This window comes from uncultured Pseudoteredinibacter sp. (assembly GCF_947500695.1).
GTDB lineage: Bacteria > Pseudomonadota > Gammaproteobacteria > Pseudomonadales > Cellvibrionaceae > Pseudoteredinibacter.
This window is the reverse complement of sequence record NZ_CANMSS010000008.1, coordinates 230686-277123: the sequence shown is the minus strand read 5'-3', so window position 1 is coordinate 277123 and position 46438 is coordinate 230686. Positions and strand designations below refer to the sequence as shown.

Genomic DNA, 46438 nt, shown 5'->3' with positions numbered 1-46438 from the left:
TGATAAATAATAAGTTGAATTTGAACGAGCTTGCTTCGAAGAGGGTCAGAACCCACGGGTTCCGACCCTGGTCATGTAAGTTGTAGCTAGCGCGGATTTTGCATGCAATTCCGGGGTCGGAACCAATTGGTTCTGACCCCACTCGAAGCCGTTAAAGGAAAATTAGTAAGCAAGTATTTAAATGCCCCGAAGCTCGGGCTTTGATAAATAATAAGTTGAATTTGAACGAGCTTGCTTCGAAGAGGGTCAGAACCCACGGGTTCCGACCCTGGTCATGTGAGTTGTAACTAGCGCAGATTTTGCATGCAATACCGGGGTCAGAACCCACGAGGTTCCGACCCTTTTAACCCCAGGGTGACTTAGGCTTATTATCAAAGGTTGAAATATACAGCTCTTCTACTTGATCCCGGGCCCATTGAGTACGTCGCAAAAATTTCAATGATGACTTCACTGAGGGCTCATTCTTAAAGCAGTTGATATTGACTCTCTTTGCCAAGCCATCCCAGCCATAGCGCTCTTCAAGCTGCACAACGATCTTTTCTAAGGTAATGCCATGTAAGGGATTGTTGGGTTGTTCCTTGCTCATAGTTATATCGCACTGCGTACAAATGGATCAGCAAGAGTAATGGAATAGGGGGAAATAACAAGCTCTTATAATATTGCTGTCTGAGCCGATAGGCTCATACGCAATATTTAAGACGATTAAAGTAGGCTTCTGGCCACAATAAGGCCCATTAGAGCAGTAATATTGAAGCGAAACTTTGTCGCTGGCGTGAGCAGCGCTTAATAGGGCTAAAAAGGCGTATAGAACTAAATATCTGCCTGCGCTTCAAATTCCAAACGTTTGCTGTTTAACCATTTACCCATGGCTTCAGGGTTCTGCATAAGCTTGCCCATCTCCCGCATGGCTTCTATATGTGCCGGGTCCTGCTGTTCATGCATGGTCATGCCATGTTGCTGGCTTAGCTCAGCGATTTCTTCAAAACTATTGGCGCGAAATTCCATATCGCAAGCGCCGCCTAGCTGTTTGCAGGTCATGGATTTCATGGTTTACCTCTTTTATTTAGTGGGGATAACTTATCTTGAAAAAGAACTTTATATCTCAGTTTATACCAGTTATAAACGTTTGCTAAGGGGTTAATTGATGCCATCAGGCGGGTATTGTTTTGCGATGCTATTGGCTTCAAATGGAATAGCTATTGCTCTAATTGATAAAGCCATAGCTAACATAAAAATAAAAATGCAAATTCCTATAATGGCTAGATCTATGACGAAAGAGAGAATTGACGAGCTTCTTCTGAAGGAGGCATGCCATGCGTTGATAATGTCGATATTTTCAGTGATTGCTTCATTTGTTAAAGTGAGCACGTAGAAAAACACGAAGCTGCCTATTAAAAATTTAGTTGAATTAAGTAGGGGTGTCCAGGGGTGGAGGGGTAAGTTTAATTTGGCCGCAACTAAGCCAGAGGTTATTAGGAGGGTTAAGCTGAAGATCCCTAAGCTCAAAGTAATCCCGCCAAAGAACGAAGTGTTTAAAAACCAAACCGTTTTTGAAAAGCCATAATATAGCTGGCCGAAAACTTCTATTTTCTCTGCAACTATGATGATAAATCCTGCACAGAAGGCAAATACTATAATTGCGGCAACTGGCAGGAGTTTCCAGTGCCCCCTTGTTTCCTTTTTTCTAGCTTCATCTATGGAGTCCATCTACTCTTTCCTTGAACTGTCTGCATGACGTTATTCTAGTTATATGGCTGAGAGAGCAAAGCATTAAATCTAAGTGCTTTTTATAAGGAGCATTATGCCAAAGTTGTAAGTCAATGTAATAGCCTCGCAACCACTTTCTTTGATTAAGTAAGCCCAATCACAACGGAGGTGCAATATGGCGAAGTATCGAATTTTAAGTTTGGATGGTGGCGGTCTGAGAGGTTTGATAACAGCGCGCATTTTGCAGCGCCTAAATGATCATTCAGACACTGAAAACTTTTTAGATGACGTTGACCTGATTGTTGGGACGTCAACGGGCGGGATCTTGGCATTGGGGTTGGCGAAAGGCCTGAGCCCGGAAGATATTTGCCAGCTTTATATAAAGCGCGGCGGTAAAATTTTTGATGACAGTCTTTTTGATAATATTCTCGATCTCGGTAAAGTTATTGGCGCTGAATACTCTACAACTGATCTCAAACGAGAGCTCAAAAAAGTATTGGGCGCCACTACGCTTGGCAAGTTAAAGCGAAAAGTCGCTATTACTGCCTTTGATTTAGATAATGGCGCCAAGCAGCGTAAAGACAGACATTGGAAGCCTAAAATTTTCCATAATTTTAAGGGTAAAGGTAATGACTCTAAATTGTCGGCCTTAGATGTCGCTCTGTATACCAGCGCCGCGCCGACTTATTTCCCATCGGTGGGCGGCTATATCGACGGCGGAGTTTTTGCCAATAACCCCAGTATGGTGGCCATTGCTCAGGCGATCTCTGAAGATAATGTCGCTACGGAGCGGGCTAAACTAGACGATATCGTTTTACTTTCAGTAGGTACCGGTTATACACCTACTTATATCAAAGGGCAGCGCTTGGATTGGGGTTTAGGGCAGTGGGCAAAACCTCTAGTCGATGTCCTAATGGATGGTGTGAGCGGAATTGCTGACTATCAGTCGCGGCAGTTGTTGGGTGACCGTTACCTCAGAGTGCAGCCAGAGTTGCCTGAAAAGCCGGCCATTAAGCTAGATAGCGTAAAACAGATACCGCTAATGGATAAATTAGCCAGTGATTATTCCATTGCGAAAACGAGAGCTTGGATAAAACAAAACTGGTAAACGCCCTAGGCTCAGAGCCTTTCGCTCTGAGCCTGACTTAAGGCCGCTAGCATAGGAATGGGATGAAGGTCTAAGAAGGCACAAAGCAACCATGAAAACCAAAGGGAAACTGCTCTTCGGCCCAGGCCATGGCAATCGGACCAGCTTTGAGCTCGCCGGATCTAAATAGCGCCAATCCACTGCGAGATTTCTGGCGATCAGCCAAGCTGTGGATAACATATTCCTGGCCACTGGCACCATTGATAAACAAGGGCTCTTCAATGGTAAAGCCATTGCCGAAATCATAAATCTCTCGCTCGCCGCTTAGCGGGTGATAGCTGATCAGATAGTCCTGATCGGCTTTATTAGCGGTCCCGGTAGGGCGCCCCATCCCGATGAGGTTTTGAACGGTAAATGGTGTTGATTCCCTAAAATTGGGAAATTCCATAGCAAGCTGGCTACTTTGTTTTTGCCATTTGCCGTTTTTTAAGTTGATACGATATACGCTCAAATCGCTGTTGTATTGCGTAGCTTCTTTGGCAAAGGCTGAGTGCGGACCAAGCCCTAAGCCTTTTGACATAATGTCGGCATTTCTATATTCCGCCATAGAAATAAATAATTCCTCACCTTGCTCAAAAGCATTGCCAAAATGAAACACAAAATTGGCTGGTATCTCAATGGTTTTGAAAACACTTAAGTCATTTTTATCGAGCAGTACGATTTCCGTTTTACCTTTGGCGTCAAAGTTAAAGCTATCAAAGTATCGTTTGCCTGGCGTATATAAATGGGCCGTGTTCACAAGGATGACAAATCGTTGGCTCAAGGCAAAGGCGTGCATATAGCCTGCTTGGTTCATTGGGATGGCTTTGACTCTTTTCAGCTTCGCCTGTGCGTCAAGTTGGTAAATAATCGTGCGGGCTTGCCCGCTGTATATCCAAGAGCCAATATTCCACCAATCGCCATTGGCATCACGCAGGGGATGTGCTGAAAAGGGTAGATGTTTGAGATCTTCACCCCAATCAACACGTCCGTAGGTTGACAAATTTTCAGGGTCGATTTCATAGGCTGAGCCTGCCTCCCATAAGGCAAATAATTTATCACCCATTTTGCGTACAGAGATATTGGCAGGGTTGGCGCTGTCATTATTGCGCGCTGCTCGAGCATTTGGCGGGCTGCTGCCAAGCCCGTGATACAAAAAACGGTCCGCATCTTCCTCATTCAAAAACTTATCAGTGGCAACCATCTGTGCTTGGTGAAAAACTTTGCCATCTCCCAAGCTGAATTTTTGAATCATGCCATCGCCATCAAATAGGTGGCTGTGTTGAAAACCGTTGCGCTCTAGCATAGCTGGGCTATTACGGTAGAGTGAGCCGCGCAAATCTGTTGGCCAATTACCCTCTAATGTTAAAGCGCGCTTTTCGAAACTCTTAGGTACCGACTTAAAGGCCCCACCAAAATCAGCTGGCATTGCAGAGCCAGAAGCTAAACTTAGGCCACTCTTCGCTGCTAAGCCACAGGCTGTGCCTGCCACTAAGGTTTGTAGAAACTCTCTTCGATTACTCATGATGAGCCCCTTATCGTAAATTAATGACTACGGTCTTATCACCATCTAGCTTGAAGCTGGCTTTATCGAATTTTGCCGGGCCAAATGCCCCTACATCATTGGAAAAGCCATATTGCTCACTTGGGATACCTAAGAGGTTACGATCCAATTTACGATTATTGTTCGCATCGTGATACAAGCTGATCGCATATTCGCCTTTGCTGAGCTGGTTAAAGCTAATACTCAAGGTATCGCCCTGTATTTGGTGTTGAACATTGGCAATGGATTTACCATTCATGCTGTTGAAATCCTCTGCATTGTCGTAAAGGCTCAAATAGGTGACACCCTGCTTTTGTTCGTAACCCTTAATCAGCAAGGTCAGTTGGTGTTGCGATTCATTGGTCTGAACTTGGCGGGCAAAACTTAGAGTCGGGTAAAGTGTCGAAGCGAGTACTGAACCGAGTGTTAGGGCGGTTAGCATAGATTTACGAAAAGGGTTGCATGGCTTAGTGATTTTCATGTGGCTGTCTCCGTTTGGGTATCTCTGTAATTGTCGATGATGCTAGTTTGCGAAAATCTAGCCCTGCAGACAGCTGCCAAAGGTCACTTCTTTTACACGGCTAAAACATGACTTTCGTCATTGTGGCTAATTTGTAATCAAAGAGTGAGTGAAGCTATGAATGACTAGAGGTGGAAGACCTAAAGCGGGACAGGTGTTGAAGGGCCGCAGCTAAGAAATCACCGTCGGTCAGATGAGTGTAAAGCTAGGGCACCTCTGAATAATGGCGTTAGTGCTCAGCGGAGGTCTACCCCAAGGGCACACCGTAAAGCGCCCAGATACTAGGCATGCTTTGCTGCTAATGGCCCTAATCCTTAGCAAAAGCATTACAACGTAGATGGGTGCTTTAGGCTCCGCCCTGCGGGGCCTACAGACAAGCTCACAGTTGTTGTTACAGCCTCTTGACGTACGGCCACAGTATGCCTTCGAGTCTGCGCCTAAACTGTGAGCTTGTCTGAAGGCCTGAGCACCAACGCCATTATTCAGAGGTGCCCTAGATAAACAGTATGCGGATATAAGCATTGCGGCCGATAAATCTAAGATAAGTAGTTTTCCAAGGCCGGACAATGAATATTAATAGCAGTACTTTCAGTACAAGCATCACTTCGCTTAGCTCAGGTTTGTCTAAATCAACAGTGGCGCCAGAGCCTATTAGCTTATCTTCAGAGCAGATAGCCTCGGTGCAGCTCTCCATTGAGTCTTTAAGCGCTGAGTTAGAGCGTAAGCCAGTGCTGAATCCGGATCTGGATCTCCCCAAATTTGCGGTGTTCCAGGGTAATAATTATGGCTTGATCATGCCTGAATCCGAGCAGACGGATCGTATGCAAGCCCAACTGGGTCGCTTACCGAGCTCAGCTGGCAAGGGCTTGGTAGACTCAGGTCTATTGGAAAGTGAAAAGTTTCTGGAGTTTGCCGAAGGGCTTACAGATCAAGAGTTGGCCGATTTTGCCAAGGTATCTACGGCGATTCAAACGCCCGGGAAGTTTGAAAACTACCGCTTTGATGGCTTGCCAAAGGATAAGGCCGAAGCCTTTATGAACAACCTAAGCAAGATGGGCAGTGAGCTTAGAAGTGAGGTGCTAGCAAAGGCTGCAGAACTTAGCCATGGTGTGCCGTTAAAGGACAATAGCGCCACCTATAGCGCGAAAGGCTTGCTGGATACTGGCTCCGCTAAGGCTAATGATATCCATAACTTCTTGAATTCCATCAACCAGTTGTCTGGAAACATTGAGGCCCAGGATTCTTTCATGCAAGGCCTGGCTTCTTATCAAGAGGAGCAGCAGAGCAATATATTATCTGTGGCCGCCCATAGCGCTGATCATGCCTTACGATTAATGGACAGTCTGCAGCAATTTGAAAAAGATGCGCAAGATGCAAGCCTTGATTATCTGGCACAAGTTGTTGCTAAAAAATCATCTTTTGACATTGTGCCTCAAAAAGCGACTGACCCAGAAAACTGGAGTGGCGCGATATTGGGTTACGATAATCACGCGCCGACTGTGGTGGCCAGCTTGGTTGAGGACATTACTAGCCTAAGCGAAAACTACCGCTTTAATAATGAGCAGTGGCAGACAATGATGAGCGAGCTTTCTGGGCTGGATGCCGCTGCCCAGCGATCCTATGTAGCCATTACTAAAACCGGCTTAGATACCTTATTCGATGGCAGTAAAGACAAGCCTCAAGATCTGCAAGCCCAAGGCCACGCGATGGAAACCATCTCGCGTTTGCGAGATAACACCGTGATTCAGGATATAGTGTTGAAATCTAGGGTTGGAGAAGAGCGAGTTTCAGATGGGCGAAGCTATTTTGCCCACAAAGATCCAGCTGATACTGAACGCGACCAACAAGCAATGGTGTCCTTTTTAGTAACGGATGCCTGGTTAAACCGAGAAGATGAAGCTCGCACTAGCCTAATTGCTTCTAAGCTTAACAGCTTAAGTGCAGAGCAGCGGGACGAGCAAGTTGCCAAGATTAATGCGCTTGCTGGCGATAGCGAAAAACCCCTAGCCCTACAAAGTGATTTGCAAAACCGAGAAGATTACAGTGAGTTTTTACAGCGTAGCGATGTAATGCGCTACAGCAACGATATAGCAGCCGTGGCAGCTCTGGATGAATCTCTCGAGGGCGTGCAAAATGAACAGTTCTGGTCATTGGCGCCTATCATGGAGCAATCTGTAGACAGCTTTGTCGCGACCTTAGCTGCCGCACCTGAGCCCCAGCAAATTATGATCCTAGAATATCTCGACTCCATTCAAAAGCAACAACAGCAGGACGAAGAAAACGGCCTTGAAACTATGAGCAAAGAGCAATTGCAAAGCACTTTAATGGACTTTGTTGAGCAGTTTGCCAAAGCACAGCCAAATAACTAAAGCGTTGTCAAATAACTAAATGCAATAGCTGCTTCAGGCCGCGAACATGACTTTTGGCACCTATACACCCTTGCATTAGAACTTATAATAGGCGTAATTCAGCTTTATACAGCTGATTACTAATGCCAGTTCAAGCCGTTGCTTTTGTAAGGGAAATGTCTATGTTTAATCTACGTTTGAGTCTCGGGGAATGGGCTCTTATCGCTAGCGGGCTACTCACAGTGATAGTGGTTGCAGCGGTTGATTATCAGGTGAACCCACATTGGCAAATTGAAAGAGCTATAGCTTTTTTGGCATTTATAGTGTGTTTTACCTGGTTCTGCCTAATGGCTGACGTTGAAAATAGCCTGTTAGCTAAGGGGCTGGTGGCGATTGAGGTTCTTGGCGCGTTTTATTTGTTCGTGGGCTATGCCTTTGAACCCATTATGGTGCTGTTGGTTGTGAGCGCTGGGCAGATGCCTTATGTGGCCGGGCGATATAACAACCTAATTCTGATTATTCTCAACATTCCTTTCTTTGTTTATTCCCAGTATTTCACCGAATCACCGTTACATTTGTTGAGTTTGGTGATGTTTATCGGCTTCCAGTTATTTGCCAGCTCTTCCAGCCAAGCTCGAAAAGAAGCCAAGGAAAACAAAGAGCAGCTGGAAGCCACTAACTTAAAACTACATGCTACCCAGGCTTTACTGGCTCAGCAAAGTCAGCAGCAAGAACGTATGCGTATCGCTAGAGATTTGCACGACAGTATTGGGCATCGCCTTACCGCCCTAAGCTTACAGCTAGAACATGCTAAACATGCCGAGCCTTCGGATTTCCAGCTGTGGCGTGATGAAATCGGTCAGCAGATAAAGGAAACCCTAGGGCAGTTACGTGAAATTGTGAAGGCACGTAGGCAGCAAGAAGCTATTGATTTGGTGGCGGTACTTGATCAGCTACATAAACATTTACCCGAAAATATCGAGTTGATATATCCAGCTTCACTAGCGCTTGAATCGCCGGAGCTTGCGGAGCAAATGGCTTTCTGTTTGCAGGAAGCCATTAGTAATGCCTTGCGCCATGGAGGCGCAACTCGAATTGCAATTAGCTGTCCAAGCGAACAGCCCTTTCAGTTAAAGGTGAGCGATAATGGTCGATCAATCCAGCAGTGGCATGCTGGCAGTGGTCTGTTGGGGATGCGCGAGCGCCTAAAAGAGTTTGGAGGCTCGGTTGAGCTCAAACCCAATGACGACGGTATGGACTTACACCTAATCACAGCAAAAACTTTATAGTGAGTTACAGATGACGATTTCGATAGCGCTAGTGGATGATCAAGCTTTAATCCGCGAGGGCATTAGCCGTTTATTACAGTTGAATCCTCAGTATCACATGAGTTGGGAATCTAGCGACGGTGAAGAAGCGCTGAGTATTCTAAACGATCAACCAGTAGACATTATTATTAGTGATATTCGGATGCCTAAGATGGATGGCATTGCTTTTGTAACGTCGCTACGAGAGCAGGGCAATAATACCCCTGTTCTTATGTTGACCACATTTGATGAGCATCAGTTGTTCATTCAGGCTTTACGAGCGGGCGCCAATGGTTTTTTATTAAAAGACGTTAGCCTAGAAAAACTGCACAGTGCAGTAGAAACTGTCGCCGCAGGAGGCTTTTTGGCTGAGCCGGAATTGCTACAAAATGAAACACTCCAGAGTATAGATGACGAGCAGCTAAGTCGCCCTTTGTTGATGGAGCAGCTGAGTGAAAAAGAGTTGCAAATTTTACGTTACATCGCTGCAGGATTCAGTAATAAAGAGATCGCAGCGGCTGTTTTCTTGTCGGAGGGAACCGTAAAAAATCATATATCAGCTATTCTGCAGAAAATGGAGGCTAGAGATAGGACTCAAGCCGTAGTGAAGGCACTCCGCTGGAAGCTCTTAGACTAGGCAAGTAAAAGCCATCTATTGATCTCTGTGCGCCTATAAACCATATCCATATTCGCCCAAGCTATTATTCGGGTAACTTCTCAAGCCTTGTCTATACTGCTAACAATAATAAATGTATTTGGAAGAATGTTTGCATAATCAACTAGCTACTTGATTATGCAAACTACCATGCAGTATCCGCAAGGAGAAGTTTATTGATGAACGGCGGTAGTTTACACAATGCGACAAAGAAGTTTTTTAGCCGGGGGGACCGCAATAGTGTGGCCTGGCGATTGCTGTTGTATGTGCTTTTGGTAAGTAGCCTATTTGCTTGTGTGCAGACAGGAATCCAAATCTACTTGGATTATCGTTCTGGCATAAATCACATCGAAACCCAATTTCAACAAATAGATAGCAGCTATCGTTCAAGTTTAGCCAGGAGTATATGGGAGGTTGACCGTGGCCAAGTCAAGAGTATCGCTAGCGGTTTAAATTCTTTGCCCGGTGTCGAAGTTGTAGTAGTCGACGAGTTTATCGGTGAGGTTGATAAGACCCAATGTGAGGGCGGAGAGTTTAGTGAGTTGGCTAGGGTAGCCGCTGGCCAATCGGCTGATTTTATAGAGAGGGTGTTTTTAATCCATAAAGGAGGAAATGCCAATGATAGTTGTATCGGCAGGTTGATGGTTCGTGTCTCTCTGTCTCCACTTTATATCGAGCTGACCAATAAATTTCTATTTATATTGGCGTTTCAAATGATTAAAACGCTTTCTGTCTCAATTTTTATATTGGCAATATTCCATTATTTGGTCGCCAGACACCTGAATAAAATGGTTGAGTTTGCGAATGCTATGGACAGTAATCCAGGAGGGGAACGGCTACGGCTCGATGGCGTAGACAAAGCTGATGATGAGTTGACGACTCTTGCGAGCGCCTTAAATAAGGCCAAAGAAAATATGCATAATCTAGTTGAGTCTCGAACGGCTCAATCTTTATTGACCCACGAATTGCAAAGCCGTAAGGAAAAAGAAAAACTTGAGAATCAGCACCGGGAACAAATGCAGAAGAAAAATGAAGCGCTCGCTGAAGCCAATGAAGAACTTTTAGCCACTGTAGAGCAGCTCGGTTCGACCCAAGAACAACTGGTTCGCTCAGAGAGGATGGCTTCTATTGGCAATATGGTAAGGGGCGTTGCCCATGAGTTAAACACTCCGATAGGCGTAGCCGCTACAGGCGCAAGCCTGATACAAAGCAAAGTTGTACATCTCAAGAGCCGGTATCAAGCTGGCAGTTTAACCTCTAATGATCTTGAAACAGGCTTGGGGTCGACCGAGGATTCAGCTGATGTGGTTGTTAATGCTCTTGGGCGCGCGGGAAAACTTATTAGAAGCTTTAAGGCCGTATCGGTTGATGACCAAGATGATCAACGTACGGTATTTGATATTGTCGATCACATCGAAACAGTAATGGGATCTCAAGGCCGGGAGCTGAGCGAACATAATATTGAATTTAAAATTATCGGTGTTGATGCTCTTGAAATTAATAGCTTTCCGTCGGCTATGTATCAGGTGTTGACTCAATTGGTGAGAAACTCTATTGCTCACGCATTTACCAGTGAGACGGACAACTATATAGAATTTCAGATTCAGCAATCAGGAGTCGATTTGCTAATCCATTACCGTGATAATGGTAGGGGGCTATCTTCGGAGGAAAAACAAAACATTTTTGATCCCTTTTTCACGACCTCATCGGACAGTGAACGAACAGGGTTAGGTATGAATATTGTATATAATCTGATACGAGATAGGTTTAATGGCACTATCAATGTCATTAGCGAGCCTGGCAAAGGTGTAGACTTTCAGCTTCGCTTTTGTGAGGTCTTGGTAGATGTGGCGAACGAGGTATAAGAGTAGATGATTTATCGATTTTCATCAGCAGCCCAATGGGCCGCTGATGAATAGTTCGGTGAAGAACTAGGCTTCATAGCCAAATGGGTCGTCAACAGAATGGCTTGGCTCGGTAAACCAAACAGGTCCTTCTTCGCCCATGTAGAAATGATCCTCTAGGCGCACACCAAATTCACCGGGCAGCACTAACATCGGCTCATTGGAAAAAACCATCCCCGTAGCTAAAGGAGTCTTGTCTCCGCGAACTAAATAAGGACCTTCGTGAATATCGATACCACAACCATGCCCGGTGCGATGAGGTAGACCTGGTAATTCATAGTCTGGACCAAAGCCTGCTGCATCTAGGACTTCGCGCGCAGCGTAATCGGCTACTTCACAGGATTGCCCTAGCTGGGCTGCGGCAAATGCTGCAGCTTGTGCATCTTTTTCAACCTGCCAAGCCTGACGCTGACGCTCAGTGGCTTCACCGTAAGCGTAACTGCGGGTGATGTCGGAGTTATAACCATCGACAAGGCAGCCTGTATCGATCAGCACCCAATCATTCTCTTGTAAAATCTGAGGATCTTTTACGCCGTGTGGAAAGCTACTAGCAAGGCCAAATAATACAATGCAGAAGGATGAGCCGCTGGCGCCTATGCGTTTATGAGCTTCATTAATAAACTGTGTAACCTCGGTGGTGCTAATGCCTGGGCGTAAGATTTTAGCCGCTGCTTTGTGCACTTCCAGTGTCATATCTTTAGCTCGCTGCATCAAAGCCAGTTCGGCTTTTGACTTTTGAGCGCGACAGGCTGTGCTGACGCTAGCACCGTTTACAATCTCAAACTGAGGATTAGCTTTGGCGATGGCGTCCACTTGAAAGAAGCCTGTTGAATCGTCAATACCTAGTTTGCCTGAATCAATACCTGCTTGTTTTAATACTTCGCCCAACAGCTGGTGGGGGCTTTCATGCTCATGCCAGCCATGAAACGGAGCATCGATTAGCATAAAGTCCCTTAAAGAATTTTCTTCAAAGTGCGGTGCGATATAGTGAAGCTCGCCGTTAGCCAAGAGAAGGGCGCCTACCAAACGTTCACTGGCATACCACTTAAGACCAGTGAAGTAATACAGGTTTGTACCGGCATTTAGGTAGCAGGCCTCAACACCCTGTGACTGCATGAGTTGGCAGGCACGCTGCTGGCGCTCGATAAATTCTTCTTTACTGATAGGCACAATATTGCTCATATCGGCCGCTATCTCGCTTAGTTTTGCCAGTTCTACTTCGGGGCTCGAGCCGCCTACGCCTATGGTCATGCTAATCTCCATGAGTATTTTTAGTTTAGGGGCTTATTATTATGTCTATCGGCAAAAAGGTGTAGCGGTTTTCTGCAGTCCCCTCCAAGTAGAATGCGGAAAAATTCGCTTCGACGGCATAAAATTTGGCTGGCCTAGGGCCTTGTTATGGTGAGGAATAGAGCTGGAGAGCGGCTATAGCAGGGTAACGCTGAGGCAAGAGTAGGTTAAGAGAGGGTCTATACAAAGAGCCAGCCAAGCTTTTTGTATACTATCTGATCAGCGTCTTATTGCATTGTCATACTGGATTTCACGGTAATTAGTAAGGTACCTGCAAAAATTAATACGACACCGCTTATTGCCGCCGTATCAAAACGCTGCTGCCAGATAAAGACCGACGCTATGCAGACTAAGGCGATACCTACCCCAGACCAAATTGCATAGGCTAGCCCAACATTCATGGATTTGAGCACAAATGCAAAAATAAGCCCAGACAAGGAATAAAGGAATATCGACCCCATGCCATACTCCCATTTCTCCCAGCCATTTGAGGCTTTTAATAACAGCGTGGCGCAAACTTCAGTGATAACGGCGGCCGCTAAGAATAGATAAGTCATTTCTATGCTCTATTTAAGGTTTTACAGCCAGCCTTTCTGCTTGGCGATTCTTGCCGCGTCGATACGGTTACTGGCGTTAAGCTTAGCTATAGCTTCCGACAAATAATTGCGAACTGTACCTTCCGATAAAAATAGCTTTTCTGCGATTTCACTGGTCTTTAAACCTTCCCCAGCTAGACGTAATGCTTTGCGTTCTTTATCACTTAGCGGGTCACTATCGCCAAGTGCACTTAAGGCTAGCTCTGGATCGATAACTGTTTTGCCTTGCATAATCTGTGAGATTGCTGCTAGCAGGGTTTCTGAGGGCGCTTCTTTTAAAATAAAACCACCGACACCCGCTTCGATCGCTCGTCGAATATAACCCGCGCGAGAAAAGGTGGTCATTATAGCGACGCGAATTTTTGGGAACTGCTGACGCAGCTTTTCCGCTAGCTCAAGCCCCGTCATATTGGGCATTTCAATATCGCTCAATACCAAATCAGGTTGCAACTCTTCAATCATCTTCAAGGCTTGCAGGCCGTCTTCAGCTTGCCCAACCACCTCCAAACCTTCCTCTAGCTGAATTAGGGCAGCGATAGCACCGCGCACCAGAGCTTGATCTTCAACAATTAAAACTTTAGTCATTACTTATCTCTTTTCGAATAATCACAGAAGTGCCTTCCAGGCCTGCGCTAATGCTGTAGTCGGCTGCAATGGCAGAGCAACGCTCTTGCATGCCTAAGGTTCCATTGCCGGGTTTTATCTCGGCGTTTTCGCCGTTGTCCCAGATACTCATGTTTAGCTCAGACTGCTCCAGCTTTAGACATAGGCGAGCTTTGTTACCCTTGCTGTGGCGTAAAATATTCGTGCAGGCTTCTTTCAATAGCAGAATAAAAGTGGTTTCGAGCTCGGGGCTTAAGATTGAATCCGCCTTGAGTTGATTGTCACACTCGGCTTCAAATCCAGCACTTGTTAGCCTCTCGCACATCAGTTTGAACTCTGCGCCCAGGCCTGTTTTCTTTAAACCGGAAACACTTTCGCGGACTTCGCTCAATGTGCTTCGACTTAGCTCTGCCACCTCGCTGATTTCTTTGGCGGCATTGTCATGTTGACCAGCTTTCAGCAGTTTTTCAGCAAGGTCGGCTTTTAGTGCAATACTCGATAAGCTGTGTCCTAGTAGATCATGCAGGTCACGGCTAATACGTTCACGTTCAGCGATTGTTGCCAATTGTTGAATCTGTTCTTGATCTTTCGCTTCGGCGAAGCGGTGCAGTAAGTCTTTGCGTACAAAAACGGCGTTAATAAAAAGAGCTAAGCTCAAAAAGACAGCAATCCCTAAAAACATAAAGTTGTAATTTCGCAGCAAAGCAAAAGCAACAACTTCAGCGGCAATCGTCAATGCAAGTATCCATAAGGCCTTTGGTAAGGGAAAATAGTAGGCGGTAAGAAACATCGCAAAACCAAACAGAGCATTGCTGCCTGGCGTAAAGCTAGAAACATAAAGGCAGCAAATGATCAGTGCCGCTATGGGGTAGATTGCATTTTTGGAATCGCTCTTTAAGCCCCAAAAATACAAACCGAGAAATACGGCATAGCTAGCAAAGATTTTAATCCAATCCGCTAGCTTCAAATACTCTGCCGACATAATGACAGGCAGGAAATAAAACAAGGAAAACAATAGTGAAATCATATTCCACTTTTGCGCCCGGGGGGCAAAGAGTGAAGGCATATAGTCGTTTTTCATTATGTTTCCTTATTTTTTGAAGCACACATTTTTAGGGATTGTGTGGACGCTGTAAAGTACCTTATCCGAGATAAGGTACTTGATTGCTAGCGCGACATAATTTCTACTGATGCTTTTCGATCAGTGTGCTGGCCCAGTAGAAGTTTGGCTGGATAGCAACTGCTGCACGCCAGTCATTTAGTGCCTTATTGCTCTCACCCAGTTCCATTTGTGCAAGACCGCGCCATACATAAGCTTCCGCAAGACCCCAATGGTAACCAGAGTCGCTGTCATCAGCGTATTGATTAATGGCAGAGCTTAGTGACTTGATGGCTGTGGTCTTGCTGCCACCAAACAAAGTTGGGGTAAAGTAATCGCTTACGCCTGACACCAAATTAACTCTTGGGTTTTCGGGGGCAAGCTCTTTTGCTTTGGCGATGCTTTTACCAGCCTTGGGGCCGTAGTACATGCCTTTCATTGGATTAAAGCCGATCTTGGTGCCGTAGATATGTCCCAATAGAGCCCAAGCTTCTGGGTTTTCAGGCTCTTCGGCCGTTAGACCTTCCATAGTTTCCATGGCTTGATCTAAGGCTGCGTTAGCGGCTTCGCTGTCGGCTTTTACATTAAAGCTTACCGCAAGGCGATAGTTGGCCAGTGCGCTATCATAACTGTCACTGCTTTGGCTCAGCTCCTGTAGACTGACGGTGTCGAGGGCGCGAGCTGCGGCTTCGATGTCATTGATGGTGGCTTGGTCCGCTAGGATGCTCATGCTGTTTAGACTAAAGATACCAATAACCGTTGCTAAGATTTGCTTTTTCATAATGATCTCCCGAGGGCTGTTGTTTAATGTGGGATCAGTATGCTTAAGCTCAGCAAAAGTTTTTAGAGAGCTTTGTCAGGAGTTTCGGGTGACAAATGTCATAAGATGAAAAATGACTTGAATGGGCGACGGCTTATTAGTGTCAACAGTCCTTAGGGCGGGTGGGTTGATAAGATGGAGGAGCCCTAGTATTGAAGTCGGGGAAGGCAGTGAGAACCTACCTTCCCCATAGTTTTAGCTCGCGGCGCGTAGGTCTTCAGTAGCGTTAAAGCGTTGCTCAGCAACCTGATCAGCGACAAGGTTGGTCGGTAAACCTTGTTCTTGGGCGCGTCCAAAGATCTCTTCTAAGGTGTGCGCAATAGTATCGACGTGGGCTAGCATTTCCTCGCGACTCTTAACTTCACGCTGGTAGGCGATATCAATGATGCCACCGGCATTCAAAACGTAATCCGGAGTGTACAGAATGCCTTTTTCTAAAAGGGTTTCAGCAACTTGTGCTTGCGCCAGCTGGTTATTGGCGGCGCCAGCGATGACTTTGGCCTGGAGTTCATGCACGGTATCTTGGTTAATGCTGCCGCCCAAAGCGCAGGGGGCAAACACGTCAGCTTGCACGCCGTAAATTTCAGTAGGGGCAACCACGGTAGCGCCAAGTTGTTCTGCAGCACGCTCACTATTTTGGGCGAAGATGTCGCTTACGATAAGCTCAGCACCAGCTTCTTTTAGATGTCGAGCCAAATGAAAGCCAACATTCCCAACGCCCTGAATGGCGACTTTTAAGCCAGTCAGGTCGCTTTGGCCGAAGCGATGCTTCACTGCGGCCTTCAAGCCCACAAAAGTGCCGTAAGCCGTAGTAGGGGATGGATCACCACCGTGTTCACCTTCGGGATTAATACCGGCAACGTAATCTGTACTACGAGAGATGACTTCCATATCGGGTACCGAGGTGCCCGAGTCTTCGGCGGTAATATAGGCACCGGAAAGACCATTAATATACTCCCCCAGTGCTAGTAGCATGGCTTCGCTTTTATCGGCACGTGGATCACCAATAATGACGCATTTACCGCCGCCCAGTTTTAGCCCTGCAACAGCAGACTTATAAGTCATGCCCTTAGATAGGCGTAGCACATCAGTGAGTGCATGTTGAAAAGAGGCGTAGGGCCACATACGGCAACCGCCCAGCGATGGGCCAAGGTTGGTATTGTGGATAGCAACAATGGCTTTTAAGCCGGATTGTGGGTGGTTAAAAAACGCCACCTGCTCATGTTGGTCAAAGTCTGGATGGTCAAAAACAGACATAATCTCGCCTCGTTCTTTCTAATTCATTGTTCTGATTGATGTCGAGCTTAATGGGCTCGCATAGCCCTCAAATATAGTCCTATCCAGATGTAAAATTTATGCCTTTATTTAGATAATACGGCTTTTGAGTGAATAATAATTACCTTGATAATGTGTTTAGGGTATAAAATATTCTCTGTTGCTGCGGGCGTGGCTTTAAAAGATACTTCCATATGCAAAAATCTAGATTGCTTGCGGAGCCTGCCTTCTATGCAGTCAGGTTTTAGGTCAATTGATAAAAGGGGTAAACATGGATCTCGATAAAGTCGACCGTAAGATACTCAAGCTTATTCAGCGGGATGCCAGCCTGACGGCCTCAGAAATCGCTGAGCGGGTAAACCTCTCCCAGCCGCCTTGCTGGCGCCGAATAAAGAGGCTTGAGGAAGCCGGTTATATTAGGGCGAGAGTAGGGCTGCTTAATCGACAAATGTTGGGTTTAAACACTGTCATCTATACCGAAGTTAAGCTTACCGCCAATGGTCGACAAGAATTGCATGCCTTTGAGGAGCGGATTCGGGAAGTCGATGAAGTGACGGAGTGTTATGTGATGCTGGGCAGAGTGGATTTTCTATTACGTATCGTTACTAAAGATATGGAGCACTACGAGCGCTTGTATCGTGATGTTTTATCCCAACTGCCAGGGGTGCAAGAATTCAACTCTAGTGTGGCGATGAGCGAAATTAAATTGAGCACAGAGCTGCCCTTGGATACGGTTTAATGGTGGTTTTCGATTGAAGCAAGGCGGCTTTGCAGGTTGCCAACATGCAATTCCAGTTGATGTCCGTCTGGATCTAAAAAGTAAAAGGAATCGCCTTCGCTGCTATTGTCTTGCCACTGTTGGACATTGGCGGCCTGCAATTTCTCTTGCCAGATATCAAAATCTTCTTGAGCTACGCTAAAAGCTAAATGGTTATAGCCTTGCGGCGCAGCTTGGTAGTTTCCCTTTTCTATAAGGCAAAACCATAAATTGCCGCAGCTTAAGTATGCGCCCTTATCCCAGCGATGCTCGATATCAAACTGCAGTAGGCCATGATAGAAAATAAGGGATTTTTCGAGGCTACTGCAGCTTAAGGTAATATGATTTAAACCGTTAATCATAGTAATTTAGGCATAGTAATTTAGGCATAGCTATTTAGATGTTGTTAGGCAGGCATTGCCGGTGTATTGCCTTGCAAAACTTGGCTAAACAATTCGCGATCGATATTAGCGCCACTCAATACTAGGCCAATATTCTTATTCTGTTGTTGATCAAGTTCTTGCTTGAGTGCAGCGAGCGCAGCAGCGCCAGCACCTTCAGCAACAGTGTGGCAACATGAAAATAGCTGTCGCTGGGCTGAAGCTATTTCGTCATCACTTACACTGACAATTCGATTGGCACCATTTTGAATGATATCCATGGCGGCTGCTTGAGGTTCACGACAGGCCATGCCGTCGGCATAGGTATTGACACTGTCGGTGCTAATTAATTTCTCTTGTTCGAATGATTGCTTAATGGCATCGGCACCAGTAGAAACCACCCCAATAACTTCGGTATCCAACTGAAGTAAGTCCCTAATGGTTATAACGGCGCAAATACCTGAACCCATTCCAATGGGGACATAAACCGCATCAAGGGGCTGGCTATTGAACATTTCATAAGCGTAGCTAGCCACCCCCAAAACCAAATCTCGGTGGAAGGAGGGCACCATATGCCAGGCCCTTTCTTCTGCCATTTGCGCAGCGACTTTCCTGGATTCGTCAAAGTCTTTTCCTGCTATTACAAGCTCAGCCCCAAAGGCTTGCATGGCGGCATTTTTCTCAATTGAATTACCTTCTGGCACAACAATCAGAGCTTTGAGCCCCAGCTTGGCAGCGGCCATGGCGATTGATTGTCCATGATTGCCGCGCGTAGCCGATGCGACGCCTTGGCAGGCTGGATCACGCTTTAATAGGTTTTCCAGATATACTAAGCCGCCTCTTACTTTAAAGGCGCCGGTTGGATTGTGGTTTTCATGCTTAAGAAATGCTGAGCAACTTAGCTCTTGGCTCAGCAGTGGCCACTGTCGGCAGGGACTGGGGTTTAAGGTTTGATAAACTTGGGGTAATACAGCTTCTAACTCTGCCAGCTCAAACAGGGGTTGCATTTTAGCCTCGTAACAAGATCTTTATTCACAGGGGTTGTTTTAGCATGAATATTTTTGCAGGCCAAGTTTTGGTCCGCGGAGGCTGAATTTAGTTTGAAATTGCTAACAGTGGTTTTGAACTGCTGCAATCACCTTGTTGTGCTCGATTACGGCCAGATTGCTTGGCTTGGTACATGGCGCCATCTGCTCTTTGCAGCATGGTTTCCAAGTCATAGTGGTTGCTACTATCTACCCAGCCAATACTCACTGTGTAGGCGATGCAGTGCTTGCGATCAATATAATTTTCTTGGGCGACAAGACAACAAAGTTCGTTTAAAAACTTTTCACATTGTTGAGCATCCATATTGGGCAAAAGCAATACAAACTCTTCACCACCATAGCGTACAAAGGTATCCGATTGGCGAACACGATTGCCGACGATTTTGCAAAAGTGTTGCAAGATATGATCGCCAACCTGATGGCCAAAGTTGTCATTAATTTTTTTAAAATGATCGATATCCATCAAGGCAAGGCAAACGGAGTTGGCGTGCCTGCGATGGTATTGTAAGTACTGTGGTCCGTATTCAGATAAATACTTGCGATTGTTTATTCGGGTGAGATGATCCTTCATGGAGAGGCTTACTAGTTCTTTATGGTGACGATTAAAACGTATATTAATCATCACAAAGATTGATGCTACCAATAGAGCATTTAAGCCCAATAGTATCGGCAATGATCTTGCTAAGCTTTCTTCTCTTTGGTGTAGCCCCCGAAGCTTATCGGCTAATCGCTTATTTAGCAGAATCAAAAACTGATCGATAGGGGCCATAATGCTGTGTTTGGCTTCTTTGTAGCGCGCACCAAATAGCAGGGCCTTGGCTTTTTCTTTATCACTTGCGGCTAGTGCAAATGCCTGTTGCTCAATGAGGGCCAGCTTATCTGATTGGTTTTGAGCCAATCTCAGAAGGGCGAATTCAGTTTCGCTATACGGCATTTGGTTCATTAAATCGCTCAGCGCGACACTTTCTTGCCCGTAATGCAGGGAGTTACGCTCACTCTCATTGAGATTCCAGTAGGTGGCGTGATAATCCTGCGGCCTCGGGGCCGTGCCGTCACGAATAGCCAGGACCTGTTCAAATGACTCTAAATATTGCGCTTTACCGGTAACCACATAGTTTTGCGCAAAAAAGGTAAGCTGATCTGAGCTTTGCTGTAGCTCATTGGCGAGGGCCACCATGTCAAAGCGGGTGTTCTCTACTATGGCAATTTCATGGGTGAGTCGATAAAAATTGTGAATTAGATAGGCGCTATAAATTAACAGGCCTAAAAGCAGGGCCTGTAGAGCATAGAAGTAGCGATGAAAGCCTGCGGACAGTCTCATATATCTGCTTTACCCATGATCACCATTACTCCTTAGCTAGCTGCCTAGACAATATCCTTGAATTTGCTAACGGCCATGGAAAGGGATAGTTGAGTAAACCATTAAAGAAATAGGGCTTTTCATGATAAACGGTCATGATATTTCGGAGTATGACAGATAGAGGAGGGCGCCGGTTCTCGCATAGTTAAATCGAGTGCCACCCTAGAGTTGCTGGGGGCCTTGGGGTACAATTCGCGCCTTTCAAATTACCAGTGCAGCCCCATAAAGATGGGCCAAATAGGCTGGTGATGCATTAATGAACAGTGATTTAGTGACTCTTTATGGAAATCAACCCCATTATTAACCAGTTAAAAGACCTGCAAACGCGTACCGATACGCTTAGGGGGTATCTTTGACTATGAACACAAGAAAGAGCGCTTAGACGAGGTTGAGCTTCTGCTGGGTGAGCCTGATGTTTGGAACGACCAGGACAAAGCCCAGGAACTTGGCCGCGAACGATCCTCTTTGGAGGCGGTGGTAGAGACCATAGATACCCTCAATGCGGGTATAGCCGATGCCCACGAATTGTTGGAAATGGCTGTCGAAGAGGACGATGAAGATACGGTTGCTGAGGTAGAGGCCGAGATAGAAGGGCTAAATCAACACCTGGCCAAATTAGAGTTTCGCCGTATGTTCTCCGGCGAGATGGATCCCAACAATGCCTATCTTGATATCCAATCAGGTTCAGGCGGCACCGAGGCTCAGGATTGGGCCGAAATGGTATTGCGCATGTATCTGCGTTGGGGAGAGGCCAAAGGCTTTAAGACCTCCTTAGAAGAAGCATCAGCAGGTGATGTGGCGGGTATTAAATCGGCCACCATTCGCTTTGAAGGTGAATATGCCTTTGGTTGGCTACGCACTGAAACCGGTGTTCATCGTTTGGTGCGTAAATCGCCCTTTGATTCGGGTAATCGTCGCCATACCTCTTTTTGTTCGGTATTTGCTTCCCCAGAGATTGATGACAATATCGAAATTGATATCAATCCGGCTGATGTTCGTACCGACACCTATCGTGCATCGGGTGCAGGTGGACAGCACGTCAACAAAACCGATTCTGCAGTGCGTTTAACTCACGAACCCACCGGTATCGTCGCGGAATGTCAGAGCCAGCGCTCGCAACATAAAAACCGCGATCAAGCCTGGAAGATGCTGCGTGCAAAATTGTACGAGCAGGAAATGCTTAAGCGTAACGAAGAAAAGCAAGCCGCCGAGGACAGCAAAGCTGATATCGGTTGGGGTAGCCAAATTCGTTCTTATGTTTTGGATGATCAGCGCATTAAAGATTTACGCACCAGCGTGCAAACCAGCAATTGCCAATCGGTTTTGGATGGCAATCTGGATCAATTTATTGAAGCCAGCTTAAAAGCCGGCCTGTAAAATTTCTGAATTAACTACTGACAAGAGCTTTAACCATGAGCGATAACAAGCCACAAGACGAAAACAAATTAGTAGCGGTGCGTCGTGAAAAACTCGCTGCACTGCGCGACGCTGAAGGCCCCACCTTTCCAAACGATTTTCGCCCGAAACATAAAGCTCAGGACGTACAAGATAAACACACTGAAATCAGCAAAGAAGCTCTAGAAGAAGACGATATTCAAATTTCCGTGGCAGGTCGAGTGATGGCAATGCGCGGCCCTTGGATTGTTATTCGCGATGTTAGCGGTACTATTCAATTGTACATCACCAAAGAGGCACGTCCCTTTGCAAAGAAGCTTGACCTAGGTGATATCGTTGGCTGTGAAGGTAAATTGCATCGTTCGGGTAAAGGCGATCTTTACGTTAACATGGACAGCTACCAGCTGCTGACCAAATCTTTGCGCCCGCTACCTGATAAATACCACGGCTTAGCTGATCAGGAAATGCGTTATCGCCAGCGTTATGTCGATTTAATTGTTAACCCTGAAGTGCGCGATGTTTTCCGTACCCGTTCAAAAGTTATCGAGTTTATTCGCAGCTATTTAAACGGCCAAGATTATATGGAAGTGGAAACGCCAATGTTACAGGCGATTCCAGGTGGTGCAACAGCCCGTCCTTTCGTAACCCACCACAATGCTTTGGATATCGATATGTATCTTCGTATCGCACCAGAGTTATACCTCAAGCGTTTGGTTGTCGGTGGCTTTGAGCGTGTTTACGAAATTAACCGTAACTTCCGTAATGAAGGTTTGTCGACTCGTCACAACCCTGAGTTCACCATGTTGGAATTCTACCAGGCCTACGCAGATTACAATGATCTGATGGATCTCACCGAAGATATGTTGCGCAAAATGGCCGATGCTGTGTTGGGCACTACTAAGGTTCGCAATACGGTGAAAAACGCCGAAGGTGAAGTAGAAAGCGAGACCATTTACGATTTCGAAAAGCCTTTTGATCGTATTTCGGTATTTGATTCTATCCTGAAGTACAGCCCAGATATGGATCCAGCTGAGCTTGCTGATGAGCAGGGCGCTCGCAAGATTGCCGAAGGCTTGGGCATCCCAATGAAAGATATTTGGGGTTTAGGCAAGGTACAGATCGAGATCTTTGAAAAAACCGTTGAACATCGTTTGGATAATCCAACCTTTATTACTCAGTACCCAGCTGAGGTTTCACCGCTGGCGCGTCGTAATGATGACAACCCATTTGTTACCGATCGTTTTGAGTTTTTTGTCGGTGGCCGTGAAATCGCAAACGGTTTCTCAGAGCTTAATGATGCGGAAGATCAGGCTGAGCGCTTTTCGCAGCAAGTTGCCGAAAAAGACGCCGGTGACGATGAAGCCATGCATTACGATGCCGACTATGTTCGCGCATTGGAATATGGTTTACCACCAACGGCGGGTGAGGGCATCGGTATCGACCGTTTGGTAATGCTGCTCACGGATTCTCCGTCAATCCGCGACGTCTTGCTATTCCCAGCTATGCGTCCGGAATAATTAGGCTTTACTTGTGAACAATGCTCGTGATATTCAGTTAGACAGCAGTTGGAAAGAACTTCTCGCCGAAGAATTTGAGAAGCCCTATATGCAACAGCTGGGCGATTTTTTGCGAGCCGAAAAAACGGCGGGTAAAACCATTTACCCACCCGGCCCATTAATGTTTAACGCTCTTAATAGCACACCTTTTGACAAGGTAAAGGTCGTGGTTTTAGGTCAGGACCCATATCATGGCCCAGATCAAGCTCATGGTTTGAGCTTTTCTGTGCCAGCCGGTGTGCGAATCCCCCCCTCCTTATTGAACATTTATAAAGAAATTGAGCGTGATTTAGCATTGCCCATTCCGAACCATGGTTGTTTGCAAAGTTGGGCCGATCAGGGAGTGTTGCTGCTTAACGCTACGCTTTCTGTACAGCAGGCAAATGCTGGCTCCCACCAGAAAAAAGGTTGGGAGCAGTTTACCGACCATATAGTTGCTTTGTTAAACGAGCAGCGTGAAGGCTTGGTGTTTCTACTTTGGGGTAGCTACGCCCAAAAGAAAGGACGTATTATTGATGCCAATAAGCACTGCGTTCTTAAATCTGTTCACCCCTCTCCGTTATCAGCCCATCGAGGCTTTTTAGGCTGCGGTCATTTCTCTGCTGCGAACCAATATTTGCAACAGCGGGGGCTAAGTCCCATTAATTGGTCAGTACCGACTGTCTAAGTTAGCATTAGCCCCGCTTAGCTTGTGGTTTATTGTTATTTTTGACGACTTTTTCTACGAAAGCTTAGCTTTTTGTGATATTTCCGTGAGCAATTAAGCTCATGCTTAGGCCTTATAAATAAAACAATTATAGGCCCGTGAGTGAATAGCCATCTAAGTTGGTCGCATTATTGGCGTGGTGGTGCAGGTGAATCTTTGCAAGCTCACCCAGCTAGCCCTTTGTACGGTTTCGTCTCCGAGTATTTTCTCAATAGAATCAAAGCACAAGAATCTGTGTTGGATATCGCGACGGGTAATGGAGCGCTTTTGCGACGGCTGCCCGCTGAACACGATGGTCTATGTGCTGGGGTTGATTACAGTGATATTTCTCCGCAGCCAGAGCTACGAAACAGGCATAACTTCGCGCGAATGGATGGCTCGAGCCTAGGCTTTTCGGCCAATAGCTTCGACTGGGTAGTAAGCCAGTTTGGTTTTGAGTATGTAGCGAGGGAGCCGGCATTAGCTGAATTGTTTCGGGTTTTACGTGATCAGGCTCAAGTCTTGTTTTTGTGTCATCGAGAAGGCTCTTACCTCTGCGTTCATTCTAAGCAACAGTTGCTGGAAGCGAAGCTAATAATGGCCAGCCCTTTATTTCTATTGGCTAGACAATGGCTCAAGTGTCATCAATACGAGCAATTTGAGCGTTGTGAGCTCAAGTCATGTATGGATTCCTTGTTTGCCCAGATTCGCTTGCCAAAAGAATCGAGTTTATTGTTGGCTCTACTTCATGGTGTAATGCAATGGATTCGGGACGTGCAATCCGGTCGTTATTCAGAGCGACAAGCCCAACAGATAATTCATCAGTGGATAGTGGAAGTAGAGGCAAATATTGAGCGTTTAGAGCATCAACTGAACGTAGCTTTGAGCGCAAAAGAGCAGACGTATTTAAGCGAGGAGTTTAGGCGTGAAGGCTTTAAAGCCAAGACCGTAGCCCTGGGTGAAAAGGGGCGGTCATTGGCTTGGGGGATGTACTTTTCGAGGCAGGGCTAAGCTAGCATGGACATTGCCGCTTCCATTTCAGCGGAAATATCTTCACCTTCAGCATCTTCCATATTGGGGTCTAGACCCAGACGCTTAAATGCGTTGACGGTTGCATAGTCTGTGTTGGCAAATGGATGATTTCCGCCCATATAGTTTTGTAGCATGGCGACGGTGACAATATCGGCATAACTGACTTCATCACTTTCCCGAGTAAAGTCTAAGTGCTGGCTAGGTACGTGCACTAATTCCGGTGAAAATTCCCAAGTACTTAAAATTTTATCGCCCAGCTCTGCGCCCAGATCATAGATAAGCATATCCAAAACGAAGGGGTTGTTTAAAGATTCTGGGTTTTCTTCGGCATATTTAAATATCGGTAGGGTGCCTATATTATGCACCAGGCCTGCGAGAGTTGCTTGGTCTGGTTGTAAGTCAGTGCGAAATTTGCACAGCACATTACACATGCCAGCAATTTCACTAGAACGGCTCCAAACTTCACGGATTCGACGGTCGATTTCCTTCGACTTGGCTTGGAACATTTGTTCCATAGCAAGCCCCATAGCTAGGGAGGCCGTAAACTGCAGGCCTAAGCGAGAAAGGGCCATTTGCAGATTGGTAATTTCCTGGGCGCCACGCATTGTTGGGCTATTGGCTACTTTAATAATTCTAGCGGTTAGCGCTACATCATTGCCAATTACCTTATTTAGATCCATTACACCGGCGTCGGGGTCTTCAGCGACCTCGCGCACTTGCAAAGCTATCTCAGGCAGGCTGGGCAGTACCAATTCGTCATTATCAATGGCGGAAAGAATATCTGTACGGGCTTGGGCCGCTAGTGGATTCATTGCGTCGTCTCGTTTCAAGCTGCATTTAGGCCGCCAACGAGCGACCGGTGTTTAAGTTATAGCATATGGCAGCGGTTCTATCGTGAAATTCCAGGGTCCATCCTCAGACAATGCTAGCTCGGCTTGCTCAGCACCGTCTTTGACAACGGCTAATGCTTCAAGGCCTTGAGGCCCCTTGGCAAAGTTAACCAATTCACCAATAGCTTTTTTGTCGGCACTGTAAACGCTCATGCCGCTCTTTAAGCTTTCAAGTTCAGCTTGCGCTTCGCCTTTCTTCTCAATAAGGCGAACGGTGTGTCGCTTAACGTTACCCCGGTACTGCATTCTGGCGATAATTTCCTGGCCGGTATAACAACCTTTCTGGTAGTTGATACCGTCTAGTTCATTGAAATTGAGCATCTGAGGAATGATAGCTTCCTCGACCCCGGATTCAATTTCAGCGATCCCCGCTTGAATATCCAATAACTTCCAATGGGAGTTATCGACCAATGTGGCATCAGACTTTAGCTGTTCAAGCAAATTCTTTATCTTTTCTTGTTTTGCCCAGAGTTCAAAGCGTCCACCGCCTACATCTAGCACTTGTACGCCATCGTTACAGCTGCTATTGCCTTCAGTTATGGAAAGCTCCCACGCGGACAGCTGTTGCTCAGCTTGTTCGCCGGCTAGGCCTAAGCCGATTAGCTGGTCACTCACGCTAAGCTCAACCTTTGAAAAGATCGCATACTTGGCCAGAGCGGCGAGTGCGGAGTCGCTAATACTATGGCGTAAAGTAAGAAGGATGTGCTCGTCAGTAAGGGCGCTGGCGCGAAAACTGCTGATCATGCGCCCTTTGTGATTACAGTGGGCACCTAGTCGCCATTGGCTGGGCTTAACGTCATCTAAGTTGCAGGTCAGTTGCCCCTGTAAGAACTTCTTGCTGTCTGGGCCTTGCACTGCAATGGCACATTTGTGATCCAAGCTGCAAAGCTGTAGCGGGCTATGATAAGTCTCCGCCTTTTCGCTGCTACTTTGCTTGAGAGATAAGGATTGCTTAAGTTCTGACCAGTTGCTCATGGTGATTCCTAATTGATTTAGCCCGATATTGTAAAATATTTTTTAACATCTGTGGTCGCTGTCGCAAGCTTTCAATTATAATTAGCCAAAGCTGAAATTGAGGTAGCTATGGAGAAGAATCGCCTATTTTGGGGCAGCCGTCGGGGCATGCTAGAGCTAGATCTGGTGCTGTTGCCATTTCTAGAAAATATTTATCCTAGTCTTGAGCAAGAAGACAAGGAGCGTTATTGGGCGCTTTTGGAGTGTGAAGATCAAGATATGTTTGCTTGGTTTTTAAAGCGCCAAGACCCTGAAGACCCAGAGCTGCTGAAAATTGTGACGATTATTCGTAATAACACCGGCCTGCAAGACTAGGGTTTTGGCTCAGCTGCTGCCGCCAAGTAAATCTTCGGGCGGAGCCGTTGAGGCCTTTAGGCTGCCTTTGCAGCCTTCTCGTTTTCTATCTTTTTCTTTGTGCACTTTGCATCTCCTTATAGCCATCTGCGCCCTGTGGTTTTTCCCTTTAATCAACAAATGGCTTTTCGGATTCATTGTTCTCGTTCTTCTGCTCAGTTGTGCGACGTGGCTACTTAAGCATTGGTCTATGTCGGCCTTTCAGCTGTGTTGCTGCTCTCGTGAGCGTGGTGGCCTTGAGTTTACGCTGCAATCCGTCGACGAGGAGCTTTTGAGGGCGCCTGGCCTAGAGCTAGAGTGGCAGCATTATGAAATGATGATTTGGCGAGTTAAGCTATCTTCTCGTGGACTTTCAACACTGTTATTGGCGCAACAACATCAAGATAGATCAGCAAAGGTTTATGAATTCTATGGCCGATTCTTGTCTTTGCTACCAGATCATAGAATAGGGTGGCGCCTGCTTTTAATGCGTCGTTGCCATGATGCAAATAAGTGGCGCCTGTTATGTCAGCGAATCAACTACTAATAATTATTGTAGCGCTCTAAGAGTTTTGAGAGCTATTGACGATTAAATCTTGCCCTGCGAAATTCATGGGCACCAAAATCGTGTCTTTCGCAACAGCCGATAGTTCGGGATAGTCCAAAGAATAATGCAGGCCTCGACTCTCCTTGCGGCTCATAGCGGAGCGGATAATTAATTCTGCGACTGTTGCTAAGTTTCTGAGTTCAATCTGGTCATTGCTGACTTTGTAGTTGCTGTAGTATTCCGCAATTTCTTTTTGCAGCAGCTTAATTCTGTGGGTGGCCCTTTCTAAGCGTTTACGGGTTCTTACAATGCCGACGTAATCCCACATAAATCGACGTAGCTCGTCCCAGTTGTGGGAAATAACCACATCTTCATCAGAATCGGTCACACGGGAGGCATCCCAGGGGGCGATGCTTTGAATGTCGGCGACATCGCTAATTGTGTCACTGATGTGTCGTGCGGCCGCCTGAGCATAAACGATACATTCAAGAAGCGAGTTACTGGCCATTCGGTTTGCGCCATGCAGGCCTGTAAATGAGGTTTCACCGATCGCATAAAGCTGCTGTAAATCGGTTTGGCCTTTGTGATCGACTACGATTCCGCCGCAGGTGTAGTGGGCCGCAGGTACGACTGGAATCCATTCTTTGGTGATATCAATACCGAATTCAAGACAGCGTGCTTTTACGGTAGGGAAGTGCTCTGCGATAAAGGCTTCGGGCTTATGGCTGATATCGAGGTACAAGCAGTCACTACCTAGGCGCTTCATTTCATGGTCAATGGCGCGGGCGACAATATCTCGCGGGGCCAACTCTTCTCGCTCATCAAAGCGATGCATAAAGCGCTCACCATTAGGTAGGCGTAGGTACGCTCCCTCACCACGTAGAGCTTCGGTAATCAAGAATGATTTCGCCTTCGGGTGAAATAGACAAGTCGGGTGAAACTGATTGAATTCCATATTGGCCACCCGGCATCCTGCGCGCCAAGCCATTGCGATGCCATCACCGGATGCACCGTCTGGGTTGCTGGTGTAAAGGTAGACTTTACTGGCTCCGCCAGTCGCTAAAATTACCGCCTTCGCTTGAAACAGATCGACCCTATCTTTCGGCCGGTTATAAACATAGGCGCCTGCACAGCGTAGCTTGCGACTGTTTGGGCTTGGTTGTTTAACTAGATCTACCGCTACGTGATGAGCATAGACATCAATGTTCTCATGGTTAAGTGTGCGGTCTGAAAGGGCCGAGTGTACAGCTTGACCGGTGGCGTCGGCGCTATGAATAATCCGTCGATGGCTATGGCCACCTTCTTTGGTTAGATGGTATTCCTCGCTTTCGGCCTCGCGGGTAAAGTCTACCCCTTGATCGATCAGCCAGCGGATAGCATCGGCGCTATTTTCGACAGTAAAACGAACAGAGTCTTCGTGGCATAAGCCAGCGCCGGCATTCAGTGTGTCTTTGACATGGGCTTCAACAGAATCTTCAGAGTCCAAAACCGCCGCGATACCACCTTGGGCGAACCAGGTTGAGCCTTGGTTAATATCGGATTTACTCAATACCGCCACTTTATACTGCTCGGCTAAATTAAGTGCTAGGGTGAGGCCTGCGGCGCCACTACCGATAATTAGCACGTCGTATTGGTGTCGAGTTTTCATTCTGTCATTCCTAAAATCCACTGGCACAGAGTGCGAAGTTGGGCGCTAGTATACCGTATCTCAAGCTTTGGGGGGCTGATGGATAATCTTTGCAAAGACAGTGGCTTAGTTTAGCTAAGTTAGGTAAAACCTCAGCATGTAATTTGCTGATTGATTTGGGAACTTGTCTCAGCTTAACCAGTCTATGAGCTATCTTAGGCTCGTCCGTGGTAAAATTAAGCCCAGAATCGGCCAGTGAATTAGTAAAAGAAAAATATTGCATCCACCTGAAAGTGGATTGATTGGAGTGAGGCATGGCAGCGCAGTCGGCGCCAACAACAGACCAGCAGTTGGTCGAACGTGTTCAGAAAGGGGACAAGAAAGCCTTCGATTTGCTGGTGTTAAAGTATCAGCATAAGATCCTGTCTATTATCGGCCGCTATATTAAAGACTCGGCTGAAGTGCATGATGTCGCCCAAGAAGCCTTTATTAAAGCCTATCGCGCTTTGCCCAATTTTCGTGGTGACAGTGCGTTTTATACTTGGCTTTATCGAATTGCTATTAATACCGCTAAAAACTTTTTGGTTTCTCGCAACCGCCGTCCGCCCGCAAGTGACGTTGAGGTGGAGGAAGCCGAATTCTATGGTGGTAGTGAATATTTGAAAGATGTTGATAGCCCGGAAAACAACTTGTTTCGCGATGAGCTGCAAGAGGTGGTAGATCGCGCGATTACTGATTTGCCCGAAGATTTACGTACAGCGGTAACCTTGCGAGAAATGGAAGGTTTAAGCTACGAAGAAATTGCCAGTGTTATGGCATGCCCGGTGGGTACAGTGAGGTCCCGCATCTTCCGTGCTCGAGAGGCTATTGAAAAGGCCATAGCACCTTTGCTTAGTTAAAAGGTCTTAGGGCTGGCTCAGCAAAAATGTGCGTCAGTTCAAATTTGGGTGAGCTTTTTGTGAACCTTTTGAGAGCCTTTGAGTCATATTGAATGATTGTTAGACTAGTCATTGAGCTGTCGTCTTATAGCGACTCGCAAATGGCTTTGATTGTGAAGGGTCGCAGCTTCACTATCGCTGCAGCTGAGGTATACGCTCGCAGCTAAACGTATATAGCCTCCAGTTGGTCCAATTGGAAGAGCTGTAATAGATTTGCAATAACTTAAGGCACCATCAATAGGGTGCTTAATGGGGAAATGCTATGACCGATAAATCCATTGATCAGCATCGCCAGCAGGGTCAGCAATTGGCTGAATCACTGTCGGCTTTGGTAGACGATCAAGCCAGTGATATGGAGTTGCGCAGGCTGCTTAAGCAGTCAGACGCTAAGCTGGAGGAGCAGTGGTCCCGTTACCATATGATAGGCGCCGCCATGCGTGGTGAGTCGGTTACAGCCAGTAGCAGCCTGCTGCCTGGTATCCAAGAGGCCTTGGCTGATGAAGCGCCACACAGCGCAAAGCCAGCAGGTTTTTGGGCTGGAGCTGGTCGTTTCGCCATTGCCGCTTCAGTTGCTTGTGTGGTGGTTCTTGGTGTGCAGCAAAACTGGCAGCAATTTGCAGAGCCTGCTGGTGAGGCTGTAGTGGCTGAGGCAGATGCTAGTCCAGTTATTAGCCAGCCTACTTTGGTTGAGCAGCCGGTGTTGGCAGCAGGTGTTAATAGCCCCTTACCAAGAAGCCAGAATCCGGCTATCGTGAATCGCAGCCCTAATTTCTTAATGCCTAGCCAACTTAGCGGTCAGCAGGCTGCGCAAAAAGCCTTAACTGAAGAAGAGCTGCAACGACGCCTTAATATATTAATGATGGAGCATGCCAATAATGCGGCGGCTAATAGTGGCCGAGGTGTGTTACCTTATGCACGTGTTCCAAAAATCGAACAGTAATTTGTAAATACCCGCTGTTTTATGTTCCTGCCATAGGGCATGTTGGTGAGCGGTGTGAGGTCATGATCTAACATGCAAGCTAGCTATTTGGCTGTGGCGCTGTCTCTCTTCAGCGTCATGGCTATCGCTCAAACCGAGCCAAACCCTGAACAATCCTTAAATAATTCTGCTGCCGCAAGGGTATCCGATATGCCCCCATCGGCTGCGCCTGCTGAGTCGTCGAGCGAAGCACCACTTGTGCAGGACCAAAGCGCTCAAGGCTCGAGGGCCCGCCCCCTAACGGAGCAAGAGCGCCAAGTTATCATTCATAAAGAAGTTCAGCTGATTCTCAATAAGATGTCTCGCGCTGTGCGAGAGCTGGATTATCAGGGGCTGGTAACCTTCGAATTTGATAATCATGTCGACAGTATGCGGATTTCACATAAAGTGATTGACGGTGTTGAGCATGAGAGCCTAGTGCAGCTCAATGGTGCACGACGTGAGGTCCGCAGTGTAGGGCGTGGAGCCAACTGTACGGCGATAGGTGAGCATCTATTACGAGGTGCCAGTATGCGCTTGGGTGAGCGTATTTTGCGCCTTTGGGATCTGTATCAATACAGTATTCTAGGTCGGCAGCGAATTGCTGATCGTGATGCGCTCTTGCTGGGCGTCAAGCCTCGCGATGAACACCGCTATGGCTATGTGATCGCAGTCGATCGCGAAACGGCCTTGCCGCTTATGCTGGAGTTGGTTGGTGGGGCTAATAAAGTGCGTGAGCGCTTCCAGTTTGTTGATTTGAAATTGGGTGCTGATGTCGAGTTTGCGCCAGAGCAGGCTGCGGACAAGCTGGTCGAACAAGTGGACCGCTCTCATTTATGTAGTGATAGAGAGCAATTACCTGAAGTACACAAAACGCGACAAACATGGGAGGCCGCTTGGTTGCCAGAAGGCTTTGTGTTTTCAGGGCAGCAAGCTTCCAAAGCGGGCGGCGATCAAATTATGTATACCGACGGCTTGAATGCTTTATCTATCTTTGTTCAGCCAGCTTCGGAAGAGCAGGTGATTATTGGCACTACACATCGTGGTGCAACTTCGGTGGTTATGAGTAAAATGTCCCTAGGTCAGCAGTTGTACACAGTGACAGCGGTTGGTGAAATTCCTGGTGGCAGCCTGCGTCAGATTGCCGAATCGGTGCGTTCTAAAACGCGCTAGCGAGTTTGAGTAGCACATGGTTGAAGAAGAAGGCCGCATTATTGCAGTGGCCGAAGATCATTTGTGGTTGCAAACCACCCAAAAATCAAGCTGTGATAGCTGTCGGGGCCGCAATGTTTGTGGTCAGCGTTTATTGCAAAATCTCAATGAAAGCCACGGCTTGCTAAAGGTGCCAATAGAGGGCCGCCCGCTGCATGACTTTAAGTTGCAGGACAAGGTAAGTATTGGCATCGAAGAGTCTACCTTGGTTCGAGCAACCGCTATCGCCTATCTTATTCCTCTGCTACTGTTGATTGTATTGGCCTATGCTGGCCAGCAGTTAGGTGGTGAGGGCTTTTCAATTGCGGGCGCTATTTTAGGCTTATTCTTGGGGAGTTTGTGGGGGCGTTATCGCCTTGCGGCAGCGGATTGCCAGTCTCGTTATCAGCCGCGCCTTATCCAATAAATACCTGTGCGTAAACTGCACAGCTAACAAAATTAGCTTTGAGTTTGGAACCAAGTCGTTAAAGTCACATCCAAGCTCAAGACAGTTGCGGCCTAGGCCGTATGTAGAAAACGCTACTGAGGTTAACTATGACACGACGCAAAGCATCGTCTCTAAAACACTTTCAAAGTTACTTTTATATGGTTTTGTTGTTGCTACCGGCTGCTTTGCAGGCCAGAGGGCTTCCAGAATTTACCGATTTAATTGAAGAGCGCTCGCCAGCGGTAGTTAAGATTAATACCGTTGAAAAGGCACGCAGTCGTCGCTCTGCACCGCAGCGGCAGGATATTCCAGAGATCTTCCGCCATTTATTCGAGCAGCGTCAGCGTCAGCAACAACCACAGCGTCAAGCTCGATCAATGGGCTCCGGCTTTATTATCTCTGAAGATGGCTATTTGCTGACCAATAACCATGTTATCGATGGTGCTGATGAGATCAGTGTAAGTTTATTGGATCATCGCGAGTTTGATGCTGAGGTTATTGGTGTTGATGAGCGTTCTGATTTGGCGCTCCTTAAGATTGAAGCCAAAGACCTACCTTATTTGAGCTTTGGTGATTCCGATGATCTCAAGGTGGGGCAGTGGGTGTTGGCTATTGGCTCTCCTTTTGGGCTCGATTTTACTGCGAGCCAGGGCATTGTGAGTGCCATTGGGCGCAGCATCCCAACCGAAAACAACGAAAATTACGTACCCTTTATCCAAACCGATGTGGCAATTAATCCTGGCAACTCTGGTGGTCCGTTGTTTAATTTGGCCGGTGAGGTAATTGGTATTAACTCCCAGATCTTTACTCGTTCTGGCGGCTCTAACGGCCTTTCATTTGCGATCCCTTCAACAGTAGCAAAAGAAGTGGTTAGGCAGTTGCGCGAAAAGGGGCGTGTTGATCGTGGTTGGTTAGGTGTTGCTATCCAAGATGTGGATTCAGACCTGGCAGCCTCCTTAGGAATGTCAAAGCCGGTCGGTGCCTTGATTTCACAAATTGATCCGAAGGGCCCAGCAGCGGAATCCGGTTTACGTGCGGGTGATGTGATTACCAAGTTTAACGGCTATGAGATTAACACTTCGGGTGATTTGCCCCATGCGGTAGGCCGAACTCAGCCTGGTAATCAGGTTGATGCCAAGGTTATGCGCGAAGGCAAGGAAATCACCCTTGAGGTGACTGTTGGCTCGCTTGGGGGTGAAAATGATCAGGTCGCCGGCACTCGAGCCAATATGGGAGGTCGACTAGGGGTCGAGGTTGAGGAGGTCGGCGATCGCTTGCGTCGAGCTTGGAACCTAGATGGTGGTGTGATTATTAAGCGTGTACGCCCAGATAGCCCAGCCGCCAAAGCGGGCTTACGCCCAGGTATGGTGATTGTACAGATGGGCTTTAAAGCGGTTAAAGATGTTGAAGGCTTCCATAGCATCATGTCTGAGCTACCGGCCAAAGAGCTGTTGCCAATTCGCTTCTTCGTGAATGGCCGCCCTGTCTTTAGAAGCTTCTCGCTACCTGAGTAAATCCGTACTGGCGTGCGCCTGAAATGGCGCCGCTCAGCTAAATAAGGTAGACTTGCGCCCTAGAATTTTCCTGTGCCTTGGCTTATGCCGGGGCCGTTTTATTTATGGCGCCTGATAAAGCGCGCCCCTGGATGTTTTGACTATCGTGACTGACCTCAGCCATATCCGTAATTTTTCGATTATTGCCCATATTGACCATGGTAAATCCACTATTGCTGATCGCTTTATTCAGCATTGTGGAGGCCTTTCTGACCGCGAAATGGAAGCCCAAGTACTGGATTCCATGGATCTGGAGCGTGAACGCGGTATTACCATTAAGGCCCAAAGCGTGACCTTGAACTACAAGGCCCGTGATGGAGAAACCTATCAGCTGAACTTCATTGATACCCCGGGGCATGTGGACTTCTCCTATGAAGTATCCCGTTCTCTGTATGCCTGTGAAGGTGCACTGCTCGTGGTAGATGCGGCGCAAGGTGTTGAGGCGCAATCGGTGGCCAACTGTTATACCGCCATCGAGCAGGGCTTGGAGGTTATTCCAGTACTGAACAAAATGGACCTTCCCCAAGCTGAGCCTGAGCGTGTGGCCCAAGAGATCGAAGATATTATCGGTATTGAAGCCCTTGAAGCGGTGCGTTGTAGCGCCAAATCAGGTTTAGGTATTGAGGATGTCTTAGAAGAATTGGTTAATGGAGTGCCTGCCCCGGTAGGTGATACCGAAGCGCCACTGCAAGCTTTGATCATCGATTCTTGGTTTGATAACTACCTAGGTGTAGTGTCTCTAGTGCGTGTTAAGGAAGGCACCTTAAACGTAAAAGATAAGATTACGCTGAAATCGACAGGCAAGGCTCATGTTGTTGATGGCGTAGGTATCTTTACCCCTAAACGCCACCCAACCAAAGAGCTGAAAGCTGGCGAAGTGGGTTATGTGGTTGCGGGTATTAAAGATATTCAAGGTGCTCCTGTTGGTGACACCATTACCCACGCCAAGACCGAAGAGGTCGAAGCTTTGCCGGGTTTCCAAAAGGTGAAACCACAGGTTTACGCAGGGCTGTTCCCAATCAGTTCTGATGATTATGAAGCCTTCCGGGATGCCTTGGCCAAGCTCACCTTAAACGATGCTTCTTTGTTCTATGAGCCAGAGAGCTCTGATGCCTTAGGTTTTGGTTTTCGCTGTGGTTTCCTTGGCATGTTACACATGGAAATCATCCAGGAACGACTTGAGCGCGAGTACAATCTTGATCTGATTACCACGGCGCCAACAGTAGTATTTGAGGTTGTTAAAAAGGATGGCGAAACGACTTACGTCGACAATCCATCAAAATTACCTGAGCTTGGTGATATCGAGGAAATGCGAGAGCCAATCTGTCAGGCCAATATTTTGGTACCTCAAGAACATCTTGGTTCCGTAATTACTCTCTGTGTCGAGAAGCGCGGTGTACAAAAAGATATGCAGTACGCCGGTAAGCAGGTCTCGGTAACCTACGATATGCCAATGAACGAAGTGGTGATGGATTTCTTCGACCGTTTGAAGTCGGTAAGTCGTGGCTTTGCTTCTTTGGACTACAGCTTTGACCGCTTTGAGATGGCTAATCTGGTGCGCTTGGATGTCTTGATTAACGGTGAGCGTGTTGATGCCCTTGCCTTGATCGTGCATAGAGACAATGCTCAGTTTAAAGGTCGAGCACTTGCTGACAAGATGAAAGAGCTGATTCCTCGTCAAATGTTTGATGTGGCGATCCAGGCCGCTATCGGTGGTAATGTTGTTGCCCGTACTACGGTAAAAGCTCTGCGTAAAAACGTAACCGCAAAATGTTATGGTGGTGATGTTACCCGTAAGAAGAAGCTGTTGGAAAAGCAGAAGGCGGGTAAGAAACGCATGAAACAAGTTGGTCGAGTAGAGATTCCGCAAGAAGCATTCTTGGCGGTTCTTAAAGTCGACAGTTAATTGAAAAGACTTTGGTGAATTCTTTTAATGGATATTAATTTTCCTTTAGTGCTGGTTATGGCGGTTGCGATCACCGGTGCAATTTGGTTGTTTGATGCTTTGATGCTTGCTCCTGGGCGTAAACGCCAGTTGGCCGAAGTGAAAAGTAATCAGCAAAGTTCCAAGACTTTGAGCGAAGAGCAACAAGCTGATTTGGAAGCGGCGGCAGAGCAAGAGCCGGTCGTTGTTGAATATGCTAAATCGTTTTTCCCTGTGTTGGCAATTGTATTGATCTTGCGTTCTTTTATTGCCGAGCCCTTTCAAATTCCCTCGCCATCAATGGTGCCGACTTTAAAAATCGGTGACTTTATTTTAGTTAACAAGTTTACCTATGGTTTACGTTTGCCGGTTGTGCGTACCAAGGTTGTTGATATTAATGATCCAGAGCGTGGCGATGTGATGGTGTTTTTCCCACCCCATAAGCCAGATACCTATTATATTAAGCGTGTCGTTGGTTTACCTGGTGATCATATTCGTTATACCAATAATGTCTTGTACGTAAACGGCGAAGAGATGCCTCAAACCGTGTTAGCTACACTGCCACCTGCGCAGCCGCAATATCAATTGGTAAAAGAAAAGCTGGGTGAGGTTGAGCATGATATGCGCAAGAACATAATCCCTGGTCGTCTTAGTCGCCATGGGGAGTGGGTGGTGCCAGCTGGGCATTACTTCATGATGGGCGATAATCGCGATAATAGCTCGGATTCCCGTGACTGGGGTCCGGTTCATGAGTCGGCCATTGTTGGCAAAGCCTTTGCTGTTTGGATGACTTGGGAGTCTTTATTAAGTGTACCCAGTTTCGATCGTGTCGGTGGTATTAACTAAGCTAATTTGTGGGAGTAAACATGTCATCTAAGAACTTGTCTCGCCAGCAGGGAATGTCACTAACAAGTATGTTGGTGGTGGCTTTTATCTTTGGCTCTTTGTTAATGTTTCTCAGCCAAACGGTACCGGCCTTTATCGACGACCGTTTTGTTAAGTCTACTTTGGTCTCTCTTACCAACGGCTCTATGAGTGTTGTTGGGAAGTCCCCGAGAGCTGTGCGCGATAATCTTACGAAGCAATTTTCTTTGAATAATGTTCGTGGCGCTGCTTCGGATCCTAAAAATTGGACCATCGAACGCATCGATGACCACTTTATAGTGATTATTGATTATGAAGTGCGTAACAATCTTATCTCTAATATTGATGTCGTCATGCACTTTAGACATCGCTTAGATACCCGTAATCCTGAGATTTGCTGTACCGATCGTGCCAAACCCTAATACTCAAAGCCCAAGCCGCATTCGCCTGCTGCAGCGTCTAGGGCATGATTTCGAAAATGTTGAGCTACTTGAGCTTGCATTAACCCATCGCAGCTGTGGTAAACACAATAATGAGCGTTTGGAGTTTCTAGGAGACTCCATTCTAGGTTTTGTAATCGGTCAGCGCTTATTTGAAATTATTCCCGATGCCACTGAAGGCCAATTGAGCCGTGTCAGATCAGCTTTGGTTAAAGGTGAAACCTTGGCCGCCATTGCCCGTGAATTTGATTTGGGCGAAAGCCTTAAGTTAGGGGGTGGTGAAATCAAAAGCGGTGGCTTTCGCCGTGATTCTATTTTAGCCGATGCTGTTGAAGCGCTTATTGGTGCTATCTATGAAGATGCTGGCTTTGAAAAAGCCAAATCCTGCGTCTTGAATTGGTTTGATAGTCGTTTAGATGCCCAGCAGTTGATGGAAACTGACAAAGACCCCAAAACCAGCCTGCAAGAGCTTATGCAATCTCGCAAGCTAGCACTGCCTGTTTATGAGGTGGTGTCGGTTGACGGTGAGCATCATCAGCAGAGCTTTGTGGTGCAATGTCGAGTGGCCTTGTTGGCAGAACCGGTTCAAGCAAAAGCGACGTCTCGTCGTAAGGCCGAAAAAGCGGCGGCCGCAAGTGCACTAAGCCTAATCAAGCAACAACAGTTGTAAGGGTGATTTATGACTACTAAAAATGTTCAGCCCGAGCGCTGTGGCTATATTGCCATTGTTGGACGCCCCAATGTCGGCAAGTCCACTTTGTTGAATCATATCCTGCAACAAAAAATTAGCATTACCTCGCGCAAGCCCCAGACAACTCGACATAATGTGCTTGGGATCAAAACCGAAGGCCCTAGCCAGTTTATTTACGTCGATACACCAGGCCTGCACTTGCAACATAGCCGGGCGATTAACCGTTATATGAATCGCGCTGCGACAACGGCCATTCGCGATGTTGATCTTGTTGTCTTTCTAGTTGATCGGCTGGCTTGGACCGATGAAGACGATATGGTTGTTAAGCGTTTGCAGAACTTAAACTGTCCGATCATCTTGGCGGTTAACAAAGTTGATATGTTGGAAGACAAAGAGCAGTTACTTCCACACTTGCAAACCCTTATGGAAAAGCTTCCCATTGAGGAAGTTGTGCCTATCTCGGCTCTGCGCGGCCATAATCTTGATGCGCTCGAGAAAGAAGTCGAAAAAAGGCTGCCTGAAGGTATGCACTTTTTTCCTGAGGATCAGGTGACTGATCGCAGCTCTCGCTTTTTGGCTGCAGAGATTGTGAGAGAGAAAATTACCCGTCAGCTTGGTGATGAGCTGCCGTATCAGATGACTGTCGAAATCGAAGAGTTTTCCGCCCAGGGTCATGTCTTGCATATATCGGCTTTGATCTTAGTAGAGCGTGACGGCCAAAAGAGAATTCTTATTGGCGATAAAGGGGCTAAGATCAAAAACATCGGCTCCCAAGCTAGAGAAGATATGGAGCATCTATTTGACTGCAAGGTGATGTTAAAACTCTGGGTGAAGGTGAAGTCAGGCTGGTCGGATGATGAGCGGGCTTTACGCAGTTTGGGCTATGACGACCTGTAAGATTGCGCAGATTTTCTAGGTGACGATGTATGGCTAAGCTTGAAGTTGTCGAAAACCAAGAAGTCTACGTTCTTCACAGTCGCCCCTTTCGTGACAGCAGCCTATTGGTCAACTTGTTTAGCCCAGAATACGGCCGCGTTAATGTCATCGCAAAAGGCGCCCGCAAGCAATCAGGAAAACGTCAACTTCGTCAGCCCCTTCAGGTTTTAACCCCCTTATTAGTCGATTGGCAAGGGCGCACTTCTTTAAAAACCTTATTGCGCTGGGAATATCGCCAAAGTGCGCTCTCACTTCAGGGGGAGCGCCTATACAGCGCGCTCTACCTTAATGAGTTATTGTTAAAACTGTTGCCAGAAAACGACAGTTCCAGTGAGCTATTTAAGCCTTATGAAAACTGTTTGTTGAATCTGTTAGAAGATCAGCCTTTGCAGCCTATATTGCGCAATTTTGAATTAGAGTTGCTGACTTGTTTGGGGTATGGCTTAGATTTTGAGCATGAAGAGAGTGGCCAGGCTATCAATCCCGAGGGCTTTTATCGCTGGCAGAAAAGCGGCTTGTTTTGCCAGAGTGCAGGGCCGAATACTTATGCGGGGGCTCATCTGCTCGCAATCTCTCGGCGCGATTTTTCTCAGCCAGAAGTGCTTCGCAGTGCCAAAATGCTGATGCGCGAGGTGTTGGATCAGCTGCTTGATTATCAGCCATTAAAAACCCGTGAGTTTTTTAGACAGATGCAGTCTTCAAAATCTAAGCCAAGCAGTACTCACGTCCCCTGACAACAGTGCCCATTAAGGAAGAGAACCATGATTAAAGGTTTAGGAACCGATATTGTGCAAATTGCTCGGGTAGCGGCTAGTCTGGAGCGTACCCAGGGGCGTTTACTGCAGCGTATATTGACTCCTACCGAGCAGGAAATTTACGCCGTTAAAGCTGCTGCTGGTGAGCAACAAGCGCTACATTACTTTGCTAAGCGTTTCGCGGCGAAAGAGGCGGTAGGAAAAGCATTGGGCACTGGAATAGGTCAGGGGGTGTCCTGGCACCATATTGAAGTTCGCAATAATGAAATAGGCGCGCCAGAGGTACTCTTAAGTGATAAGGCTTCATTCCATATGGAGCGCTTAGGGGCTAATAGTTGCCATTTAAGCCTGAGCGATGAGCAAGACTATGCGGTTGCGTTTGTGGTTTTGTCTTAACAGCAGCGCGTCCTGTTAGAACAAATTGCCCCAAGCAAAGACTTTATCGCTCTAAGTGAAAGGTTTTCCCTATATCAGCTAGGCATTAGAATGGATTCTTATAGAAGTGATCAATCATAGAGAGCCTGCCTGTGTTTCCAAGCATTGAAGATTATATCGGTAATACCCCTTTGGTCCGTTTGCAGCGACTGTACGGGCAGAGTAGTAATACAATTTTGCTGAAACTCGAGGGTAACAACCCAGCGGGATCTGTAAAGGACCGTCCGGCTTTATCGATGATTCAAAGAGCCGAAGCCCGCGGTGACATTCAGCCTGGGGATACCTTAATTGAAGCTACCAGTGGAAACACTGGTATTGCTTTGGCGATGGCAGCCGCCATTAAAGGCTATCGAATGATTTTGATCATGCCGGCCAACTCTACCCAAGAGCGCAAAGACGCCATGGCTGCCTATGGCGCGACCTTAATCGAGGTTAGCCAAGAGCAAGGCATGGAGTACGCCCGTGATCTTGCCACGCAAATGGCAGAGCAGGGTGAGGGCAAAGTACTCGATCAGTTTGCGAACCATGATAATCCGCTGGCCCACTACCAGGGCACCGGGCCGGAAATTTGGCGTCAAAGTGAAGGTAAAGTCACTCACTTTGTTAGCTCGATGGGAACAACCGGTACGATTATGGGAACCTCTCGCTACCTCAAGGAGCAAAATGCTGATATTGAAATTATTGGGCTGCAGCCGGAGGATGGCGCCAGTATTCCTGGTATACGTCGCTGGCCTAAGGAATACCTGCCTAGTATCTTCGATGAGACAAGAGTTGATCGGGTGATTAATATGGGCCAGCAAGAGGCCGAAGATACAATGCGCCTTCTAGCCCGTGAAGAGGGCATTTTCTGTGGTGTGTCCTCGGGTGGGGCGGTTGCTGGTGCTTTGCGTTTAAACCAAGAATTAGAAAACGCAGTGATTGTTGCGGTGGTTTGTGATCGCGGCGATCGTTACCTGTCTTCTGGCTTGTACAGCGCTAGCTAGCGGCTAAACGGCACATTTTTCCTCTTCTTTCCTTCCTCTCTTTAGCGCATGCTGCGGCGAACGCATAATAAGCTCATTCGATTTGGATTGAGCTTATTGGCAGGTTAAAATGCCGTTCTTCTATCATTGCTTGTATGCTTAGCTGGCTACTCGCTGCCATACATTCTCGACGATTTTCTTGCTTATGTCTCGCTCCGCACATTTTTCCCGCCTTAAGACGGCTAAAACACTAAGCTCAAAAAGCAAAGGCTCGCCACAGTCGAGCAAAACCCTAGAACTAGATATTGTCCGTTTGGACAGCGAGGGTAATGGTGTTGCAAAACTTGCTTTAAAGGCCCCAAATAAAACAGCGGATATAAAGGTTCCCCATACCTTGGTGGGTGAGCGTTGCACTGTGAACTATGTAGCAGGGGCTGAGGTGGCTGAATTGGTCGAGATTGTTCACCCCTCTGAGCAGCGACAAGAGCCTTTGTGTGAACACTTTGCTGAGTGCGGCGGCTGTCAGCTACAGCATATGGCTTACCAAGAGCAGTTGCACTTTAAACGTGATCGTATGTGGCAAGGCTTGGAGGCCTTACTTAAGCCAAAAAGCCTCGCCAAAAAATCTAAGCCTAAGTTGGGGCAGAGGCCACAGAGCAAGTCTGCAAACGCTCCAGCTTTGAAGAGTGCAGTTCAAAAGCCATCAGACATTTCTCTATTGGCAAGTGACCACTTTGGCTATCGGCGTAGGGCGCGCCTGGGAATTAGCAAAGCAGGGCAGCTGGGCTTTCGCCGGGCCAATAGTAATGACACTTTAAGTTTGCATAATTGTCTTAATCTCAGTGTCAGTTTGCAGCAAGTTATGCAGTGCTTAAATCGTTTTTTTGCTCAATACGAAGACTTGACTTGGTCAAGCCACATTGGTCATGTCGAGTTACTAGATGTCGCCCCAAGCCCCTTGGTTTTACTGCGTGTTGTAAAGTCTATTCCTGCCGCTGTGTTTAGCCAATTGTGTGCCGAAATTGAACAGTGCGATTGGCGTTTGGCGGTACAAAAGGAAAAGTCGGGTGACTACATTCCACAAGTGGGGCCTTTGGCAAGTCACTACCCATTGAATGGTTTAGATATCGCCTTTGAGCCAGGAAAGTTTATTCAAATCAATGAATCGCTAAACCAAGCAATGATTAAACAGGCGCTAGAGTGGTTAACGCTGGAAGGGAGCGAAAGTTTACTGGATTTATTCTGTGGTACCGGAAACATTAGCCTTGCTTTAGCGCAACAAGCCGGCCAGGTATTTGGGATAGAGTTAAGCCCTGAAATGGTCGGCTTGGCGAAACGAAATGCTAACAGTTTGGGCTTCGAAAATGTCGAATTTATGGCGGCTAATCTAGACGATGGGCAGGGTGTGTTGAGCACTTATGAAAAATTGTCGCAGGCACAACCCGATATCATCGTGCTGGATCCGCCAAGGGCGGGCGCAGCGGGCTTTGTGCCGACATTATTAGAACTTTCACCGCAGCGCATACTCTATATTTCTTGTCATCAAGGGAGCTTTCTGCGAGATCTGCGAAAACTTGCCGGTGCTTCTTACCGACTCGAAAAATTGTCCGTTATGGATATGTTTCCAAATACGGAACATGTAGAATGCATGGCGCTATTGTCTAGGTAGAGTTCCTAGGGTATTTCTGAGGCTTTCAGAGCTGCCCTAGCTTGCACATTAAGATTCACCCAAAAGCGCTAAAGAACGAAAAAAACAATAACAAGTTAAAGCAGTATTTTTCAGCAGGAGCGAGCACAATTCTATAGTCTTTCAAACATATTTAGAGTGAGTAAGCAGTATTACTCTAATTAGACTAGTCGTTGTGAACTTATTTATGGTCAAAGTACGTGAAGATCACCCCATAGCTGCCGACGGCAGTGTTGATATCCCTTCTTGGATAAGACGTTTACAAAGTCGCTTTGATGATAGTGATCACCTTAGCCCAGCTGACCAAGCTTTGCTGCTGCAGGTTTGTCAGTTTGTCGAGGAAATCGAAGCGAATGTAGAGCCCTCAGAAAACAGCTGGGCCGATAGCCAGGGCTGTTTTCGTACCGGCTTGGAGATGGCTGAAATTCTCGCTGATCTGCAAGCGGATACCGAGGTTTTATTGGCCGCAATTTTGTACCGTGCTGTACGGGAACATAAATTAGCGCTAGCAACTGTCGAGAAAAAATATGGCAGTCAGATATCAGCGTTGATATCTGGTGTTTTGCGCATGGCTGCCATCAGTAATCTTCGTAACGACAGCGAAGAAAGTGTTCTCGGTAGCCCTTCAGCTGAACAAGCTGAAAATATCCGCAAAATGCTTGTGGCCATGGTGGATGATGTTCGCGTAGCCTTGGTAAAGCTGGCAGAGCGTACCTGTGCAATTCGAGCCGCCAAACATGCTAACGATGATAAAAAGCGCCGTGTAGCCCGCGAGGTAGCCGATGTTTATGCACCTTTGGCCCATCGTCTAGGTATTGGCCATATCAAGTGGGAGTTGGAAGACTTATCTTTTCGCTACCTAGAACCTGATGACTATATGCACATCGCTAAGCTATTGGATGAGCGTCGGGTTGATCGACAGGATTATATAGAAAATGTGATTCAGCTTTTGCAGGATGCCGCCAATGAATCCCGCATCGAAGCCGAGATTCAAGGCCGTGCTAAGCATATCTATAGTATTTGGCGCAAAATGCATCGTAAAGACATTGGCTTTTCGCAAGTTTACGATATTCGCGCGGTGCGAGTCTTAGTACCAACGGTTCGCGACTGCTATACCATCTTAGGCATCGTTCACAGTCAGTGGCGCCTAATTCCTAATGAGTTTGACGACTATATCGCCTCGCCAAAAGAGAATGGCTATCGTTCATTGCATACTGCCGTTATTGGTCCGGACCGTAAAGTTTTAGAGATCCAGATTCGCACCCATGCTATGCATGAGGAGGCGGAGTTTGGGGTGTGTGCCCACTGGAAATATAAGGGCACTGACGACAACCAAAACCAAGACAGTTACGAACAAAAAATTGCCTGGTTACGACAGGTCTTGGAGTGGAGCGAGGAACTTGGCACCAATGCCTTACAAGATGATCTACAGCGTGGTGTAGAACAAGATCGCATCTATGTGTTTACACCCGATGGCCATGTTATCGATCTGCCGCCTAACTCGACGGTGTTGGATTTTGCTTATCGCATACATACCGATGTAGGGCATCGCTGCTGCGGGGCGAAACTCAACGGCCGTATTGTCCCTTTGAATCAGACGGTGACCACCGGTGATCAAATCGAAATCTTAACAGGCAAGCGAGAATCTCCGAGTCGTGACTGGTTGTCCCCGGCGCTGGGTTATTTGAATACAGCCAGAGCTCGAGCAAAGGTTCAGCAATGGTTCAAATTACAGGCCAGAGATCAGCACTTGGCCAGCGGTCGAGCTTTGCTAGATAAAGAATTTAAACGCTTGGCGGTAGAGAATTTAGATTTTGAAGCGCTAGCGCAAAAGCTTAATCTAAAAAGCTTGGAGGGCTTATATGTCGCGGTCGGTGCGAGTGATATTAGCGTAGGGCAGGTATTAAACACGGCCCAAAAACTGCTCGGAGTTGAGCAGCACCATCCTACCCAATTGGTTGGTCGTGCCAGCGAACAGTTTAACAATGATGATGTTTACATTGATGGTGTTGGTAACCTGATGACCAGCTTTGCACGCTGTTGTCATCCTGTTCCTGGCGATAGTATTGCGGGATACATTACCCTAGGGCGTGGTGTATCTATTCATCGCCAAGATTGTTCCAATTTATTGCAGTTGCAAATGGAAGAGCCGGGGCGAATTATTGAAGTTTCTTGGTCAGCCGCACCGCAAGACGTTTATGCCGTTTCTATTGCTGTTGAAGCTATCGATCGTCACGGTTTGTTGAGAGATATTACAGCCTTATTGGATGTAGAGCGTATTAACATTACCGCAATGCACACGCTGTCCAATAAAAACTCCCACACGGTAAGTATGCAATTTGATATTGAAATTCACAGTTATAGTGAGTTGAGCCGCGTGCTAGAACGTCTCAATCGATTGCCGAATGTGGAATCAGCGAGCCGTAAAAAATAAGACTTAATTTATTGATGACCATGAATGATCAGCCAGGTATAAAAATACTTTTAGAGATTATGGCCCAGCTTAGAAATCCTGAAGGAGGTTGTCCTTGGGATTTAGAGCAGAACTTCGCATCGATTGTGCCTTCAACCCTTGAAGAGGCTTATGAAGTTGCCGATGCGATCGAAAGCCAAGATATGTCTCAGCTAAAAGAGGAGCTTGGTGATCTCTTATTTCAAGTGGTTTTTTATAGTCAGTTGGGTAAAGAAGAAGGTCTCTTTGACTTCAACGATATTGCCCAAAGTATGAGTGATAAACTCATTCATCGCCATCCGCATGTGTTTTCGGATAAAACACTGACACAAGAATCAGATATAAAAAACAATTGGGAAGACCTTAAAGCCGAGGAGCGAGCAGCGAAAGGGCATGCTTCGGTATTGGCCGATGTGCCAGTTGCTTTGCCCTCCCTGAGTCGCGCCCAGAAACTCCAGCGGCGTGCGGCCAACGTCGGTTTCGATTGGCAAGACAGTGGCGCTGTGCTTAATAAACTCGATGAAGAGCGACAGGAGTTTGAAGAAGCACTTGCAGAGAAAGATCCGGCGGCGATTGCTGATGAGTTGGGCGATATGATGTTTTGTATGGTCAACTTATCTCGCCACCTTAAGCTCGATGCGGAAAGCGTTTTACGAGCTGCGAATCGCAAGTTTGAGCGTCGTTTTACAGAGGTAGAACAGCTTGTTGATAGCAGTCAGAAAAATTGGCAGGAGCATAGTTTGGATGAGCTGGAACGTTATTGGCAGCAAGCTAAGCTAAACAGCGATG

General features: G+C 46.9%; 45 protein-coding genes (1 of these 45 cut by a window edge). 28 read left to right on the top strand and 17 right to left on the bottom strand.

Going from position 1 to position 46438, the window contains the following annotated elements:
* Positions 1-343 precede the first annotated feature (343 nt).
* The 3 genes from Q1A08_RS15555 to Q1A08_RS15545 all read right to left on the bottom strand — a co-directional run bounded on the left by Q1A08_RS15555 (position 344) and on the right by Q1A08_RS15545 (position 1707).
* On the bottom strand, positions 344-586 hold the full coding sequence (locus tag Q1A08_RS15555; protein ID WP_299774514.1) for a VF530 family protein: 243 nt from the start codon (positions 584-586) through the stop codon (positions 344-346).
* A gap of 224 nt (positions 587-810) precedes the next feature.
* A complete protein-coding gene (locus Q1A08_RS15550; protein WP_299774512.1) occupies positions 811-1047 on the bottom strand; it encodes a DUF1059 domain-containing protein in 237 nt (78 codons plus the stop codon).
* 90 nt (positions 1048-1137) lie between these two features.
* Positions 1138-1707 carry a hypothetical protein gene (locus Q1A08_RS15545; RefSeq protein ID WP_299774510.1) on the bottom strand — a complete coding sequence of 190 codons (570 nt, stop codon included), beginning with the start codon at positions 1705-1707 and terminating at the stop codon, positions 1138-1140.
* Positions 1708-1882: 175 nt separating this feature from the next.
* On the opposite strand from Q1A08_RS15545, the gene Q1A08_RS15540 reads away from it, so the two are divergent.
* The gene (locus Q1A08_RS15540; RefSeq protein ID WP_299774508.1) at positions 1883-2815 is read left to right on the top strand and encodes a CBASS cGAMP-activated phospholipase; all 933 of its coding nucleotides are present in this window, start codon (positions 1883-1885) and stop codon (positions 2813-2815) included.
* A 70-nt stretch (positions 2816-2885) separates the two neighbouring features.
* Here the strand turns inward: Q1A08_RS15540 and Q1A08_RS15535 are convergent, their stop codons facing one another.
* Together Q1A08_RS15535 and Q1A08_RS15530 are read right to left on the bottom strand one after the other, a co-directional pair.
* The gene (locus Q1A08_RS15535) at positions 2886-4358 is read right to left on the bottom strand and encodes a carotenoid oxygenase family protein (RefSeq protein WP_299774507.1); all 1473 of its coding nucleotides are present in this window, start codon (positions 4356-4358) and stop codon (positions 2886-2888) included.
* A gap of 10 nt (positions 4359-4368) precedes the next feature.
* Positions 4369-4857 carry a DUF2141 domain-containing protein gene (locus Q1A08_RS15530; protein WP_299774505.1) on the bottom strand — a complete coding sequence of 163 codons (489 nt, stop codon included), beginning with the start codon at positions 4855-4857 and terminating at the stop codon, positions 4369-4371.
* Between the two features lie 605 nt (positions 4858-5462).
* On the opposite strand from Q1A08_RS15530, the gene Q1A08_RS15525 reads away from it, so the two are divergent.
* The 4 genes from Q1A08_RS15525 (at position 5463) to Q1A08_RS15510 (ending at position 11071) form a co-directional block, all read left to right on the top strand.
* Positions 5463-7265 carry a hypothetical protein gene (locus Q1A08_RS15525; RefSeq protein ID WP_299774503.1) on the top strand — a complete coding sequence of 601 codons (1803 nt, stop codon included), beginning with the start codon at positions 5463-5465 and terminating at the stop codon, positions 7263-7265.
* Between the two features lie 161 nt (positions 7266-7426).
* Positions 7427-8533: a histidine kinase gene (locus Q1A08_RS15520; protein ID WP_299774501.1), complete on the top strand. Its 1107-nt coding sequence runs from the start codon at positions 7427-7429 to the stop codon at positions 8531-8533.
* 10 nt (positions 8534-8543) lie between these two features.
* Positions 8544-9188, top strand: a complete 645-nt coding sequence (locus Q1A08_RS15515; RefSeq protein ID WP_299774499.1) for a response regulator transcription factor — start codon at positions 8544-8546, stop codon at positions 9186-9188.
* Positions 9189-9385: 197 nt separating this feature from the next.
* On the top strand, positions 9386-11071 hold the full coding sequence (locus Q1A08_RS15510) for an ATP-binding protein (protein ID WP_299774497.1): 1686 nt from the start codon (positions 9386-9388) through the stop codon (positions 11069-11071).
* Between the two features lie 66 nt (positions 11072-11137).
* Here the strand turns inward: Q1A08_RS15510 and Q1A08_RS15505 are convergent, their stop codons facing one another.
* From Q1A08_RS15505 to Q1A08_RS15480, 6 genes are all read right to left on the bottom strand, one after another.
* A complete protein-coding gene (locus Q1A08_RS15505; RefSeq protein ID WP_299774494.1) occupies positions 11138-12361 on the bottom strand; it encodes a Xaa-Pro peptidase family protein in 1224 nt (407 codons plus the stop codon).
* Between the two features lie 266 nt (positions 12362-12627).
* Complete coding sequence (locus Q1A08_RS15500; RefSeq protein ID WP_299774492.1) at positions 12628-12957, bottom strand: multidrug efflux SMR transporter; 330 nt, start codon at positions 12955-12957, stop codon at positions 12628-12630.
* 21 nt (positions 12958-12978) lie between these two features.
* Positions 12979-13581 (bottom strand): response regulator transcription factor, encoded by a 603-nt coding sequence (locus tag Q1A08_RS15495; protein WP_299774491.1) that lies wholly within the window; start codon positions 13579-13581, stop codon positions 12979-12981.
* Positions 13574-14680 carry a histidine kinase gene (locus tag Q1A08_RS15490; RefSeq protein ID WP_299774489.1) on the bottom strand — a complete coding sequence of 369 codons (1107 nt, stop codon included), beginning with the start codon at positions 14678-14680 and terminating at the stop codon, positions 13574-13576. Before Q1A08_RS15490 ends, Q1A08_RS15495 begins: the two co-directional genes overlap by 8 nt.
* A 103-nt stretch (positions 14681-14783) precedes the next feature.
* The gene (locus tag Q1A08_RS15485; protein ID WP_299774487.1) at positions 14784-15479 is read right to left on the bottom strand and encodes a hypothetical protein; all 696 of its coding nucleotides are present in this window, start codon (positions 15477-15479) and stop codon (positions 14784-14786) included.
* Between the two features lie 234 nt (positions 15480-15713).
* On the bottom strand, positions 15714-16775 hold the full coding sequence (locus tag Q1A08_RS15480; RefSeq protein WP_299774485.1) for a Glu/Leu/Phe/Val dehydrogenase dimerization domain-containing protein: 1062 nt from the start codon (positions 16773-16775) through the stop codon (positions 15714-15716).
* Positions 16776-17064: 289 nt separating this feature from the next.
* On the opposite strand from Q1A08_RS15480, the gene Q1A08_RS15475 reads away from it, so the two are divergent.
* Positions 17065-17532: an Lrp/AsnC family transcriptional regulator gene (locus Q1A08_RS15475; protein ID WP_299774483.1), complete on the top strand. Its 468-nt coding sequence runs from the start codon at positions 17065-17067 to the stop codon at positions 17530-17532.
* Here Q1A08_RS15475 and Q1A08_RS15470 read toward each other — a convergent pair.
* The 3 genes from Q1A08_RS15470 to Q1A08_RS15460 all read right to left on the bottom strand — a co-directional run bounded on the left by Q1A08_RS15470 (position 17529) and on the right by Q1A08_RS15460 (position 20297).
* Positions 17529-17912, bottom strand: coding sequence for a VOC family protein (locus Q1A08_RS15470; protein ID WP_299774481.1), 384 nt, complete (start codon positions 17910-17912; stop codon positions 17529-17531). The two genes, Q1A08_RS15475 and Q1A08_RS15470, sit on opposite strands and share 4 nt — an antisense overlap.
* A 44-nt stretch (positions 17913-17956) precedes the next feature.
* Positions 17957-18937 carry a threonine dehydratase gene (locus tag Q1A08_RS15465; RefSeq protein WP_299774480.1) on the bottom strand — a complete coding sequence of 327 codons (981 nt, stop codon included), beginning with the start codon at positions 18935-18937 and terminating at the stop codon, positions 17957-17959.
* A gap of 88 nt (positions 18938-19025) precedes the next feature.
* Complete coding sequence (locus Q1A08_RS15460; RefSeq protein WP_299774478.1) at positions 19026-20297, bottom strand: GGDEF domain-containing protein; 1272 nt, start codon at positions 20295-20297, stop codon at positions 19026-19028.
* 320 nt (positions 20298-20617) lie between these two features.
* Between Q1A08_RS15460 and prfB the strand changes: the two genes are divergently transcribed.
* The 4 genes from prfB to Q1A08_RS15440 all read left to right on the top strand — a co-directional run bounded on the left by prfB (position 20618) and on the right by Q1A08_RS15440 (position 24983).
* A protein-coding gene (gene prfB / locus Q1A08_RS15455) for a peptide chain release factor 2 (protein ID WP_299774476.1) occupies positions 20618-21713 on the top strand; the annotation gives its coding sequence in 2 pieces (ribosomal slippage) (positions 20618-20689 and positions 20691-21713; 1095 coding nt in all).
* 35 nt (positions 21714-21748) lie between these two features.
* Complete coding sequence (gene lysS / locus Q1A08_RS15450; protein ID WP_299774474.1) at positions 21749-23248, top strand: lysine--tRNA ligase; 1500 nt, start codon at positions 21749-21751, stop codon at positions 23246-23248.
* A 13-nt stretch (positions 23249-23261) separates the two neighbouring features.
* Positions 23262-23954, top strand: a complete 693-nt coding sequence (gene ung / locus Q1A08_RS15445) for a uracil-DNA glycosylase (RefSeq protein ID WP_299774473.1) — start codon at positions 23262-23264, stop codon at positions 23952-23954.
* 141 nt (positions 23955-24095) lie between these two features.
* Entirely contained in the window at positions 24096-24983 is an 888-nt protein-coding gene (locus Q1A08_RS15440) for a class I SAM-dependent methyltransferase (RefSeq protein WP_299774471.1), read from the top strand.
* Here the strand turns inward: Q1A08_RS15440 and Q1A08_RS15435 are convergent.
* Both Q1A08_RS15435 and Q1A08_RS15430 read right to left on the bottom strand, forming a co-directional pair.
* Positions 24980-25816, bottom strand: a complete 837-nt coding sequence (locus tag Q1A08_RS15435; RefSeq protein ID WP_299774470.1) for an HDOD domain-containing protein — start codon at positions 25814-25816, stop codon at positions 24980-24982. The two genes, Q1A08_RS15440 and Q1A08_RS15435, sit on opposite strands and share 4 nt — an antisense overlap.
* 51 nt (positions 25817-25867) lie before the next feature.
* Positions 25868-26869: a hypothetical protein gene (locus Q1A08_RS15430; protein WP_299774469.1), complete on the bottom strand. Its 1002-nt coding sequence runs from the start codon at positions 26867-26869 to the stop codon at positions 25868-25870.
* 108 nt (positions 26870-26977) lie between these two features.
* Between Q1A08_RS15430 and Q1A08_RS15425 the strand changes: the two genes are divergently transcribed.
* Together Q1A08_RS15425 and Q1A08_RS15420 are read left to right on the top strand one after the other, a co-directional pair.
* The gene (locus Q1A08_RS15425) at positions 26978-27223 is read left to right on the top strand and encodes a succinate dehydrogenase assembly factor 2 (protein ID WP_299774468.1); all 246 of its coding nucleotides are present in this window, start codon (positions 26978-26980) and stop codon (positions 27221-27223) included.
* Between the two features lie 229 nt (positions 27224-27452).
* Positions 27453-27788, top strand: a complete 336-nt coding sequence (locus tag Q1A08_RS15420) for a hypothetical protein (protein ID WP_299774467.1) — start codon at positions 27453-27455, stop codon at positions 27786-27788.
* 16 nt (positions 27789-27804) lie between these two features.
* Here Q1A08_RS15420 and nadB read toward each other — a convergent pair whose 3' ends face one another.
* Positions 27805-29436, bottom strand: a complete 1632-nt coding sequence (gene nadB, locus Q1A08_RS15415; protein WP_299774465.1) for an L-aspartate oxidase — start codon at positions 29434-29436, stop codon at positions 27805-27807.
* A gap of 293 nt (positions 29437-29729) precedes the next feature.
* Here nadB and rpoE point away from each other — a divergent pair, with 293 nt between their 5' ends.
* From rpoE to mazG, 16 genes are all read left to right on the top strand, one after another.
* Positions 29730-30314, top strand: a complete 585-nt coding sequence (rpoE, locus tag Q1A08_RS15410) for an RNA polymerase sigma factor RpoE (RefSeq protein ID WP_299774463.1) — start codon at positions 29730-29732, stop codon at positions 30312-30314.
* Between the two features lie 301 nt (positions 30315-30615).
* Entirely contained in the window at positions 30616-31293 is a 678-nt protein-coding gene (locus Q1A08_RS15405; RefSeq protein WP_299774461.1) for a sigma-E factor negative regulatory protein, read from the top strand.
* 72 nt (positions 31294-31365) lie between these two features.
* Positions 31366-32484, top strand: coding sequence for a MucB/RseB C-terminal domain-containing protein (locus Q1A08_RS15400; protein WP_299774459.1), 1119 nt, complete (start codon positions 31366-31368; stop codon positions 32482-32484).
* A 16-nt stretch (positions 32485-32500) separates the two neighbouring features.
* Complete coding sequence (locus Q1A08_RS15395; protein WP_299774457.1) at positions 32501-32929, top strand: SoxR reducing system RseC family protein; 429 nt, start codon at positions 32501-32503, stop codon at positions 32927-32929.
* 128 nt (positions 32930-33057) lie between these two features.
* On the top strand, positions 33058-34464 hold the full coding sequence (locus tag Q1A08_RS15390) for a DegQ family serine endoprotease (RefSeq protein WP_299774456.1): 1407 nt from the start codon (positions 33058-33060) through the stop codon (positions 34462-34464).
* A 145-nt stretch (positions 34465-34609) separates the two neighbouring features.
* Positions 34610-36409, top strand: coding sequence for a translation elongation factor 4 (gene lepA, locus Q1A08_RS15385; RefSeq protein ID WP_299774454.1), 1800 nt, complete (start codon positions 34610-34612; stop codon positions 36407-36409).
* Positions 36410-36436: 27 nt separating this feature from the next.
* A complete protein-coding gene (gene lepB, locus Q1A08_RS15380; RefSeq protein WP_299774452.1) occupies positions 36437-37273 on the top strand; it encodes a signal peptidase I in 837 nt (278 codons plus the stop codon).
* A gap of 20 nt (positions 37274-37293) precedes the next feature.
* On the top strand, positions 37294-37713 hold the full coding sequence (locus tag Q1A08_RS15375) for a DUF4845 domain-containing protein (protein ID WP_299774450.1): 420 nt from the start codon (positions 37294-37296) through the stop codon (positions 37711-37713).
* Positions 37700-38401 (top strand): ribonuclease III, encoded by a 702-nt coding sequence (rnc, locus tag Q1A08_RS15370; RefSeq protein ID WP_299774448.1) that lies wholly within the window; start codon positions 37700-37702, stop codon positions 38399-38401. The genes Q1A08_RS15375 and rnc overlap by 14 nt, the downstream gene beginning before the upstream one ends.
* A 9-nt stretch (positions 38402-38410) precedes the next feature.
* Positions 38411-39319, top strand: a complete 909-nt coding sequence (gene era / locus Q1A08_RS15365) for a GTPase Era (RefSeq protein ID WP_299774446.1) — start codon at positions 38411-38413, stop codon at positions 39317-39319.
* A 29-nt stretch (positions 39320-39348) separates the two neighbouring features.
* Positions 39349-40092 carry a DNA repair protein RecO gene (recO, locus tag Q1A08_RS15360; protein WP_299774444.1) on the top strand — a complete coding sequence of 248 codons (744 nt, stop codon included), beginning with the start codon at positions 39349-39351 and terminating at the stop codon, positions 40090-40092.
* Between the two features lie 27 nt (positions 40093-40119).
* Positions 40120-40509 carry a holo-ACP synthase gene (gene acpS / locus Q1A08_RS15355; RefSeq protein WP_299774443.1) on the top strand — a complete coding sequence of 130 codons (390 nt, stop codon included), beginning with the start codon at positions 40120-40122 and terminating at the stop codon, positions 40507-40509.
* A 125-nt stretch (positions 40510-40634) separates the two neighbouring features.
* A complete protein-coding gene (gene cysM / locus Q1A08_RS15350) occupies positions 40635-41531 on the top strand; it encodes a cysteine synthase CysM (protein WP_299774527.1) in 897 nt (298 codons plus the stop codon).
* A 184-nt stretch (positions 41532-41715) separates the two neighbouring features.
* Entirely contained in the window at positions 41716-43179 is a 1464-nt protein-coding gene (gene rlmD / locus Q1A08_RS15345) for a 23S rRNA (uracil(1939)-C(5))-methyltransferase RlmD (protein ID WP_299774441.1), read from the top strand.
* Between the two features lie 205 nt (positions 43180-43384).
* Positions 43385-45631 carry a GTP diphosphokinase gene (relA, locus tag Q1A08_RS15340; RefSeq protein ID WP_299774439.1) on the top strand — a complete coding sequence of 749 codons (2247 nt, stop codon included), beginning with the start codon at positions 43385-43387 and terminating at the stop codon, positions 45629-45631.
* A 20-nt stretch (positions 45632-45651) separates the two neighbouring features.
* Positions 45652-46438, top strand: partial view of a nucleoside triphosphate pyrophosphohydrolase gene (gene mazG / locus Q1A08_RS15335; RefSeq protein ID WP_299774437.1) — the 5' portion only. It continues 8 nt past the right edge of the window; only the first 787 of its 795 coding nucleotides appear in the window; its start codon is at positions 45652-45654; the stop codon falls past the right edge of the window.

Excerpts from the sequence above, each read along its gene's own strand:
- Q1A08_RS15515 (WP_299774499.1), top strand. The coding sequence starts at position 8,544 with ATGACGATTTCGATAGCGCTAGTGGATGATCAAGCTTTAATCCGCGAG.
- Q1A08_RS15490 (WP_299774489.1), bottom strand. The coding sequence starts at position 14,680 with ATGAAAAACGACTATATGCCTTCACTCTTTGCCCCCCGGGCGCAAAAG.
- Q1A08_RS15395 (WP_299774457.1), top strand. The coding sequence starts at position 32,501 with ATGGTTGAAGAAGAAGGCCGCATTATTGCAGTGGCCGAAGATCATTTG.
- lysS (WP_299774474.1), top strand. The coding sequence starts at position 21,749 with ATGAGCGATAACAAGCCACAAGACGAAAACAAATTAGTAGCGGTGCGT.
- acpS (WP_299774443.1), top strand. The coding sequence starts at position 40,120 with ATGATTAAAGGTTTAGGAACCGATATTGTGCAAATTGCTCGGGTAGCG.
- Q1A08_RS15475 (WP_299774483.1), top strand. The coding sequence starts at position 17,065 with ATGGATCTCGATAAAGTCGACCGTAAGATACTCAAGCTTATTCAGCGG.
- Q1A08_RS15480 (WP_299774485.1), bottom strand. The coding sequence starts at position 16,775 with ATGTCTGTTTTTGACCATCCAGACTTTGACCAACATGAGCAGGTGGCG.
- Q1A08_RS15400 (WP_299774459.1), top strand. The coding sequence starts at position 31,366 with ATGCAAGCTAGCTATTTGGCTGTGGCGCTGTCTCTCTTCAGCGTCATG.
- lepB (WP_299774452.1), top strand. The coding sequence starts at position 36,437 with ATGGATATTAATTTTCCTTTAGTGCTGGTTATGGCGGTTGCGATCACC.
- Q1A08_RS15555 (WP_299774514.1), bottom strand. The coding sequence starts at position 586 with ATGAGCAAGGAACAACCCAACAATCCCTTACATGGCATTACCTTAGAA.
- Q1A08_RS15425 (WP_299774468.1), top strand. The coding sequence starts at position 26,978 with ATGGAGAAGAATCGCCTATTTTGGGGCAGCCGTCGGGGCATGCTAGAG.
- Q1A08_RS15495 (WP_299774491.1), bottom strand. The coding sequence starts at position 13,581 with ATGACTAAAGTTTTAATTGTTGAAGATCAAGCTCTGGTGCGCGGTGCT.
- Q1A08_RS15510 (WP_299774497.1), top strand. The coding sequence starts at position 9,386 with ATGAACGGCGGTAGTTTACACAATGCGACAAAGAAGTTTTTTAGCCGG.
- recO (WP_299774444.1), top strand. The coding sequence starts at position 39,349 with ATGGCTAAGCTTGAAGTTGTCGAAAACCAAGAAGTCTACGTTCTTCAC.
- Q1A08_RS15505 (WP_299774494.1), bottom strand. The coding sequence starts at position 12,361 with ATGACCATAGGCGTAGGCGGCTCGAGCCCCGAAGTAGAACTGGCAAAA.
- Q1A08_RS15535 (WP_299774507.1), bottom strand. The coding sequence starts at position 4,358 with ATGAGTAATCGAAGAGAGTTTCTACAAACCTTAGTGGCAGGCACAGCC.
- nadB (WP_299774465.1), bottom strand. The coding sequence starts at position 29,436 with ATGAAAACTCGACACCAATACGACGTGCTAATTATCGGTAGTGGCGCC.
- era (WP_299774446.1), top strand. The coding sequence starts at position 38,411 with ATGACTACTAAAAATGTTCAGCCCGAGCGCTGTGGCTATATTGCCATT.
- Q1A08_RS15435 (WP_299774470.1), bottom strand. The coding sequence starts at position 25,816 with ATGAATCCACTAGCGGCCCAAGCCCGTACAGATATTCTTTCCGCCATT.
- Q1A08_RS15420 (WP_299774467.1), top strand. The coding sequence starts at position 27,453 with ATGTCGGCCTTTCAGCTGTGTTGCTGCTCTCGTGAGCGTGGTGGCCTT.
- Q1A08_RS15530 (WP_299774505.1), bottom strand. The coding sequence starts at position 4,857 with ATGAAAATCACTAAGCCATGCAACCCTTTTCGTAAATCTATGCTAACC.
- rpoE (WP_299774463.1), top strand. The coding sequence starts at position 29,730 with ATGGCAGCGCAGTCGGCGCCAACAACAGACCAGCAGTTGGTCGAACGT.
- Q1A08_RS15460 (WP_299774478.1), bottom strand. The coding sequence starts at position 20,297 with ATGAGACTGTCCGCAGGCTTTCATCGCTACTTCTATGCTCTACAGGCC.
- Q1A08_RS15405 (WP_299774461.1), top strand. The coding sequence starts at position 30,616 with ATGACCGATAAATCCATTGATCAGCATCGCCAGCAGGGTCAGCAATTG.
- Q1A08_RS15390 (WP_299774456.1), top strand. The coding sequence starts at position 33,058 with ATGACACGACGCAAAGCATCGTCTCTAAAACACTTTCAAAGTTACTTT.
- Q1A08_RS15430 (WP_299774469.1), bottom strand. The coding sequence starts at position 26,869 with ATGAGCAACTGGTCAGAACTTAAGCAATCCTTATCTCTCAAGCAAAGT.
- relA (WP_299774439.1), top strand. The coding sequence starts at position 43,385 with ATGGTCAAAGTACGTGAAGATCACCCCATAGCTGCCGACGGCAGTGTT.
- Q1A08_RS15520 (WP_299774501.1), top strand. The coding sequence starts at position 7,427 with ATGTTTAATCTACGTTTGAGTCTCGGGGAATGGGCTCTTATCGCTAGC.
- Q1A08_RS15550 (WP_299774512.1), bottom strand. The coding sequence starts at position 1,047 with ATGAAATCCATGACCTGCAAACAGCTAGGCGGCGCTTGCGATATGGAA.
- Q1A08_RS15540 (WP_299774508.1), top strand. The coding sequence starts at position 1,883 with ATGGCGAAGTATCGAATTTTAAGTTTGGATGGTGGCGGTCTGAGAGGT.
- Q1A08_RS15525 (WP_299774503.1), top strand. The coding sequence starts at position 5,463 with ATGAATATTAATAGCAGTACTTTCAGTACAAGCATCACTTCGCTTAGC.
- Q1A08_RS15545 (WP_299774510.1), bottom strand. The coding sequence starts at position 1,707 with ATGGACTCCATAGATGAAGCTAGAAAAAAGGAAACAAGGGGGCACTGG.
- Q1A08_RS15375 (WP_299774450.1), top strand. The coding sequence starts at position 37,294 with ATGTCATCTAAGAACTTGTCTCGCCAGCAGGGAATGTCACTAACAAGT.
- Q1A08_RS15470 (WP_299774481.1), bottom strand. The coding sequence starts at position 17,912 with ATGATTAACGGTTTAAATCATATTACCTTAAGCTGCAGTAGCCTCGAA.
- Q1A08_RS15500 (WP_299774492.1), bottom strand. The coding sequence starts at position 12,957 with ATGACTTATCTATTCTTAGCGGCCGCCGTTATCACTGAAGTTTGCGCC.
- rlmD (WP_299774441.1), top strand. The coding sequence starts at position 41,716 with ATGTCTCGCTCCGCACATTTTTCCCGCCTTAAGACGGCTAAAACACTA.
- Q1A08_RS15485 (WP_299774487.1), bottom strand. The coding sequence starts at position 15,479 with ATGAAAAAGCAAATCTTAGCAACGGTTATTGGTATCTTTAGTCTAAAC.
- Q1A08_RS15465 (WP_299774480.1), bottom strand. The coding sequence starts at position 18,937 with ATGCAACCCCTGTTTGAGCTGGCAGAGTTAGAAGCTGTATTACCCCAA.